The 56,061-nt window shown below is 62.1% G+C and carries 56 protein-coding genes (2 of these 56 cut by a window edge); 28 read left to right on the forward strand and 28 right to left on the reverse strand.

The genetic code is table 11. From position 1 onward, the window contains the following. The 5 genes from mrdA to C4J90_RS23270 all read right to left on the reverse strand — a co-directional run. Positions 1–916, reverse strand: the 5' end (the start) of a protein-coding gene (mrdA, locus tag C4J90_RS23250) for a penicillin-binding protein 2 (protein ID WP_124364556.1). 983 nt of this gene lie to the left of the window's left edge; 916 of the gene's 1,899 nt are visible here — the first part of the coding sequence; its start codon is at positions 914–916; its stop codon lies off the left edge, out of view. A 15-nt stretch (positions 917–931) separates the two neighbouring features. Further along, the gene (rlmH, locus tag C4J90_RS23255; RefSeq protein ID WP_003176297.1) at positions 932–1,399 is read right to left on the reverse strand and encodes a 23S rRNA (pseudouridine(1915)-N(3))-methyltransferase RlmH; all 468 of its coding nucleotides are present in this window, start codon (positions 1,397–1,399) and stop codon (positions 932–934) included. 9 nt (positions 1,400–1,408) lie between these two features. Next, positions 1,409–1,903, reverse strand: a complete 495-nt coding sequence (gene rsfS / locus C4J90_RS23260) for a ribosome silencing factor (RefSeq protein WP_003176298.1) — start codon at positions 1,901–1,903, stop codon at positions 1,409–1,411. 69 nt (positions 1,904–1,972) lie between these two features. Further along, positions 1,973–2,617, reverse strand: a complete 645-nt coding sequence (gene nadD / locus C4J90_RS23265; protein ID WP_124368480.1) for a nicotinate-nucleotide adenylyltransferase — start codon at positions 2,615–2,617, stop codon at positions 1,973–1,975. Continuing rightward, positions 2,617–3,882, reverse strand: a complete 1,266-nt coding sequence (locus tag C4J90_RS23270; protein WP_124364558.1) for a glutamate-5-semialdehyde dehydrogenase — start codon at positions 3,880–3,882, stop codon at positions 2,617–2,619. Before C4J90_RS23270 ends, nadD begins: the two co-directional genes overlap by 1 nt. A gap of 175 nt (positions 3,883–4,057) precedes the next feature. On the opposite strand from C4J90_RS23270, the gene C4J90_RS23275 reads away from it, so the two are divergent. Next, complete coding sequence (locus C4J90_RS23275; RefSeq protein WP_124420916.1) at positions 4,058–4,741, forward strand: DNA-3-methyladenine glycosylase; 684 nt, start codon at positions 4,058–4,060, stop codon at positions 4,739–4,741. 138 nt (positions 4,742–4,879) lie between these two features. Next, on the forward strand, positions 4,880–6,196 hold the full coding sequence (locus C4J90_RS23280) for a bifunctional DedA family/phosphatase PAP2 family protein (protein WP_124420917.1): 1,317 nt from the start codon (positions 4,880–4,882) through the stop codon (positions 6,194–6,196). 15 nt (positions 6,197–6,211) lie between these two features. On the opposite strand, the gene C4J90_RS23285 is transcribed toward C4J90_RS23280, so the two are convergent. Genes C4J90_RS23285 through C4J90_RS23295 form a run of 3 tightly spaced genes read right to left on the reverse strand, consistent with a single transcriptional unit; the run spans position 6,212 to position 7,890 of the window. After that, positions 6,212–6,802 carry an LON peptidase substrate-binding domain-containing protein gene (locus C4J90_RS23285; protein WP_124415682.1) on the reverse strand — a complete coding sequence of 197 codons (591 nt, stop codon included), beginning with the start codon at positions 6,800–6,802 and terminating at the stop codon, positions 6,212–6,214. Positions 6,803–6,823: 21 nt separating this feature from the next. Further along, entirely contained in the window at positions 6,824–7,540 is a 717-nt protein-coding gene (locus tag C4J90_RS23290) for an LrgB family protein (protein ID WP_124364562.1), read from the reverse strand. After that, positions 7,537–7,890, reverse strand: a complete 354-nt coding sequence (locus C4J90_RS23295; protein WP_124415683.1) for a CidA/LrgA family protein — start codon at positions 7,888–7,890, stop codon at positions 7,537–7,539. The genes C4J90_RS23290 and C4J90_RS23295 overlap by 4 nt, the downstream gene beginning before the upstream one ends. A gap of 181 nt (positions 7,891–8,071) precedes the next feature. Here C4J90_RS23295 and C4J90_RS23300 point away from each other — a divergent pair, with 181 nt between their 5' ends. The 3 genes from C4J90_RS23300 to C4J90_RS23310 all read left to right on the forward strand — a co-directional run bounded on the left by C4J90_RS23300 (position 8,072) and on the right by C4J90_RS23310 (position 11,022). After that, the gene (locus C4J90_RS23300; RefSeq protein ID WP_124371982.1) at positions 8,072–8,527 is read left to right on the forward strand and encodes a MaoC family dehydratase; all 456 of its coding nucleotides are present in this window, start codon (positions 8,072–8,074) and stop codon (positions 8,525–8,527) included. 105 nt (positions 8,528–8,632) lie between these two features. Next, the gene (locus C4J90_RS23305) at positions 8,633–10,351 is read left to right on the forward strand and encodes a C13 family peptidase (RefSeq protein WP_124364565.1); all 1,719 of its coding nucleotides are present in this window, start codon (positions 8,633–8,635) and stop codon (positions 10,349–10,351) included. 29 nt (positions 10,352–10,380) lie between these two features. Then, complete coding sequence (locus C4J90_RS23310; RefSeq protein ID WP_124415684.1) at positions 10,381–11,022, forward strand: oxidoreductase; 642 nt, start codon at positions 10,381–10,383, stop codon at positions 11,020–11,022. 239 nt (positions 11,023–11,261) lie between these two features. Here the strand turns inward: C4J90_RS23310 and C4J90_RS23315 are convergent, their stop codons facing one another. The 4 genes from C4J90_RS23315 to C4J90_RS23330 all read right to left on the reverse strand — a co-directional run bounded on the left by C4J90_RS23315 (position 11,262) and on the right by C4J90_RS23330 (position 15,563). Further along, a complete protein-coding gene (locus C4J90_RS23315; protein WP_124415685.1) occupies positions 11,262–11,546 on the reverse strand; it encodes a YceK/YidQ family lipoprotein in 285 nt (94 codons plus the stop codon). Then, positions 11,539–12,168: a flavin prenyltransferase UbiX gene (ubiX, locus tag C4J90_RS23320; protein ID WP_124364568.1), complete on the reverse strand. Its 630-nt coding sequence runs from the start codon at positions 12,166–12,168 to the stop codon at positions 11,539–11,541. The genes C4J90_RS23315 and ubiX overlap by 8 nt, the downstream gene beginning before the upstream one ends. Next, complete coding sequence (gene mpl, locus C4J90_RS23325; RefSeq protein ID WP_124420918.1) at positions 12,165–13,514, reverse strand: UDP-N-acetylmuramate:L-alanyl-gamma-D-glutamyl-meso-diaminopimelate ligase; 1,350 nt, start codon at positions 13,512–13,514, stop codon at positions 12,165–12,167. The genes ubiX and mpl overlap by 4 nt, the downstream gene beginning before the upstream one ends. A 141-nt stretch (positions 13,515–13,655) precedes the next feature. Further along, the gene (locus C4J90_RS23330; protein ID WP_124420919.1) at positions 13,656–15,563 is read right to left on the reverse strand and encodes a sigma-54-dependent Fis family transcriptional regulator; all 1,908 of its coding nucleotides are present in this window, start codon (positions 15,561–15,563) and stop codon (positions 13,656–13,658) included. Positions 15,564–15,834: 271 nt separating this feature from the next. Between C4J90_RS23330 and C4J90_RS23335 the strand changes: the two genes are divergently transcribed. The 9 genes from C4J90_RS23335 to C4J90_RS23375 all read left to right on the forward strand — a co-directional run bounded on the left by C4J90_RS23335 (position 15,835) and on the right by C4J90_RS23375 (position 25,223). Beyond that, on the forward strand, positions 15,835–17,355 hold the full coding sequence (locus C4J90_RS23335) for an aldehyde dehydrogenase family protein (protein WP_124364571.1): 1,521 nt from the start codon (positions 15,835–15,837) through the stop codon (positions 17,353–17,355). Between the two features lie 208 nt (positions 17,356–17,563). Next, positions 17,564–18,997, forward strand: a complete 1,434-nt coding sequence (gene eat, locus C4J90_RS23340) for an ethanolamine permease (protein WP_124420920.1) — start codon at positions 17,564–17,566, stop codon at positions 18,995–18,997. Between the two features lie 53 nt (positions 18,998–19,050). Beyond that, entirely contained in the window at positions 19,051–20,445 is a 1,395-nt protein-coding gene (locus C4J90_RS23345) for an ethanolamine ammonia-lyase subunit EutB (RefSeq protein WP_124408281.1), read from the forward strand. Next, a complete protein-coding gene (gene eutC, locus C4J90_RS23350) occupies positions 20,442–21,275 on the forward strand; it encodes an ethanolamine ammonia-lyase subunit EutC (RefSeq protein WP_124364574.1) in 834 nt (277 codons plus the stop codon). The genes C4J90_RS23345 and eutC overlap by 4 nt, the downstream gene beginning before the upstream one ends. Positions 21,276–21,366: 91 nt before the next feature. Next, a complete protein-coding gene (locus tag C4J90_RS23355; protein WP_124364575.1) occupies positions 21,367–21,825 on the forward strand; it encodes an N-acetyltransferase in 459 nt (152 codons plus the stop codon). Between the two features lie 303 nt (positions 21,826–22,128). Beyond that, positions 22,129–22,785: a DedA family protein gene (locus C4J90_RS23360; RefSeq protein WP_124364576.1), complete on the forward strand. Its 657-nt coding sequence runs from the start codon at positions 22,129–22,131 to the stop codon at positions 22,783–22,785. 6 nt (positions 22,786–22,791) lie between these two features. After that, complete coding sequence (locus C4J90_RS23365) at positions 22,792–23,607, forward strand: zinc-dependent peptidase (protein WP_124420921.1); 816 nt, start codon at positions 22,792–22,794, stop codon at positions 23,605–23,607. 108 nt (positions 23,608–23,715) lie between these two features. After that, positions 23,716–24,243: an inorganic diphosphatase gene (gene ppa, locus C4J90_RS23370; protein WP_003176323.1), complete on the forward strand. Its 528-nt coding sequence runs from the start codon at positions 23,716–23,718 to the stop codon at positions 24,241–24,243. Between the two features lie 209 nt (positions 24,244–24,452). Next, positions 24,453–25,223 (forward strand): S24 family peptidase, encoded by a 771-nt coding sequence (locus C4J90_RS23375; protein WP_124420922.1) that lies wholly within the window; start codon positions 24,453–24,455, stop codon positions 25,221–25,223. A 293-nt stretch (positions 25,224–25,516) separates the two neighbouring features. Here C4J90_RS23375 and C4J90_RS23385 read toward each other — a convergent pair whose 3' ends face one another. Next, on the reverse strand, positions 25,517–25,753 hold the full coding sequence (locus tag C4J90_RS23385; protein WP_124420923.1) for a hypothetical protein: 237 nt from the start codon (positions 25,751–25,753) through the stop codon (positions 25,517–25,519). 514 nt (positions 25,754–26,267) lie between these two features. Between C4J90_RS23385 and ycaC the strand changes: the two genes are divergently transcribed. Beyond that, positions 26,268–26,900, forward strand: coding sequence for an isochorismate family cysteine hydrolase YcaC (gene ycaC, locus C4J90_RS23390; protein ID WP_057724871.1), 633 nt, complete (start codon positions 26,268–26,270; stop codon positions 26,898–26,900). Positions 26,901–26,961: 61 nt separating this feature from the next. On the opposite strand, the gene C4J90_RS23395 is transcribed toward ycaC, so the two are convergent. Next, positions 26,962–27,993, reverse strand: a complete 1,032-nt coding sequence (locus C4J90_RS23395; RefSeq protein ID WP_124420924.1) for a YhcG family protein — start codon at positions 27,991–27,993, stop codon at positions 26,962–26,964. Between the two features lie 353 nt (positions 27,994–28,346). On the opposite strand from C4J90_RS23395, the gene C4J90_RS23400 reads away from it, so the two are divergent. From C4J90_RS23400 to C4J90_RS23415, 4 genes are all read left to right on the forward strand, one after another. After that, the gene (locus C4J90_RS23400; protein WP_003176346.1) at positions 28,347–28,589 is read left to right on the forward strand and encodes an exodeoxyribonuclease VII small subunit; all 243 of its coding nucleotides are present in this window, start codon (positions 28,347–28,349) and stop codon (positions 28,587–28,589) included. Next, on the forward strand, positions 28,586–29,473 hold the full coding sequence (locus C4J90_RS23405; protein WP_124420925.1) for a polyprenyl synthetase family protein: 888 nt from the start codon (positions 28,586–28,588) through the stop codon (positions 29,471–29,473). The genes C4J90_RS23400 and C4J90_RS23405 overlap by 4 nt, the downstream gene beginning before the upstream one ends. 110 nt (positions 29,474–29,583) lie before the next feature. Beyond that, positions 29,584–31,482 (forward strand): 1-deoxy-D-xylulose-5-phosphate synthase, encoded by a 1,899-nt coding sequence (dxs, locus tag C4J90_RS23410; RefSeq protein ID WP_124420926.1) that lies wholly within the window; start codon positions 29,584–29,586, stop codon positions 31,480–31,482. Positions 31,483–31,622: 140 nt separating this feature from the next. After that, the gene (locus tag C4J90_RS23415) at positions 31,623–33,509 is read left to right on the forward strand and encodes a TonB-dependent receptor domain-containing protein (RefSeq protein WP_124420927.1); all 1,887 of its coding nucleotides are present in this window, start codon (positions 31,623–31,625) and stop codon (positions 33,507–33,509) included. Positions 33,510–33,552: 43 nt separating this feature from the next. Here C4J90_RS23415 and C4J90_RS23420 read toward each other — a convergent pair whose 3' ends face one another. The 11 genes from C4J90_RS23420 to nrdR all read right to left on the reverse strand — a co-directional run bounded on the left by C4J90_RS23420 (position 33,553) and on the right by nrdR (position 41,729). Then, on the reverse strand, positions 33,553–34,338 hold the full coding sequence (locus C4J90_RS23420; protein ID WP_124420928.1) for a cobalamin-binding protein: 786 nt from the start codon (positions 34,336–34,338) through the stop codon (positions 33,553–33,555). Further along, on the reverse strand, positions 34,335–34,754 hold the full coding sequence (locus C4J90_RS23425; RefSeq protein WP_124364584.1) for a nuclear FMR1 interacting 1 family protein: 420 nt from the start codon (positions 34,752–34,754) through the stop codon (positions 34,335–34,337). Before C4J90_RS23425 ends, C4J90_RS23420 begins: the two co-directional genes overlap by 4 nt. Beyond that, the gene (gene ribA / locus C4J90_RS23430) at positions 34,751–35,368 is read right to left on the reverse strand and encodes a GTP cyclohydrolase II (RefSeq protein ID WP_124364585.1); all 618 of its coding nucleotides are present in this window, start codon (positions 35,366–35,368) and stop codon (positions 34,751–34,753) included. The genes C4J90_RS23425 and ribA overlap by 4 nt, the downstream gene beginning before the upstream one ends. 129 nt (positions 35,369–35,497) lie before the next feature. Continuing rightward, positions 35,498–36,223 (reverse strand): ABC transporter substrate-binding protein, encoded by a 726-nt coding sequence (locus C4J90_RS23435; RefSeq protein WP_124420929.1) that lies wholly within the window; start codon positions 36,221–36,223, stop codon positions 35,498–35,500. Between the two features lie 54 nt (positions 36,224–36,277). Next, positions 36,278–37,243 carry a thiamine-phosphate kinase gene (thiL, locus tag C4J90_RS23440; protein WP_124416063.1) on the reverse strand — a complete coding sequence of 322 codons (966 nt, stop codon included), beginning with the start codon at positions 37,241–37,243 and terminating at the stop codon, positions 36,278–36,280. 16 nt (positions 37,244–37,259) lie between these two features. Then, positions 37,260–37,760, reverse strand: a complete 501-nt coding sequence (gene nusB, locus C4J90_RS23445; RefSeq protein WP_101273191.1) for a transcription antitermination factor NusB — start codon at positions 37,758–37,760, stop codon at positions 37,260–37,262. Then, positions 37,757–38,233, reverse strand: coding sequence for a 6,7-dimethyl-8-ribityllumazine synthase (gene ribE / locus C4J90_RS23450; protein ID WP_122539990.1), 477 nt, complete (start codon positions 38,231–38,233; stop codon positions 37,757–37,759). The genes nusB and ribE overlap by 4 nt, the downstream gene beginning before the upstream one ends. 89 nt (positions 38,234–38,322) lie before the next feature. Then, on the reverse strand, positions 38,323–39,414 hold the full coding sequence (gene ribBA, locus C4J90_RS23455; protein ID WP_124368508.1) for a bifunctional 3,4-dihydroxy-2-butanone-4-phosphate synthase/GTP cyclohydrolase II: 1,092 nt from the start codon (positions 39,412–39,414) through the stop codon (positions 38,323–38,325). A 15-nt stretch (positions 39,415–39,429) separates the two neighbouring features. Then, positions 39,430–40,092 (reverse strand): riboflavin synthase, encoded by a 663-nt coding sequence (locus tag C4J90_RS23460; protein WP_124420930.1) that lies wholly within the window; start codon positions 40,090–40,092, stop codon positions 39,430–39,432. A gap of 48 nt (positions 40,093–40,140) precedes the next feature. After that, complete coding sequence (gene ribD, locus C4J90_RS23465; protein ID WP_124405409.1) at positions 40,141–41,268, reverse strand: bifunctional diaminohydroxyphosphoribosylaminopyrimidine deaminase/5-amino-6-(5-phosphoribosylamino)uracil reductase RibD; 1,128 nt, start codon at positions 41,266–41,268, stop codon at positions 40,141–40,143. After that, the gene (nrdR, locus tag C4J90_RS23470; RefSeq protein WP_124364590.1) at positions 41,265–41,729 is read right to left on the reverse strand and encodes a transcriptional regulator NrdR; all 465 of its coding nucleotides are present in this window, start codon (positions 41,727–41,729) and stop codon (positions 41,265–41,267) included. The genes ribD and nrdR overlap by 4 nt, the downstream gene beginning before the upstream one ends. Before the next feature lie 139 nt (positions 41,730–41,868). Between nrdR and C4J90_RS23475 the strand changes: the two genes are divergently transcribed. The 3 genes from C4J90_RS23475 (at position 41,869) to trxA (ending at position 43,954) form a co-directional block, all read left to right on the forward strand. Further along, a complete protein-coding gene (locus tag C4J90_RS23475) occupies positions 41,869–42,324 on the forward strand; it encodes a YbaY family lipoprotein (protein ID WP_124364591.1) in 456 nt (151 codons plus the stop codon). Continuing rightward, a complete protein-coding gene (locus tag C4J90_RS23480; protein WP_124420931.1) occupies positions 42,321–42,977 on the forward strand; it encodes a methyltransferase in 657 nt (218 codons plus the stop codon). The genes C4J90_RS23475 and C4J90_RS23480 overlap by 4 nt, the downstream gene beginning before the upstream one ends. A 104-nt stretch (positions 42,978–43,081) precedes the next feature. Then, positions 43,082–43,954 carry a thioredoxin gene (trxA, locus tag C4J90_RS23485; protein ID WP_124420932.1) on the forward strand — a complete coding sequence of 291 codons (873 nt, stop codon included), beginning with the start codon at positions 43,082–43,084 and terminating at the stop codon, positions 43,952–43,954. Here trxA and C4J90_RS23490 read toward each other — a convergent pair. Next, positions 43,951–44,292, reverse strand: coding sequence for a hypothetical protein (locus C4J90_RS23490; protein ID WP_124420933.1), 342 nt, complete (start codon positions 44,290–44,292; stop codon positions 43,951–43,953). The genes trxA and C4J90_RS23490 overlap by 4 nt on opposite strands. Positions 44,293–44,423: 131 nt before the next feature. On the opposite strand from C4J90_RS23490, the gene C4J90_RS23495 reads away from it, so the two are divergent. The 5 genes from C4J90_RS23495 to C4J90_RS23515 all read left to right on the forward strand — a co-directional run bounded on the left by C4J90_RS23495 (position 44,424) and on the right by C4J90_RS23515 (position 48,564). After that, positions 44,424–45,044: a DUF2796 domain-containing protein gene (locus C4J90_RS23495; protein ID WP_124420934.1), complete on the forward strand. Its 621-nt coding sequence runs from the start codon at positions 44,424–44,426 to the stop codon at positions 45,042–45,044. Between the two features lie 6 nt (positions 45,045–45,050). Further along, positions 45,051–45,761: an ABC transporter ATP-binding protein gene (locus tag C4J90_RS23500; RefSeq protein ID WP_124420935.1), complete on the forward strand. Its 711-nt coding sequence runs from the start codon at positions 45,051–45,053 to the stop codon at positions 45,759–45,761. A 1-nt stretch (position 45,762) separates the two neighbouring features. Beyond that, positions 45,763–47,028, forward strand: a complete 1,266-nt coding sequence (locus C4J90_RS23505) for an ABC transporter permease (RefSeq protein WP_124420936.1) — start codon at positions 45,763–45,765, stop codon at positions 47,026–47,028. A 91-nt stretch (positions 47,029–47,119) separates the two neighbouring features. Continuing rightward, complete coding sequence (locus tag C4J90_RS23510) at positions 47,120–47,641, forward strand: DUF3299 domain-containing protein (protein ID WP_124364598.1); 522 nt, start codon at positions 47,120–47,122, stop codon at positions 47,639–47,641. A gap of 224 nt (positions 47,642–47,865) precedes the next feature. Next, positions 47,866–48,564, forward strand: a complete 699-nt coding sequence (locus C4J90_RS23515; protein WP_124368519.1) for an OmpW family protein — start codon at positions 47,866–47,868, stop codon at positions 48,562–48,564. Positions 48,565–48,691: 127 nt separating this feature from the next. Here the strand turns inward: C4J90_RS23515 and C4J90_RS23520 are convergent, their stop codons facing one another. Beyond that, positions 48,692–49,576, reverse strand: coding sequence for a sugar nucleotide-binding protein (locus C4J90_RS23520; protein ID WP_124364600.1), 885 nt, complete (start codon positions 49,574–49,576; stop codon positions 48,692–48,694). Between the two features lie 166 nt (positions 49,577–49,742). Between C4J90_RS23520 and C4J90_RS23525 the strand changes: the two genes are divergently transcribed. Further along, the gene (locus C4J90_RS23525) at positions 49,743–53,990 is read left to right on the forward strand and encodes a DEAD/DEAH box helicase (protein ID WP_124420937.1); all 4,248 of its coding nucleotides are present in this window, start codon (positions 49,743–49,745) and stop codon (positions 53,988–53,990) included. 37 nt (positions 53,991–54,027) lie between these two features. Here C4J90_RS23525 and C4J90_RS23530 read toward each other — a convergent pair whose 3' ends face one another. After that, positions 54,028–56,061, reverse strand: the 3' portion of a protein-coding gene (locus tag C4J90_RS23530) for a mechanosensitive ion channel family protein (RefSeq protein WP_124415704.1). Its footprint extends 57 nt past the window's final position; 2,034 of the gene's 2,091 nt are visible here — the last part of the coding sequence; the start codon falls outside the window, past its right edge; its stop codon occupies positions 54,028–54,030.

Consider the following 56,061-nt stretch of genomic DNA (forward strand, 5'->3'; position numbering starts at 1 on the left):
GCTCGGCGTAGGCCCTGAAGCTGATGCCGGTCACGAACAGGTTGGGGTCGAAACTCGGCTGGCTGACCATGGCCAGCACTTCGCCGGTCTTCGGGTCCAGCGCCACCACCGCACCGCGACGACCGCCCAGTGCCATTTCGGCGGCTTCCTGCAACTTGATGTCCAGGCTCAGCACGATGTCTTTGCCCGGCAACGGATCAGTGCGCTTGAGCACGCGCAACACGCGGCCGCGGGCGTTGGTCTCGACCTCTTCGTAACCCACCTGGCCGTGCAGCTCGGGCTCGTAGAAACGCTCGATGCCGGTTTTGCCAATGTGATGGGTGCCGCTGTAATTGACCGGATCGAGGGTTTTCAGCTCTTTCTCGTTGATGCGCCCCATATAGCCGACCGAGTGCGCAAAGTGCGGCCCCTGGGGGTAATGCCGCACCAACTGCGCCACCACCTCCACGCCCGGCAAGCGGAACTGGTTCACCGCGATCCGTGCGATCTGCTCTTCGTTCAGCTCGAACAGAATCGGCACCGGCTCGAAAGGCCGGCGCCCCTGCTTCATGCGCTTCTCGAAGATGACTCGGTCTTCCGGCGTCAACTGCAGCACTTCGACGATCACATCGAGCACCTGTTGCCAGTCGCCGGAACGCTCGCGGGTCATGCTCAGGCTGAAGCTGGGCCGGTTATCCGCCACCACCACGCCATTGCGGTCGAAAATCAGCCCACGGGTCGGCGGGATCGGCTGCACATGCACCCGATTGTTTTCCGACAAGGTGGAGTGATATTCGTACTGGATGACCTGCAGGTAATACAGGCGCGCGATCAGCACCCCGATCAGCGCCACCACCATGATCGCGCCAAATACCACGCGCGCACGTACCAGACGTGCGTCTTTCTCGTGGTCCTTGATGCGGATCGGCTGGGTCATCGGGAATGGCGCAGATTATTTGTGATAAGGATGCCCGGACAGAACTGTCCAGGCGCGATACAGCTGTTCACCGATCAGAATCCTTACCAACGGGTGCGGCAGCGTGAGCGCCGACAGCGACCAGCGCTGATCGGCCCGCGCACAGACTTCCGGCGCCAGCCCTTCGGGGCCGCCGACCATGAAGTTGACGGTGCGCGAATCCAGGCGCCAGCGGTCCAGTTCCACCGCCAACTGCTCGGTGCTCCAGGGCTTGCCGTGCACTTCGAGCGTAACGATGCGCTCGTTGGGCCCGACCTTGGCCAACATGGCTTCGCCTTCCTGACGGATAAAGCGCGCCACGTCGGCATTCTTGCCCCGGGTATTGAGCGGTATTTCCACCAGCTCCAGCGACAGCTCGGCAGGCAGACGCTTGGCGTACTCGTGCCAGCCCTCTTCCACCCACTTGGGCATGCGTGAACCGACAGCGATCAGACGCAGGCGCACAGCCGTTCCTTATTCCTGGTCTTTGTTGAGCTTGTCGAAGTGCGCGTGGCCCACTTCCGGGCTGTGGTGCTTGCCATCGGCGGCACGGCTCTGCTCGGCGCCTTTCCACAGACGCTCCAGGTCATAGAACTGGCGGGCGTTGGAGGTCATCATGTGAACGATCACGTCGTCCATGTCCAGCAGTACCCAGTCGCTGTCGCCCTTGCCTTCTTCACCCAGTGGCTTCACGCCCTGGGCTTTGACCGCTTCGCGAACCTTGTCCAGCATCGCGCCGATCTGGCGGTTGGAGGTACCGGTGGCGATGATCATGAAGTCGGTGATGCTCTGCTTGTCGCGCACGTCGAGCACCTGGATGTCCTGGGCTTTCACGTCTTCCAGGGCAGCCACGGCAACTTTTACCAGCTCTTCGCCAGCCAGTTCCGGGCCAACGTGGGCTTCTACCGGCAGCGGCGCGCTCTTGAAGGTACCTTTGCGCTTAACTTTGCTTACGTCTTTGTTCGTCATATAAAACTCGTTTTGCTCGTATGTTCGGGCGCTCGCTGCACGACGGTGCGTAGCGACAAGCGCGCCTTTTCAGTTCGACGCACGGTAAAGTCCGTGCGCATCGATGTAGGCCAGGACCGCGTCAGGCACCAGGAAACGTACCGACTTACCGCTGGCCAGCAGTTGACGGATCTGGGTGGCGGACACCGCAAGCGGGGTCTGCCAGACGAATGCAATATTCCCGTTCGGCCCGGTCAGGGCCAAGGGGTCACTTACCGACCGCGCGGCCAGCAGGTTGCGCAAGGCATCCGGCGGTTCGCTGTCGGCATCCGGGCGTTGCAGAACCAGGATGTGGCAATGCTGGAGGAGTTCCTCCCAGCGGTGCCAAGAGGGCAGGCCGCAAAATGCGTCCCAGCCCAAAAGCAGAAACAACTGGTCATCGGCGGCCAGCTCGGCGCGCATCAGTTCCAGGGTGTCGACAGTGTAGGACGGTTTATCGCGCTTGAGCTCGCGATCGTCCACCACCAACGGCGATATACCCTCCACGGCAACGCGCACCATTTCCAGGCGCTGCTGCGCTGACACCTGCGGCGTATCGCGATGGGGCGGCCGGAAATTGGGCATCAGGCGCAATTCATCCAGCGCCAGGGCATCCGCGACTTCCAGGGCACTGCGTAAATGGCCGATGTGCACGGGGTCGAAAGTACCGCCGAGCAGCCCGATGCGTTTAGCCATCAAGTGCGCACGTGACCGTCGCCGAACACCACGTACTTCTCGCTGGTCAGGCCTTCCAGGCCAACCGGGCCACGGGCATGAAGCTTATCGGTGGAGATGCCGATTTCCGCCCCCAGGCCGTACTCGAAGCCATCGGCAAAGCGCGTCGAGGCGTTGACCATCACCGAAGCGGAGTCCACTTCATTGAGGAAACGCCGGGCATCGCTGAAATGCTCGGAGACGATGGCATCGGTGTGCTTGGAACCGTATTTATTGATGTGCTCGATGGCCTGATCCAGGTCGTCAACCATGCGGATCGACAGGATCGGCGCCGTGTACTCGGTGTACCAGTCCTGCTCGGTCGCCTCGATCACGTCCGCGCCCAGCAACGCGCGGGTACGCTCGCAACCGCGCAGTTCCACGCCCTTGTCGCGATAAATGGCGGCCAGCGGCGGCAGCACGCGCTCGGCGATGCCGGCGTGCACCAACAGGGTTTCCATGGTGTTGCACGGCGCGTAGCGGTGGGTCTTGGCGTTGTCGGCGATGCGGATGGCCTTGTCGAGGTCGGCGGCGATGTCGATGTAGACGTGGCACACGCCGTCCAGGTGCTTGATCACCGGCACCTTGGCGTCGCGGCTGACACGCTCGATCAGGCTTTTGCCACCGCGCGGCACGATCACGTCGACGAATTCCGGCATGGTAATCAACGCGCCAACCGCCGCACGGTCAGTGGTTTCCACTACTTGCACCACCTCGGCGGGTAACTCGGCCACGGCCAGGCCCTGCTGAATGCAGGCAGCGATGGCACGGTTGGAGTTGATGGCCTCGGAACCGCCGCGCAGGATGGTGGCATTGCCCGACTTGAGGCACAGGCTCGCGGCGTCGATGGTCACGTTCGGGCGCGACTCATAGATGATGCCGATCACGCCCAGGGGCACGCGCATCTTGCCGACCTGAATGCCGGATGGCAGGTAACGCATATCGCGGATTTCACCGATGGGGTCAGGCAGCTTGGCCACCTGACGCAAGCCTTCGATCATGTCGTCGATACGCGCCGGGGTCAGCGCCAGGCGATCCAGCAGGGCCGGCTCCAGGCCATTGGCGCGGCCGTTGGCCAAGTCCTGTTCGTTGGCGGCGGCGAGCGCTGGGCGCGAAGCATCCAGCGCGTCGGCGGCGGCCAACAACGCGCGATTCTTCTGCGCAGTGCTCGCACGGGCGATCAACCGCGAGGCCTGACGGGCAGCGCGACCCAGGCGGGTCATGTAGTCAAGAACGGACTCAGTCATGGGTCAGGTAGTCTTGGCAAAGAGGAAAGCGGCAGATTATAGCTGTGACGCCGCCCGACTGACAGCGGTGAGGGGCGGATGGTCGAAATGAACTGTAAAAACCTGGGGTTCAGCAGTAATTAAGGTGGGAGTTGTTATGATTCCGTCACATTTAGCCGTAATTACCTTGAACGTTATGCCCACAATGACGCCCGAACTCCCTGCCAGCGCCCTCCCCGACAGCTTCTTCGACCGCGATGCACAGTTGCTCGCGCAAGAACTGCTCGGAAAAGTCATCCGTCATCGTGTCGGCGGAATTTGGCTTTCAGCCCGAATTATTGAAACCGAAGCCTATTACGTGGCCGAAAAAGGCAGCCACGCCTCACTCGGCTACACAGAAAAGCGTAAGGCTTTGTTTCTGGATGGCGGGCATATCTATATGTATTACGCCCGTGGCGGTGATTCGCTGAATTTCAGCGCCCATGGCCCGGGCAATGCCGTGCTGATCAAATCGGCGTATCCCTGGGTCGATGAGGTTTCCGGCCCGGCGAGCCTGGCGCAAATGCTGTTGAACAACCCGAACCCCGACGGCAGCCCGCGCGCCACGCAGAAACTCTGTGCAGGCCAGACGCTGCTGTGCAAGGCGCTGGGCCTGAAGGTGCCGATGTGGGATGCCAAGCGCTTCGATCAGGAACTGTTATATGTGGAAGACGTAGGCCAGGTGCCCACGCAGATCATCCAGACCACGCGACTGGGCATCCCCAGCGGGCGCGACGAGCATTTGATGTACCGATTCGTCGATGCTGGCTATGCGCCTTATTGCACACGGAACCCGCTGCGCCGGGGACAGGTCGAAGGCCGCGATTATTTTTTGATTTGATGCTCCATGTGGGAGGGGGCTTGCCCCCGATAGCGGGGTGTCAGTCGGACCATTTGATACTGACCCACCGCCATCGGGAGCAAGCCCCCTCCCACAGTTTGATCATCAGCGTTTCAGATTACGTATGGAGTGGAGTGTATGGGCCATTGGCTCGATAGCATTACCGACTGGCTGACCCTGAACCCACAATGGCTGGCGGCGGCGGTGTTTATCGTTGCGTGCGTGGAATGCCTGGCCATCGCCGGACTGATCGTGCCGGGTACGGTGCTGCTGTTCGCGATTGCCGCACTGGCCGGCAGCGGCGCGCTGTCGTTGAGCGAAACCCTGCTGCTGGGATTCCTCGGCGGCTTATTGGGCGATGGGGTTTCCTACTACCTGGGCCGGCATTTCCACCAGAACATCCGGCGCCTGCCCGGCCTTCGTCAGCATCCCGAGTGGATGAATGGCGCCGAAACCTACTTCCATAAGTACGGCATCGCCAGCCTGCTGGTCGGGCGCTTCATCGGCCCGCTGCGCCCCATGCTGCCGATGGTGGCCGGCATGTGCGACATGCCGTTCCCGCGCTTTGCGGCCGTGAGCGTTATCGCGGCAGCGGGTTGGTCGGTGGCTTATCTGCTGCCGGGATGGGCCGCTGGCGCTGCGTTCCGCCTGCCACTGCCGGAAGGTTTCTGGCCGGAAGCGGCCATTGTCGCGGCCTGCCTGGCGGTGCTGCTGGGGTTGAGTTTGAACAGCAGCCTGCGCGGTCATCGCCGCGCTACCCTGTGGATTGGTTGCGCCAGCCTGACCTTGCTGGTCGCGCTGTTCATCGGCTACCCGCACCTCAACCATTTCGACCAGGGCCTGAGCGCCCTGGTGCAGGAACATCGCAGCCCGTGGCTTGACGAAGTGATGGTGCGCATCACCCAGCTGGGCGAGTTCAAGAAAATGTTCGTGGCCAGCGCGGTGTTCACCGGCCTGCTGTTACTGGCGCGACAGTGGCGTCATGCCCTATTCGTTGGCGCCACACTGGCGGGAGCCGCCGTGATCAACACCGGCACCAAGCTCTTCTTCGCCCGTGGCCGCCCGGAAATCCTCACCGAACCGCTCACCAGCTTCAGCATGCCCAGCGGCCATGCCTCCGGCGCGTTTGCGTTCTTCCTGGCCCTGGCGGTACTGGCCGGGCGCGGCCAACCCACGCGGTTACGCCTGACCTGGCTGCTACTGGGCTGCATACCCGCCGCGTTCATTGCCTTGTCGCGGGTGTACCTGGGTGCTCACTGGCCCACGGACATCCTGGCCGGCACGCTGCTGGCGATGACCGTCTGCGCGTTCAGCCTCAGCCTCAGTCAGTACCGCAGCCCCTTGCCCGCGATGACGCAAAAAGCCTGGTGGCTGGTGTTGCCTGCCGTGGTGGCCGTGCTCGGTTTTATCGCCCTTACCGGCACCTCGCACGCGTTGCTCAGGTACGCCTATTGAGCGTCGGCCGGGATTTCAGGTGAACAACTCACCTTGCAACTCATCCAGCAGCATTTGGATCGCATCCAGCCGCTGCTGCGGATCGTCGAGTTGCAGCAGGTCGAGCTTGTCGGCCTCGGTGAACGGCAGCAGATACGCCAGCTGATTAGCCAGGGCCTGCTGGCCCTCGGCACGAGCGTCCATATCCAGCGAAGCGACCATCGGGTGCTCCGCCAATGCCTGCAGCAGCGCCAGCAGGTCGGCATCCTCTTCTTCCAGCGGCTGGTCCGGCAGCTCTTCGAGCCACTGCACCTCGGCCACCAGCAACTGGTCCTTGTGCACCTGGGCGTCACGTACGCGGAAACGCCGCCCGCCTTCGACACGAATGCCCAGCAGGCCGTTGTCCTGTTGCTTGAAGTCGCGAATCAGCGCCTCACAGCCAATCAGCGCATAGCCGTCCGGGGCCAGGCCGACTTCCTTGCCGTCAAGGATGCACACCACGCCGAAGCTTTCGCCCTTTTTCATGCAGCGGCTGATCATGTCCAGGTAGCGCGCCTCGAACAGTTGCAAATCGAGGGTGCAGCCAGGGAACAGCACAGTGTTGAGCGGGAACAGCGCCAGACTCATAAAGGTTTCCTTAAACCCGGTTCAAACGATCACCGACACGGCCAGCGGCAGGAACACCGCCGTGGCCACGCCCATCAGACTCATCGCCAGCGCCGCGAAGGCGCCGCATTCTTCACTTTCCTGCAGGGCCACCGAGGTGCCAACGGCATGCGCCGTCATACCCAGGGCCATGCCGCGTGCTTCGGGGCTGTGCACGCCCAGGCGCGACAGGAGCGACGGGCCGATCATGGCGCCGACCACCCCGGTGATCAACACGAACACCGCAGCCAATGCCGCCACGCCACCGATCTGCTCGGCCACCAGCATGGCAATCGGCGACGTCACCGACTTGGGCGCCATGGTCATCAGCACCCTGTGTTCAGCGCCGAACCACCAGCCCAACACCACGCACAGGCCGGTGGCCAACACCCCACCTATCACCAGCGTAGTAAAAATCGGCCAGAACAATTGGCGAATCCGGCGCAGGTTCAGATACAGCGGCACCGCCAGGGCTACCGTCGCCGGCCCCAGCAGAATGCCCATGATCTCGGTGCTTTCGCGGTATTCGACGTAGCTCAGGCCGCAAGTGAGCAACACACCAATCACCAGCAACATGGAGACCAGCACCGGCTGCAGGAAAATCCAGCGGGTTTTCTCGAAAGCCGCCAGTACCAGTTGATAAGCACCCAGGGTGATGCCGATCCCGAACAGCGGGTGATGAATGACGGCCGTCCAGGCGCCCTGCCAGTCGAACATCATTGGCCCTTCTCCTTGCGCTTGAGCATCTGTTGCATCAGCACGCCGACGACCGCCATGGCGATGATCAGCGACAGCACCAGCGCGCCGACAATGGCCCAGAAGTCTGCAACGATGTCCTTGGCATACACCATCACGCCCACGGCCGGCGGCACCAGCAGCAACGGCAGATACCGCAGCAGGCTGCCGGCCGCCAGGCTCAGCGGCTCGCTGACTTCGCCGCGCCAGATCAGAAAGCCGAGCATCAGCAGCAGGCCGATGATCGGCCCCGGCAATACCGGCAACAGCAGATGATTGATCGCTGTGCCGATCAGTTGAAACAACACCAGCCAGGTCAGGCCACGTAACAGCATCCGCTTTCTCCCCCTTAAAGCTCGCGCGCATTATAAGCACGCCCGCCCTATGCTCCGGCATTCGCCAAAAGCATGTCGTTGACCGGGCTGATTGCCCATGATGATCTACATTGGTTCTCTGTATCCCATAAAAAAACCCTCATCAGCGGGGGATAAAAACGATGAAACCAGGAGAGATGCAATGCCCCAGGTACCCGTAGCGCAGCTCAAAGAGTATGTCGGCAAGGAACTCGGACGTTCCGAGTGGCTCACCATCGACCAGGCGCGCATCAACCTGTTCGCGGAGGCCACCGGCGATCATCAATTCATCCACGTCGACCCGGTCAAGGCGGCGCACACCCCGTTCGGCAGCACCATCGCCCATGGGTTCCTGTCGCTGTCGCTGATGCCCAAGCTGATGGAAGACATCCTGATCATGCCCGAAGGCCTGAAAATGGCGGTCAATTACGGCCTCGACAGCGTGCGCTTTATCCAGCCGGTAAAGGTCGACTCCAAGGTGCGCCTGAACGTCACGCTCACCGATGTCCACGAGAAAAAACCCGGCCAATGGCTATTCAAAGCCACCGCCACCCTGGAAATCGAAGGCCAGGAGAAACCTGCCTACATCGCCGAGTCGCTGTCACTCTGCTTCGTGTAGGACGCCGCCTGTGGTGAGGCAACAAACCTTGCCACAGTGTATGTAAATTTATGTATGAACCTCGCGGCTGCGGCATACTCGGCGCTCAATTATCCGGATCCCGCTATGCGCCCACTCGCCCCCCTTGCCCTTGCCCTGTTGCTCACCGCGTGCGGAGACGGCGAATCGCTGTTGCCGCCCGACGCGCGCCTGCCCGATGGCGGCCGCTACCGTGGCGATGTGGTCAACGGCTTGCTGCAAGGCCAGGGCCGTGTCGACTACCCCAATGGCAGTTGGTACGCCGGCGAGTTCGATAAGGGCCAGTGGCATGGCCAGGGCGAATGGCATGGCAGCAACGGCGAAGTCTACCAGGGCCAATTCAAGCAGGGCCTGTTTGACGGCCAGGGCCGCCTGACCACAGCGGGCAGCAGCTACGTCGGCGGCTTCAAGAACGGTCGACGCAACGGCGAAGGCACCCTCAAAGAGGGGCAGATGACCTACCGCGGCGAATTCAAGGACGACCAGTACTCCGGCCTCGGACGCCTGGAGCTGGCCGACGGCAGCCAATACCAGGGCCAATTCGCCCACGGCAAGCCCAATGGCGAAGGCCAGCGCAACGACGACAGCGGCAATCAGTTCAGCGGCCACTTCGTCGATGGTCAGCTGGAAGGCAACGGCACGTTCAACAGCGCGGATGGCGATATCTACGTCGGCCAGTTCAAACAGAACCAACTCAACGGCAAGGGCCGCTATGAAAATGCCGACGGCGACGTGTGGATCGGCCAGTTCAAGGAAGGCGCGCTCAGCGGCAAGGGCGAATTGATCGGCGTCGACGGCAGCCACTACGTCGGCCAGTTCATCGATTGGCGCTTCAGCGGCGAAGGTCGCCTGAACCTTACCGATGGCAGCTTCTATATCGGCGGCTTCGACAGCGACAGCTACCAGGGCCGCGGCACGCTGGTGCTCACCGATGGCACGGTTCAGGCCGGCACCTGGGTCAACGGCATGCGCGTGCGCGATGCCGAGGGCAAGCTGCTGCCCGACCCGCTGGAAATCGGCGTATTGGCCCAGGGTCGCTTGCTGGCTGACGCCCTCGCCGCCGTGCCCGCGTCTACGCCTGCCGTCGAGCTGTATACCCTGGCACTGGCCGGTGACGGCAAGCAAAGCGTATTCCTGCGCGAAGCCGATTACGTCAGCAATATGCTCGCCACCCGCTTCGGTGCACATGGGCAGATTCGCCTGGTCAACCACCGCGACCATATCGCCGACCGCCCCATGGCCACCCGCGAAAATCTGCGCCGTGCCGTGCAAACCCTGGCCGAACGCAGCGGTCCGGAAGACCTGGTGTTCATCTATATGACCAGCCACGGCACTCATGAACACGAATTGGTGCTGGACCAGCCGCGCATGGAACTGGCCGACCTGCCGGCCGACGAGCTGGCCGCTGTGCTCGCGCCGCTGAAAAACCGTGACAAGATCATCGTGATTTCCGCCTGTTACTCCGGCGGATTCATCCCGGCATTGAAGGATGAACGCACGCTGATCATGACCGCCTCGCGCGCGGATCGCGTGTCGTTCGGTTGTTCAGAAGAAGCAGACTTCACCTACTTTGGTGATGCCCTTTTCGCACAAGCTTTCAGCCAAACGGACGATTTGCAACAGGCGTTCAAACTGGCACAACTGCACGTGGCCGAACGCGAACAGGCGGACAATTTCGAAGCCTCCGAACCGCAGATCTGGGCCCCCAAGGGCGTGATCGCCCATTGGCAATTATTACGCAAACAGCAGGCACGAAAGGCGCTCGAAAGCGTCTCAATGAATAGCAAGGAAGCCAAAGGCAACTAAGCTGTAACGTGTAACAAGGGGGAAACACCATGTACCTGACACCGCAGCATATCCTGCTGGCCGGCGCCTCTGGCCTTACCGGCGAACACTTGCTGGACCGCCTGCTCAACGAACCTACCGTGACCCGCGTACTGGCACCCAGCCGCAAACCACTGGCTGAACACCCGCGCCTGGAAAACCCGGTGGGCGACCCGGCAGTGGTCCTGCCACACCTGAGCGGCCAAGTGGATATCGCTTTTTGCTGCCTGGGCACTACGATCAAGAAAGCAGGTTCGGAAGCGGCGTTCCGTGCGGTCGACCTGGATCTGGTGGTGACCTTCGCCAAGCGCGCACGGGAAATGGGCGCGCGGCACCTGATCGTGATCAGTGCGATTGGCGCCGACCCGAAATCCTCGGTGTTCTACAACCGGGTCAAAGGGGAAATGGAGCAGGCGTTGAGAGCACAGGATTGGCCGCAATTGACGATCGTGCGGCCATCGTTGCTGTTGGGCGATAGACTGGAGCCGCGCCTGGCCGAACAGCTGGCAGGGCCGCTGTCACGCCTGATTCCGGGCAAGTACCATGGGATTGAAGTCTGCGAACTGGCCCGCGCCATGTGGCGCCTGGCGCTGGAAGAGCAGGACGGAGTGCGCGTGGTGGAGTCGGATGAGCTGCGCAAGCTTGGTAAATGAATGTGAAACCACATGATCGTTCCTACGCTCTGCGTGGGAATGCCTCACCGCGACGCTCCGCGTCCGGCCAACCGCTGTACGTTTCAGCTACTGCGCATGTGTGACGCGGAGCGTCACGGGCGGCATTCCCACGCGGGAGCGTGGGGACGATCAATCAGTCACTGATGAGTTGGCTGGCTACCGCCATCGGGAGCAAGCCCCCTCCCACATTTGGTTTTGTGGTGTTGTTGAGGTTTGCGTTATAGGCCACCGGTGGCGTTGAAGCCGACACCCAGCACGGTCAATAACGACAATGGCAACAGCAGCGTGTCGAGCAACGCGCTGGCTGGCAGGTCGACCTGCGGATAGGTTGGCGCCTCGGCGCCGAACCGGTCCTTGGCACAACAGCCTCCATTGATCGCATACAGGTCCAACCGCGTGCCGGCATACACCACCGGCGCGCCAGGTTGCGCGGCATCCAGCGTGCGAGCGGTGGCGCAGCCCGCCAATAGCAGCGCCAGCACGACCAGCAGCGCCTTATTCATCGCCGCTCAAGTGATGCTCGCCCCAGCGTGGCAGCATGTCTTGCGGGATATTAAGCAAGTTGAGAATGCGCGCCACCACAAAATCCACCAGGTCGTCGATGGTCTGCGGCTGATGATAGAAGCCTGGCGATGCGGGCAATATGGTCACGCCCATGTTCGACAACTTGAGCATATGCTCCAGATGGATGCTCGAATAAGGCGCTTCACGCGGCACCAGGATCAACTGCCGGCGTTCCTTCAAGGTCACGTCCGCCGCGCGCTCGATCAAATTATTACAGGCGCCCGTGGCAATCGCCGACAGCGTGCCGGTGGAACAGGGCACCACCACCATCGCCGCCGGCGCACCGGAGCCGGAAGCGACCGGCGACATCCAGTCCTCTTTGCCATAGACCTTGATCTGCCCCGCCGCCGCGCCGGTGTATTCGGTGAGAAAGGCCTGCATCATCTGCACCTTGGCCGGTAATGCGACATCGGTTTCAGTCGCCATCACCAACTGCGCCGCCTTGGAGATCAGAAAATGCACCTCACGGTCTTCACGCACCAGGCAATCAAGCAAACGCAGGCCGTAAGGCGCACCGGAGGCGCCGGTCATCGCCAGGGTGACGCGTTCCGGGCCGCTCACGTGAGCGCCTCGGCCAGCTTGCCGTGCAGGCCGCCGAAGCCGCCGTTGCTCATGATCACCACATGGGTGCCTGGCTTGGCCAGATGCTTGACGTGCTCGATGATGCCTTCCAACGAGTCACAGACGGTCGAAGGCACACTGCACCGCGCGGCGATCGCCGGCAGGTCCCAGCCCAGGTTGGCCGGTGCATACCAGACCGCCTGGTCGGCGTCATTGACGCTTTCCGGCAGGCCATCACGGTGTGCCCCCAGCTTCATGGAGTTGGAACGCGGCTCGACGACAGCAATGATCTGCGCATCACCGACGCGCTTGCGCAGGCCGTCCAATGTGGTGGCAATCGCCGTGGGGTGGTGGGCAAAGTCATCGTAGATGGTAATCCCATTCACATCGGCGACCTTTTCCATGCGCCGCTTCACGCTCTTGAATGCGCTCAATGCCGCGATACCCATGGAAGGCACCACCCCCACATGCCGCGCAGCCGCCAGGGTGACCAAGGCGTTGGCGACGTTATGCTGGCCGGTCATGTCCCACTCGACCGTGCCTTGGGCCTCGCCTTCGAACAGCACTTCAAACCTGGAACCATCATCACTGAGCAATCTGACCTGCCACTGCCCGCCCGCGCCGGTGGTTTGCACCGGAGTCCAGCAGCCCATCTCGATCACGCGCTGCAACGCCGGTTCGGTGGTCGGGTGAATCACCAGCCCTTCACTTGGAATGGTACGCACCAAGTGGTGGAACTGCCGCTCGATGGCCGGTAGATCCGGGAAGATGTCGGCATGATCGAATTCAAGGTTGTTCAGGATCGCCGTGCGCGGACGGTAGTGGACGAACTTGGAACGCTTGTCGAAGAACGCGCTGTCGTACTCGTCGGCCTCGATCACGAAGAACGGCGTCTCCCCCAGGCGCGCCGACACCGAGAAGTTCTGCGGCACACCGCCAATCAGGAAACCCGGGCTCATGCCCGCATGCTCCAGCACCCAGGCCAACATACTGCTGGTGGTGGTTTTGCCGTGGGTGCCGGCAACCGCAAGCACCCAGCGCCCTTGCAGCACATGGTCGGCCAGCCACTGGGGGCCGGAGACATACGGCAAGCCTTTATTAAGGACATACTCGACCGCAGGGTTACCCCGGGACATGGCGTTGCCGATCACCACCAGATCGGGGACCGGGTCGAACTGCGCCGGGTCGTAGCCTTGAGTCAGCTCAATGCCCTGAGCTTGTAGCTGAGTGCTCATGGGCGGATAAACATTGGCATCGGAGCCGGTAACGTGATGGCCCAGCTCTTTGGCAAGTACCGCCATCGAGCCCATGAACGTGCCGCAGATACCCAGAATATGAATGTGCATAGTTGACCTCGTAAATCATCGAGGCAGGTTAGCGCAGGGAGTAGGAAATGGCACTCTTTAGGTCACTCAGCCAAGTGCGCCGGCAGTAGGCAGGCCAGTGGAGCAACCCATGGACTTCATGGTGAACTGCACTTTTCACGGCTAAACGACCAAACTGCGTGAAATTTCATACTTTCGCAACTTTCGGTAAAGCGTATTACGGCTCACCCCTAACTGCTGCGCCGTATGGCTCATGTGCCAGCGTTGCTGCTCCAGCGTTACCAGCAAAGCCGCCCGCTCGGCGTCGTCCAGGGGCGAACGTGCAGGGCTCTGTTCACTCGATTGCGCGCGAGCCTGGCGGATGTTTGCAGGTAAATCCTCAAGCCCGATCAGGCTTGTGTCGCACAGCGCGACCAGCGTGCGCAACACCGTACGCAGCTGTCGGATATTGCCCGGCCACGCGTACGCCAACAGCACTTCACGCGCTGCAGGCGTCAGGCCAACAGCCTGCTTACCCGCCTCCTGCGCCAGCAGGAAGTCCAGCAGTTGCGACTTGTCACTGCGCTCACGCAACGCCGGAAGGGCGACTTCCAGGCCGTTCAAGCGGTAATACAAATCCTCGCGAAAGCTGCCGTCCTGCACACGTTCAAGCAGATTTCGGTGCGTGGCGCTGATAATTCGCACGTTCACCGCCTGGGGCTCACCGCCGATAGGCACCACCAGGCGGTCCTCCAGCACTCTTAACAATCGGGTTTGCAGCGCCACCGGCATATCGCCGATTTCATCCAGAAACAGCGTACCGCCATCGGCTTGTTGCAGCTTGCCGCGCATGCCTTCCTTCAGCGCTCCGGTGAAACTGCCACCGCGATAGCCAAACAACTCGCTTTCGATCAGGTTTTCCGGGATGGCCGCACAGTTGAGCGCGACAAAGGCCTTATCGGAACGCTGGCTGGCCTGGTGCACGGCCTTGGCGAACGCTTCTTTCCCGCACCCGGTTTCACCGTTGATCAGCAGTGGCACATCGCGCTCGAACACCCGCAGCGCCTTGCGCATTTCGTGTTGCAGCGCCGGGTCGCCCAGGCAAATCCCTGATGGCCGTGGCGATGCTGGCCGGGTAACCGGCGTGGGCACACGGCGCGGCTGGCCTCTCAATGCCGCAAACAGGCTGCGCCCCTCACGGGTACGCAATGGCCAACTGGCGGTCGCACTGGCGCTGGCGCGGCTCAGCAGTTGGTCCAGCGAACAATCGAAAAAGGCCTCCACCGGCTGCCCCAGCAAACCGCTACGCGTGCATGCGAGCAGATTGAGCGCGCTCTGGTTGGCCGCGCAAATGCGCCCCTCACCGTCGAACGCCAGCAGCCCTTCACTGAACAGGCCCACGGACTCGGCTTGCAGGTGAAAACGCAGTAGCCAATGGTGCTCGAAGTGGCGCAGGAAATAGCAACTCTCGATCATCTTCGCCGAGAGATTGACCAGCGCCATAGTGTGGAATTGGCTCTGGCGCGACACCGCTTCCCGAGCCGACGACACGTCCAGCACCGCCAGCAGTTCACCGTGGGGATCGAATACCGGGCTCGCCGAGCAGGTCAGCCCCGTGTGACGGCCGCGAAAATGTTCGTCGCGATGGATCGTCACGGACTGGCGCTCAACCAGGCACGTCCCGATGCCATTGGTGCCCTCGCGGGCCTCACTCCAATCGGCGCCCAGCCACAACCCGGCGCGCTCGAAAATCTTGCGCTCGGACGGCGCGGTGACGCAGTTGAGGATCACGCCGCGCGCGTCAGTGAGCAGCACCGCGTGGCCAGCGCCGGAGAGCTGTTGATGCAGGCTGTTCATCTCGTTGCCGGCGATGTGCAGCACCTGCTGCAGGCGTTCGCGACTTTCCAGCAGGCGACCCTGTTCGAGCACGGTAGGGGCGATAGTTTGCGCGGGATCGAGGTGGTAATCCTCCAGGCAGCGCAACCAGGAGCGGGCAATGGACGGATCGCTGCCGGGGCCTTGGGAGCATTCATGCCCTCGTGTGACGGTCAAGACTTGCCGGGCATGGCGACTGAACTGATCGTTGTGCATGTTCTTATTATTCTCCCTGCGTGAGAACGCCCAGCATCCTCCAGGCACCCAGCCATTGCAATCCCGTCCCGACCCGCCGGTCACAGGCTGTATCGTTTATGGCACACACTGTCACCCCGCCTGTACCGACGGGGTGACAGCAACGCCCGGTAAAAATAATAACCCTTTGATTTCCCTGGCCTGCAACGCAGTGGCCCAACCCTTGCTCTACGCTTTACTACGCGCTTGCCGCGCTGTACTCCAATAAACATAAAAGCAGGAGATGCCCACCATGCGTTATGCACACCCCGGTACTGAAGGCGCCATCGTTTCGTTCAAGGCCAAGTACGGCAACTACATCGGTGGAGAATTCGTTGCCCCGGTCGATGGCAATTACTTCACCAATACCTCGCCGGTCAACGGCAAGCCCATCGCCGAATTCCCGCGCTCCACTGCCAAGGATATCGACAAAGCCCTGGACGCCGCCCACGCCGCAGCTGACGCCTGGGGCAAGACTTCGGCCCAGGACCGCTCGCTGGTCTTGCTGAAAATCGCCGACCGCATCGAACAGAACCTCGAACTGCTGGCCGTCACCGAAACCTGGGACAACGGCAAGGCCGTGCGCGAAACCCTCAACGCCGACATCCCGCTGGCCGCCGACCATTTCCGCTACTTCGCCGGCTGCATCCGCGCCCAGGAAGGCAGCAGCGCCGAAATCAACGAACTCACCGCCGCCTATCATTTCCATGAGCCGCTGGGCGTGGTCGGCCAGATCATCCCGTGGAACTTCCCCCTGCTGATGGCCGCCTGGAAGCTCGCCCCAGCCCTGGCCGCCGGTAACTGTGTGGTGCTCAAGCCCGCCGAGCAAACGCCGCTGGGTATCAACGTGCTGATGGAGCTGATCGGCGACCTGCTGCCGCCCGGCGTACTCAACGTCGTGCACGGTTTCGGCAAAGAAGCCGGCGAAGCCCTGGCCACCAGCAAGCGCATCGCCAAGATCGCCTTCACCGGCTCCACCCCGGTGGGTTCGCACATCATGCATGCGGCGGCCGAGAACATCATTCCGTCCACCGTCGAACTGGGTGGCAAGTCGCCGAACATCTTCTTCGCCGACATCATGAAAGCCGAACCGCAATTCATCGAAAAGGCCGCCGAAGGCCTGGTGCTGGCGTTCTTCAACCAAGGCGAAGTGTGCACCTGCCCATCGCGCGCGCTGGTGGAAGAGTCGATCTATGAAGACTTCATGAAAGTTGTGATGAAAAAGGTCGAGTCGATCAAGCGCGGCGATCCGCTGGACACCGACACTATGGTCGGCGCCCAAGCGTCGGAGCAGCAGTTCGACAAGATCCTGTCCTACCTGGAAATCGCCAAGGGTGAAGGTGCGCAACTGCTCACCGGCGGCAAGGTGGAGAAGCTCAGCGGCGACCTGGCCACCGGCTATTACATCCAGCCGACCCTGCTCAAGGGCACCAACGAAATGCGCGTGTTCCAGGAGGAAATCTTCGGCCCAGTGGTAAGCATCACCACCTTCAAGGACGAAGCCGAAGCCCTGGCCATTGCCAACGACACCGAGTTCGGCCTGGGCGCCGGCCTGTGGACCCGCGACATCAACCGCGCCTACCGCATGGGCCGTGCGATCAAGGCCGGCCGCGTGTGGACCAACTGCTACCACCTGTACCCGGCGCACGCCGCATTTGGCGGTTACAAGAAGTCCGGTGTGGGGCGTGAGACGCACAAGATGATGTTGGACCATTACCAGCAGACCAAGAACTTGCTGGTGAGCTACGACATTAATCCGTTGGGCTTCTTCTAACCCACAACACCCTCCCACCCTTGCAATGCAATCAAAGGTGGGAGGGGGCTTGCTCCCGATAGCGGTGGATGAGCCAACAATTCAGTAGCTGACACACCGCCATCGGGAGCAAGCCCCCTCCCACACTTAGAACTTCACAAGTACTTGCGAACTGCATTCGGCTCAAAGAGGCCGAGTTAAAAACAATAACAACGAAAGGTACTTCCCCATGCCTAGCGAACCCACTGGATCGTCTGTCGACTTCGAAAAAGTCGGCACCGATTACTTCCAACAACGCGAACTCAAAAAAGGCGCCGCCGGCTGGGTGCTGCTGGTTGGCCTCGGCGTCGCCTACGTCATCTCCGGCGATTACGCCGGCTGGAACTTCGGCCTGGCCCAAGGCGGTTGGGGCGGCATGTTTCTCGCCACACTGCTGATGGCCACCATGTACCTGTGCATGTGCTTTTCACTGGCCGAACTGTCTTCCATGATTCCCACCGCAGGCGGCGGCTACGGCTTTGCCCGCAGCGCGTTTGGCCCTTGGGGCGGGTTTCTCACGGGCACGGCGATCCTGATCGAATACGCCATCGCGCCCGCCGCCATCGCGGTGTTTATCGGCGCGTATTGCGAGTCGCTGTTCGGCATTGGCGGCTGGATGATCTACCTGGCGTTCTACATCATCTTTATCGGCATCCACATTTTTGGGGTGGGTGAAGCGCTGAAGCTGATGTTCGTGATCACCGCCATCGCGGCCATCGCCCTGGGCGTGTTTCTGGTAGCGATGGTGCCGCACTTCAATGTCGCCAACCTGCTGGATATCCCGGTGACCGAAGCCAAGGGTGCCAGCCCTTTCCTGCCGTTCGGCTACGTCGGCGTGTGGGCGGCAATCCCCTATGCGATCTGGTTTTTCCTCGCGGTAGAAGGCGTGCCCCTGGCCGCTGAAGAAACCAAGAACCCCAAACGCGACCTGCCACGCGGGCTGATCGGCGCGATTGTGGTGCTGACCAGTTTTGCCCTGTTGATTCTGGTGATCGCGCCGGGCGGTGCGGGCACTTACGCCTTGATCAAATCCGGCAACCCACTGGTGGAAGCGTTGGCATTGTCCTACGGCGGCTCGACCTGGATGGGCAGCTTCGTCAACCTGGTGGGCCTGGCCGGCTTGATCGCCAGTTTTTTCTCGATCATCTACGCCTATTCGCGACAGATCTTTGCCTTGTCCCGCGCCGGCTACCTGCCGCGCAAACTGTCCGAGACCAACAAGAGCAAGGCACCGGTATTGGCGCTGGTGATCCCCGGCATTATCGGTTTTGGCCTGTCGTTGACCGGCCAGGGCGACCTGCTGATTCTGGTGGCCGTGTTCGGCGCCACCATCTCCTATGTGCTGATGATGGCCGCCCACATCACCCTGCGCATCCGTCGCCCCAAAATGGATCGCCCCTACCGCACGCCGGGCGGCATCTTCACCTCGGGCGTGGCGCTGGTATTGGCCTGCGTGGCCGTGGTGGCGGGCTTTCTGGTGGATCCGCGCGTGGTCATTGGCGCCGCGATCATCTATGGAGTATTAATTGCTTACTTTGCTTTCTACAGCCGGCATCACTTGGTAGCGGGCACGCCGGAAGAAGAATTCGCGGCGATCCAGGCCGCAGAGGCCGCCTTGCACTAACTGCCGTAAACCTCGACGCGGGCGCCTTGCCCGCGTCGTCAAGGAGACACTGTATGGCAAGCTTTTCCCACGCGGTGGGTGCACAGACCTACCGCTTCGACAGCCTCAAGGACCTGATGGCCAAGGCCAGCCCGGCGCGTTCCGGCGACTTCCTGGCGGGCGTGGCGGCGCACAATGATGGCGAACGGGTCGCGGCCCAAATGGCGCTGGCGAACACCCCGCTCAAGCACTTCCTGGAAGAAGTGTTGATCCCCTACGAAAACGACGAAGTCACCCGGCTGATCATCGACACCCACGACAAACAGGCCTTCGCCACGGTCAGCCACCTGACCGTCGGCGGCCTGCGCGACTGGCTGCTCAGCGACGCCGCCGATGAACAATCCCTACGCGCACTGGCGCCAGGGCTGACACCGGAAATGGCCGCCGCCGTGTCCAAGATCATGCGCGTGCAGGACCTGGTACTGGTGGCACAGAAGATCCGCGTGGTCACCCAATTTCGCGGCACCATGGGCCTGCGCGGGCGCCTGTCCACACGCCTGCAACCCAACCATCCCACCGACGAGCCGGCCGGCATCGCCGCCAGCATTCTCGACGGCCTGCTCTACGGCAACGGCGACGCGATGATCGGCATCAACCCGGCCACCGACAGCATCGCCTCGATCTGCGCCATGCTGGAGATGCTCGACGCAATCATCCAGCGCTACGACATCCCCACCCAGGCATGCGTGCTGACCCACGTCACCACCTCCATCGAAGCGATCAACCGTGGCGTGCCGCTGGACCTGGTGTTCCAGTCGATCGCCGGCACCGAAGCGGCCAACGCCAGCTTCGGCATCAGCTTGAGCCTGCTGCAGGAAGGCTATGACGCGGGCTTGAGCCTCAACCGCGGCACCCTGGGGCAGAACCTGATGTATTTCGAAACCGGCCAGGGCAGCGCCTTGTCGGCCAACGCGCACTTCGGCGTCGACCAGCAAACCTGTGAAACCCGCGCCTATGCCGTGGCCCGACACTTCAAACCGTTTCTGGTGAACACCGTGGTCGGCTTTATCGGCCCCGAATACCTGTACAACGGCAAACAGATCATCCGCGCCGGGCTCGAAGACCACTTCTGCGGCAAGCTGCTCGGCGTGCCGATGGGTTGCGACATCTGCTACACCAACCACGCCGAAGCCGACCAGGACGACATGGACACCCTGCTGACCCTGCTCGGCGTGGCCGGGATCAATTTCATCATGGGCATCCCCGGCTCCGACGACATCATGCTCAATTACCAGACCACCTCGTTCCACGATGCGCTGTACGCCCGCCAGACCCTGGGGTTGAAACCGGCGCCGGAGTTCGAGCAATGGCTGGCGAAAATGGGCATCTTTACGCAAGCCGACGGCAAGGTACGCTTCGGCAACAGCCTGCCACCGGCGTTCCGCCACGCGTTGGCGCAACTGGGATGAAGGAGCCGCCTGTGCAACTCGACCTGCCTGACAATCCATGGCTGCAATTGCGCCGCCTGACCCCGGCGCGTATTGCCCTGGGCCGCACCGGCACCAGCATTCCCACCAACGCGCAGCTGGATTTCCAGTTGGCCCACGCCCAGGCGCGGGATGCGGTGCATCTGCCCTTCGACCATGAAGCGCTGAGCCGCCAATTCGCCGAACGCGGCCGCGACAGCCTGTTGCTGCACAGCGCCGCCACCGACCGGCATATGTACCTGCAACGGCCGGATCTGGGACGCCGCCTGAGTGATGAATCGGCGCAAACCTTGCGCGATTACGCGTCGGCGCATCCCGATGGCGTGGACCTGGCGATCGTGGTGGCCGATGGGCTGTCGGCGCTGGCCGTGCATAAACACACCGCGCCTTTTCTTACACGCCTGGAAGAACAGACCCACGCCGAAGGTTGGTCCCTGTCACCGGTGATCCTGGTGGAACAGGGCCGCGTCGCCGTGGCCGATGAGATCGGGCAGCTACTCGGCGCCAAAATGGCGGTGATCCTGATCGGCGAACGGCCGGGGCTGAGTTCGCCGGACAGCCTGGGCTTGTATTTCACCTACAACCCCAAGGTCGGCCTCACCGACGCCTATCGCAACTGCATCTCCAATGTGCGCCTGGAAGGCCTGAGTTACGGCATGGCGGCCCATCGCCTGCTGTACCTGATGCGCGAGGCCTGTCGCCGGCAACTCTCCGGGGTCCATCTCAAGGATGAAGCGCAACTGCAGACGATCGAATCAGATGACCCGGACCTGATGAAAGGCAATTTCCTGCTCAGCCCACCTGTGGATTGATCGCGACACGATTGCGCTTTTTCGCGGCATTAGGCAGCATCGAGCCACCACCGCGCGCGTGGTCATACCCATTTGGATGTTGAGGCCTGGCATGCGGATTACTCAAGCGACCCTGGAACACCTGGACCTGCTGACCCCGTTGTTCGTCAAATACCGCGAATTCTATGGTGCCCTGCCGTTTCCGGACTCCTCGCGGGCCTTTCTGGAAAAGCGCCTGCGCCGTAAAGAATCGGTGATCTACCTGGCGCTGGCCGATGATGATGACAAACGACTGCTGGGGTTCTGCCAGCTATATCCGAGCTTTTCCTCGCTGTCGCTCAAACGCGTGTGGATCCTCAATGACATTTATGTGGCCGAGGACGCGCGTCGACAATTGGTCGCCGACAACCTGATGCGCACGGCGAAGAAGATGGCCAAGGAAACCCACGCGGTGCGGTTGCGGGTGTCGACCAGCAGCGACAATGACGTGGCGCAGAAGACCTATGAGTCGATAGGGTTTCGCGAAGACACCGAGTTCAAAAACTACGTGCTGTCGATCAACGAAGAATAGCCCGCAAATACCACAGATCCCTTGTGGGAGGGGGCTTGCTCCGGATAGCGGTGGGTCAGCCAATATCCATATCACTGACCCACCGCAATCGGGAGCAAGCCCCCTCCCACATTTTTAAACCGGGTCCCACTGCTTCACACTTTCACGACACTCCCCGCTACAAAAGCCACACGCTTTTCACCATTCAATCCGTATAATGCCGACCTTTCAGGGTTGTAAGAATCTCGACATACACGTGTAGCCTTATTTCCCGTCGTCCCCGCACTGGCCTGCTGAGCCGGGCCATTCACACAGGTGCCATCCATGGATTTCAACCCGCTTGACCTTATCCTGCATCTCGACGTTTACCTCGACATGCTGGTAACCAACTACGGTCCGTGGATCTACGCCATTCTGTTCCTGGTGATTTTTTGCGAGACCGGCCTGGTGGTCATGCCGTTCCTGCCGGGTGATTCGTTGCTGTTCATTGCCGGCGCCGTCGCCGCAGGTGGCGGCATGGACCCGGTGCTGCTGGCCGGCCTGCTGATGCTGGCAGCCATCCTCGGCGACAGCACCAACTATGTAATAGGACGAACCGTGGGCGAGCGCTTGTTCAGCAACCCGAACTCGAAAATCTTCCGCCGTGACTACCTGCAGAAAACCCACGACTTTTACGACAAGCACGGCGGCAAGACCGTGACCCTGGCGCGCTTCCTGCCGATCCTGCGCACCTTCGCGCCGTTCGTCGCCGGCATTGCCAGGATGCCCTACCCGCGCTTCTTCGGTTTCAGCGTGCTGGGCACCATTCTCTGGGTCGGTGGCCTGGTGACCCTGGGTTACTTCTTCGGCAACGTGCCGTTTATCAAGAAGAACCTGTCGTTGCTGGTAGTGTTCATCATCCTGCTGTCCCTGGTGCCGATGATCATCGGCGTGGTGCGCAGCCGCTTTGGTCGCACCTCCTCCGAAGCCAATCCGCACTGATCGCCCATGTGGTCCCTCAGCGCCTGGCGTCGCCGGCGCCTGCTGGCCAAGCACCCGATTGCCGATGACACCTGGCAACGGGTGCGTCACCACCTGACCTTCCTCGACGGCATCACCGCCGAGCAAGACCAGTGGCTGCGCGAAGCCTGTGTGCTGTTCCTCGCCGAAAAACACCTCACCGCCCTGCCCGGCGTCGAACTGCATCAGGAACAGCGCTTGCTGCTCGCGGCCCAGGCGCAACTGCCGCTGATGAACCTGGGTGACCTCTACTGGTATCAGGGCTTCCATGAAATCGTGCTGTACCCTGACGACTTTCTCAGCCCGCAACGCCATCGCGATGCCAGCGGCGTGGAACATGAGTGGGACGGCGAGCACAGCGGCGAAGCCTGGCAACAAGGCCCGGTGATCCTCGCCTGGCCCGGCGTACTGGCCAGCGGCCATTGGGCAGGCTACAACCTGGTCATCCATGAGCTGGCGCACAAACTGGACATGCTCAACGGCGACGCCAACGGCCTGCCCCCACTGCACAACGACATGCGCGTGCAGGAATGGGCCAGCGTGATGCAAAGCGCCTTCGACGACCTCAATCGCCAACTCGACGCCAACCCGGACGCCGACACCGAGATCGATCCGTACGCAGCGGAAAACCCGGCGGAATTCTTTGCCGTCACCAGCGAGTATTTTTTCAGCGCCCCGGATTTACTGGCCAGCCATTACCCACAGGTGTACGCCCAACTCAGCCGCTTTTACCGCCAGGACCCGTTGGCCCGCCTGACCCAACTGCAAGCCCACGACCCGCGCTACCAGCCACAGGGCGAATGACCGTACGACGCTTGGCGCATGGCATCGGCGTCAGAATATGCCTATAATCGCCGCCACTTTTAGGCCAATCCGGCCATGTCATATGGCCAACTACGGGGGCAACGCCCAATGAGCTACAGCAAGATTCCGGCTGGCAAAGACCTGCCGAACGACATCTACGTCGCCATCGAAATTCCGGCCAACCACGCGCCGATCAAATACGAAATCGACAAAGACAGCGACTGCCTGTTCGTTGACCGTTTCATGGCCACCCCGATGTTCTACCCGGCCAACTACGGTTTCATTCCCAACACCCTGGCTGACGACGGTGACCCCCTCGACGTGCTGGTCGTGACCCCTTACCCGGTCACCCCAGGCTCGGTCATCCGCGCACGCCCGGTCGGCATCCTGAACATGACCGACGACGGCGGCGGCGATGCCAAAGTTATCGCAGTGCCACACGACAAGCTGTCCCAGCTGTACGTCGACGTGAAGGAATACACCGACCTGCCGCCACTGCTGCTGGAACAGATCAAGCACTTCTTCGAGAACTACAAAGACCTCGAAAAAGGCAAATGGGTGAAGATCGACGGTTGGGGCAATGCAGACGCTGCCCGCGCCGAAATCATGAAGTCGGTAGCCGCCTACAAAGGCTGATACTTGCGCCTCATTGCCACGGCAATTAAAAAGCCCCGATTATTCGGGGCTTTTTTATGAATACTAAACGCCGAGTTCAATGTTTAATTTTTTATGTTTAACTAACACTAATAGATGAAGAATCAGACTACAACTAAGGAAAAACCTACATGCGCAATTCAACGCATAGTTTATTTGAATAGTTTTCCTGGCCGGTAAACTCTGCGTTTATGAATACATCAGGTGATCGTTTAAAAGCGCTATTACGGGAAGTTCATCTTTCCGCCTCCGACTTCGCCAAGAATCGCGGCGTCACGCCTCAGCACGTGAACAACTGGTTCAAACGCGGCGTCCCCATGGGCCGACTCAACGAGTTCGCAGAACTGCTGTGCGTTTCCAGTCGCTGGTTAAGCGACGGCCGCGGCCCCAAACACCCACCGGTCAACTACCTGTTGGACGGCCCCACCGCAAGGATTGCACCGACCCGCGAAGACATCGGCAAATACCTCACAGGCCCTGCCTGCCGCCCGGATAATACCGACGTGGAGATCCCCCTCCACCCCACATTCACCTCAACCGAACGCATCCGCGTCACCCAGCACACCCTCGAAACCCTCAACGTAAATTCCGACCGCGCGGTAGGCGCCTACATGGTCGACAACAGCATGATCGACATCATCCAACAAGGCGCCACCCTCGCCATCGATAAAGGCCGCACTCAAATCATCGACGGCGAAATCTACGCCGTCGAACACGACGGCATGCTGCGCATCAAATACCTCTACAACCGACCTGGCGGTGGCCTGCGCATGCGCAGCCACAACGCCAGCGAACACCCGGACGAATACCTCACCTACGACGAACGCTTCGAGCAGAACTTCCAGATAGTCGGCTGGGTATTCTGGTGGTCCACCCTCAACAACCGCCGCCCACCGGTGCCGCTGGACGAACACCTACTGGGCTGGGAAGGCTCCGAATCGGAACCGGAGGTGGGCAACTGAGGTGAATGTGGGTATCATGCGCCGCACATTTGGCAGGGGATGGTTTCAGGCTGTTGCCCTGCCAGGCGATGCGGAGGAGTTCCCGCGGATGCCCCTACTATTCAGCCCGACGCAACGTGGGCTGAGCGATTTGAAGGCTGGTGAGGTTTGTCAAAAACAAGCTGAAACAGTCCCCGAGAAGCCGGCCACAAGCCGGCTTTTTAATGCCCGTCTATCTCAGATCAATTGTCCAACAGCTGCTAGACAATTGAATGGTCAAAAGAGGCCGCTTAGCGACTTGCTGGCCTTGCACGTCATGAGGCCTGCAAACATTCCACAGCCCGATCGGCCACCATCTTGGCCATCTCCACCAAATGCATCACCGCCCTCTGCGGCGCAGCCACTGGTTCGCCGAGCACCTGCGACGTAGCCACCGCACAATGCAACAGCTCAGCCACCTGAGCCCAGGCATCCTCGAAACTCAGTTCTTCGCTGACCGTAAACGGACTGGTCACATCTGATGACGGCGAATCCGAACAAACGTTATCCATAGCAAAACTCCAATCGATAAGTTGGAGCTGCCATTTCCCGCGACTAAACGAAAGGCGGCAGCTGTACGCAGGTTAGTCGACCGGTCGATTGGGAACCCGGCGCACCCGGAGGTGCCCTGCGCACAGCCACCATAAGATGCAGGCGAAGAGGTGCCTGACTCATGAGTTGCTTATGCGCCAATCGAATCCGAGCGACTAAACCCGATCACTGAATGTGCAGTGACAATCCGCAGCCTAGTCACCCATTTCCGCTGGCGCAATGCGGTTGGGATTCTCTCGGAAACGTCCTGCGAATGAAAGGGATAGGACCTGCTGGCCCTTCAAAGTCAAATCCCCCATCGCTCTTCGCATTGATTTATGCAACAGGTGCTGCACAAGCCAGAAAAAACCATCGTCCTTTTTAAGTTGACAGTAAGACTCCTCCCACCCGATTTATCCGTCACGATCCACCCATTAATCTGTGCCCATGTTGAACACAACGCCCAACCAACCTAAACAAAAAAAGGATTCAACCATGAGCACTCCAACCTACAACCGCCTGAACAAAGACGACGCCATCGTGCTGCTGGTCGACCACCAGACCGGCCTGATCTCCCTGGTGCAGGACTTCTCCCCCAACGAGTTCAAGAACAACGTGCTGGCCCTGGCCGACCTGGCCAAGTTCTTCAACCTGCCGACCATTCTCACCACCAGTTTCGAGCAAGGCCCCAACGGCCCGCTGGTGCCGGAGTTGAAGGAAATGTTCCCGGACGCGCCGTATATCGCTCGCCCAGGCCAGATCAACGCCTGGGACAACGAAGACTTCGTCAAGGCGATCAAGGCCACCGGGCGCAAGCAGATCATCATCGCTGGCGTGGTAACCGATGTGTGCGTGGCGTTCCCGACCTTGTCGGCGCTGGCGGAAGGGTTTGAGGTGTTCGTGGTAACGGATGCGTCGGGCACGTTCAATACCACGGTGCAGCAGGCGGCATGGAGCCGGATGACCCAGGCCGGTGCGCAGTTGATGAACTGGTTCTCCGTGGCGTGTGAGTTGCACCGCGACTGGCGCAACGATATCGAAGGGCTGGGGAATCTGTTGTCCCAGCGCATTCCTAACTATCGCAATTTGATGAATGGGTATGCGGCGCTGACAGCTCAGCAGAAATAAGTCAGCCCAGTGTGACGATAAGCCTGCCCTGAAAAGGCAGGCTTTCGGTGCTTGAACCGGCTTACCCCGCCAGTTCTCTCTCTATCTGCTCAATGCTGGGCAAACTGGTCTGCAGTTCTGCCGACAAAGACTCTACCCACTGATATTCCGCCACACCGATAGGCCGGTTGTTATCGCGCAGAGCATATTCAGCCACCACCTCATTTTTACCCTTGCACAGCAACAGGCCAATGGTCGGGCCATCCTGTGGGTGCTTCAGTTCGGCATCTACAGCCGCGAGATAGAAGCTCAACTTGCCCAGATGCTCGGGCTTGAATTTACCCGCCTTGAGTTCGATCACTACGTAGCAGCGCAGTTTCAAGTGGTAAAACAACAGGTCAACGAAGAACTCATCACCGCCAACATTCAGCAGTACTTGCCGGCCAACGTAGGCAAAGCCTGCGCCCAACTCTAATAAGAACTCAGTAACATGTTTGATCAAGGCATTTTCGATATCACGCTCTTTCGCATCCAGGCCCAGGCTTAGGAAGTCAAAGCGATAAGGGTCCTTGAGAGATTCTCGTGCCAGATCGGATTGTGCCTTTGGCAAATGGCTTTCGAAGTTGCTGACTGCCTTGCCACTGCGCTCCAGCAAGCAATTTTCGATGTGCAGTACCAGCGTGTTCCGCGACCAGCTGTGTTTAACTGCCTGGGTGATGTACCAGCGACGTGTTTCCGGGCCGGGAAGCTTTTCGAGCAACACCACGTTGTGACCCCAGGGCAATTGTGCAGCAGCCTGTTGCACAAATTCCGAATCCGGCCACGCCTCGGCAAAAGCGCGCATATACTTGAGATTGCGCGGCGAAAAACCCTTAATGTCGGGAAACGCTGCACGCAGATCCTGCGCAAGGCGGTCGATCACTTTGCTCCCCCAGCCTTGATCGCTCTGACGGGCCAAAATTTCGCGTCCAATCTGCCAGTAGAGCATCACCAATTCACGATTGACCGCGATTGACGCGCGCTGCTGTGCGTTATGGATGCGGCCCTTGAGGTCTGTCAGCCAATCGGTATAGCCCTCGGGTGGCGCGGACAACCCAATAGAGGTTTCGCTCATGCCTGGTTCACTCTTGTGTTTTCGGCAGGCTAGTCAGGCAGCTGTGCCGTCACAAGAGCTCATGAATGCTCCAGGAAGGCTCCTGCGGCCTTTGCGGAACGGTCCTGCTGGCACTCTTCGCTACTGATTCAAAAACAACGATGGCGCCGGTCCCTGCTTTCCCCGATAGGCCCCCCTACCCTGAAACCACTTGCGGACAATGAGATATATGTTTCGCGCTTCGGGCAAGCTGAAACGTGGTGAGCCGAATAACGCCGCTAATCGGCTCACCGCCTGCACGCTCCCACTCATTTGCCCCAAATCCCCATGTCTGCTAGTGTCGCGCCGGTTTACCGTCTACCGGAATTGCCGCCATGGCCCGCAAAAAAGTTGCACTCGATTTCGAACAATCCCTCGCCGACCTGCAAACCCTGGTCGAGCGTCTGGAGAACGGCGAGTTGTCGCTGGAAGACTCGTTGACGGCGTTTGAGCAAGGCATCGGCCTGACCCGTGACTGCCAGAGCGCGCTAGCGCAGGCTGAGCAGAAAGTGCAGGTATTGCTTGAGCGTGATGGGGAGTTGGCCGAAGAACCTTTCGATGCGGAACAACCCGAATGATCGATGCGTATCAGGCCAGTAGCCAAGCCCGGGTGAATGCGGCGCTGGAGCCCTTGTTTGTTGCGCCAAGCCCGGAAATGAAGCGCCTTTACGACGCCATGCGCTACAGCGTGATGAATGGCGGCAAGCGCGTGCGCCCGTTGCTGGCGTATGCGGCGTGTGAAGCGCTGGGTGCGCCGGCCGAGGACGCGAATGGCGCGGCCTGCGCGGTAGAACTGATTCACGCCTACTCCCTGGTACACGACGATCTGCCGGCGATGGATGATGACGATCTGCGTCGCGGCCAGCCGACCACCCATAAAGCCTTCGATGAAGCCTATGCGATCCTGGCCGGTGATGGCCTGCAGAGCCTGGCGTTCAGCGCGTTGCTCGACCCGCGTTTGAGCCGCGTGAATGCCGAGATCCGCCTGCGCATGGTCACCGCCCTGGCCCTGGCGGCAGGCCCGGCCGGTATGGTCGGCGGGCAGGCGATCGACATGGGTTCGGTCAGCCTCAAGCTGGATCAAACAGCCCTGGAACACATGCATCGCCACAAGACCGGCGCGTTGATCGAGGCTGCGGTGCAGCTCGGTGCCCTGGCCAGTGGCCGGGCCGAAGCCGCGCAATTGGCGGCGCTGCACACCTATTCACGAGCTGTTGGCCTGGCGTTCCAGGTGCAGGACGACATTCTCGACGTGGAAAGTGACACCGCAACCCTCGGCAAACGCCAAGGCGCGGACATCGCCCGGGACAAGCCCACCTATCCTGCGCTGCTCGGGCTTGCAGCTGCCAAGGCGTATGCCCTGGAACTGCGCGACCAGGCCCTGGACGCCCTGCGACCTTTCGACGCGGCGGCTGAGCCGTTGCGTGACCTGGCGCGGTATATCGTCGAACGCCGCCACTGATAACCGTGGCGATCAGCGCCGCATATCGGCCAAGTTGGCGCCCCTGCGTGGGCAGTTTGCAACGCTTGAGGTAAACTGCCGCCTCTTCTATACCTATAACGATTCGCCTGATGCCCACGACGTTCCAAGAGATTCCCCGCAAGCGCCCGTCCACGCCCCTGCTCGACCGCGCTGCCACGCCGGACGGCCTGCGTCGACTGGGTGAAGCCGAGCTGGAAACCCTGGCCGATGAACTGCGCCTGGAATTGCTCTACACGGTCGGCCAGACCGGTGGGCACTTCGGTGCCGGGCTGGGCGTGATCGAGCTGACCATCGCCTTGCACTACGTATTCGACACCCCGGACGACCGGCTGGTGTGGGACGTGGGCCATCAGGCGTATCCGCATAAAATCCTCACCGGGCGGCGCGAGCGTATGGCCAGCCTGCGCCAGAAGGACGGTATCGCCGCCTTCCCGCGTCGTTCCGAGAGCGAGTACGACACCTTTGGCGTCGGCCACTCCAGCACCTCGATCAGTGCAGCGCTGGGCATGGCGATTGCCGCTCGCCTGCAGAACAGCGATCGCAAGGCGATTGCGGTGATCGGTGATGGCGCGCTGACAGCGGGCATGGCCTTCGAAGCGTTGAACCATGCGCCGGAAGTGGACGCCAACATGCTGGTGATCCTCAACGACAACGACATGTCGATTTCGCGAAACGTCGGCGGCCTGTCCAATTACCTGGCGAAAATCCTCTCCAGCCGTACCTACGCCAGCATGCGCGAAGGCAGCAAGAAAGTGCTGTCGCGCCTGCCCGGCGCGTGGGAAATTGCCCGTCGCACGGAAGAATATGCCAAGGGCATGCTGGTGCCCGGCACGCTGTTCGAAGAATTGGGCTGGAACTACATCGGCCCTATCGACGGCCATGACCTGCCGACCCTGATCGCCACGCTGCGCAATATGCGTGACCTCAAGGGCCCGCAGTTCCTGCATATCGTCACCAAAAAAGGTAAAGGCTTCGCGCCGGCGGAAGTCGACCCGATTGGTTACCACGCGATTACCAAGCTGGAACCACTGGACGCTCCCGCCGCTGCGCCGAAAAAGGCCAGCGGGCCGAAGTATTCCGGTGTGTTTGGCGAATGGCTGTGCGACATGGCCGCCGCCGACCCGCGCCTGGTGGGGATCACCCCGGCGATGAAGGAAGGCTCCGACCTGGTGGCGTTCAGCGAGCGTTTCCCGTTGCGTTACTTCGATGTGGCGATTGCCGAGCAGCACGCAGTGACCTTCGCCGCCGGCATGGCCTGCGAAGGCGCCAAGCCGGTGGTAGCGATTTACTCCACCTTTCTGCAACGCGGTTATGACCAGTTGGTGCATGACGTGGCGGTGCAGAACCTCGACGTCTTGTTCGCCATCGACCGCGCCGGCCTGGTGGGCGAAGACGGCCCGACCCACGCCGGCAGCTTCGATCTGTCTTACCTGCGCTGCATCCCTGGCATGCTGGTGATGACGCCGAGCGACGAGAACGAACTGCGCAAGATGCTCAGCACTGGTCACCTGTACAACGGCCCGGCGGCCGTGCGCTATCCGCGCGGGAATGGCCCGAATGCGCTCATCGAGAAAGACCTGGAGCCTATCGAGATCGGCAAGGGCATCGTGCGCCGCCAGGGCAGCAAGACGGCCTTCCTGGTGTTCGGCGTGCAATTGGCCGAAGCCCTTAAGGTAGCGGAGAAGATCGACGCCACCGTGGTCGACATGCGGTTCGTCAAACCGCTGGATGAAGCGTTGGTGCGCGAGATTGCCGGTAGCCATGAGTTGCTGGTGACGGTCGAAGAAAACGCCATCATGGGCGGTGCCGGCGCGGCGGTCAGCGAGTTCCTGGCGCGGGTGAATATCCTCAAGTCGGTGCTGCACCTGGGCCTGCCGGATATGTACGTCGAACACGCCAAACCGGCGCAGATGCTGGCTGAATGCGGGTTGGATGAAGCCGGTATCGAAGCCTCGGTGCGCGAGCGCTTGGCGCTCTTGAATCCGTAACCGGATCCAAATGTGGGAGGGGGCTTGCTCCCGATAGCGGTGTATCAGTTGTAGCTATTTTGACTGAAGCACTGCAATCGGGGGCAGGCCCCCTCCCACATTTTTTGATGTGTGCAACCTTCAAACGCTACGGACGGCCCATGAAACGCCTGTACCTTGCATTGCTGCTTCTGCCAGCCTCGCACCTGCTCGCCGATACCCGGGACCAGGCCCTGAAGCTCTCCGACGTGGTCATCAGCGCCAACCGCCAGGTGCAGGCGCGCAATGACAGCAGCGCCGCCAACACCGTCTTCACCCGCGCCGATATCGACCGCCTGCAACCTTCCAGCCTGACCGATCTGCTCAGCCGCGTGCCCGGCGTGCAAGTTGCGCCCACCGGCGGCCGTGGCAGCTTGCCGGGCATTTACATTCGCGGCACGAAGTCTGCGCAAAGCCTGGTGCTGGTGGATGGCCAGCGCATTGCCAACACCACGTCCGGTGACAGCGGCCTGCAATACCTGAACGTCGACCAGATTGAGCGCGTGGAAGTGCTGCGCGGTTCACGTTCGGTGATCTACGGCAGCGATGCGATTGGCGGGGTGATCCAGGTGTTTACCCGGCGCAACGCCGCGCAAGGCCTGCAACCGCGCCTGAAGCTCGGCGTTGGCAGCAACCAGACGTGGCAGCGCAGCCTTGGCCTGTCGGGCGGCGATGAGCAGACGCGCTTCAACCTGGGCGCAAGCCTGGATGAAACCGCCGGCATCAATTCAACCCATCAGTCGTTTCCCAGCGATGGCGACCATGATGCCTACCGCAACCAGTCCCTGAGCCTGAACCTCAGCCATTCGTTCAGCGACGAGCTGGAGGTGGGCTTCAACCTATTGGATAACCGCGGCAAGTCAGAGTACGACAACAGCTTCGGGCGCTATGACTTCGCCACCGGGCAAAGCCTCGGCCAGAAACCCTACACCGACTACACCGTCAGCAGTGCCAGCGGCTACGTCGACGCCACCCTCAGCGAAGGCTGGCAGTCGCGCCTGGAACTGGGCCACAGCGAAAACCGCGACACCAAGCGCGATACCCTCAGCGACGATTTCAGCGTGTTCGATACCTACCGCGACTCGGTCAACTGGCAGAACGACCTGACGTTGAACGACCGCAACAGCTTGATCGTCGGTGGCGACTGGTACGAAGACCGCTTCCACGGCTCCACCACCTTTACCGAAGACAGCCGCTGGAACCGCGCCGCCTTTGTGCAGCACCGTTTCCAGGGTGAATGGTTTTCCACCGAGCTGGGCCTGCGCCGCGACCAGAACCAGCAGTTCGGCGGCCAGAACAGCTGGAGTGGCACGCTGACGGTGCCGATCAATCCGGACAACGATGTGTTGCTCAGCTACAGCGAAGGCTTCCGTGCGCCCACCTTCAACGACCTGTATTACCCCGACACGCAATACAGCAATCCCAACCTGCAACCTGAGCGCTCAAAGAGTTACGAGCTGCAATGGCGCAGTCAGTTAACAGACAGCACCCGCCTCGAGGCCTCGCTGTACCGCACCGACCTGAGCGATGCGATCATCCTCGACGGCGGCAAGCCGCAGAACGTGGCGTCGGCGCGGATCAATGGTTTTGAGGCGGCGCTCAAGCAGGAGCTGTTTGGCTGGCAGGGCAACCTGGGTGTGTCGCTGATCGACCCGCGTGATCGCGACAGTGGCCATACTTTGGCTCGTCGTGCACGGCGCACGGTGAACCTGGATCTGGACCGGCAGTTCGATAAGTTCGGCGTAGGTGCAAGCTGGCAGGCGATCAGCAGCAGCTACGATGACGAAGCCAACCGTAATCGCTTGGGCGGGTACGCCTTGCTGGGCCTGCGCAGCAGTTGGGCGTTGAGCCACGCGGTGTCGCTGTCGTTGAAGGTCGATAACCTGTTGGACAAGGCCTATTCCCGTGCGCGCTACAGCTATAACGATCCGGCGTTCCTGAACAATCAGGATTACCGGGAAGAAGGCCGGGTCTGGATGTTCGGCGTAACGTGGACGCCGCAGATGTGAGGCGCCACAAAATGTGGGAGGGGGCTTGCCCCCGATAGCGGCCTCACACGTTCGGCGCAATCACCTGACACAACCGCGCCAGCGCTTCCAGCATCTGCCCGCTGGGCCGTTCCAGGCCCTTGTCCGGCACCAAGCGCACGCGTGCCATCATCGTTGGCCACACCTTCCAAGCCTCCAGTTGCGCCTGGTCGCCCACCAGAATCAGCTCGGGATCACGCTGCAACACTGATTCGATACTGACCTGCGGCGCCGGCAGCGTGAGGTCGTCGAACACGTTACGCGCCCCGCACACCGTCAATGCATCACTGATGATCTGCCCACCGCCCACGGTGTACAGCGGCTGGTTCCATACCTGGTAAAACACCCGCACCGGCTCGGCGCGCTGATAGCGCTGGCGCAGGTCGGCGAGGCGTTGGCGCAGTTTGTCGGCAAGTACTCGGCCGGCCTCCCCGCGCCCCAATTGCTCGGCAATGGCTTGGACCTGAGCGGTCAGTTGTTCAAGGCTATGGGGCTCGGCGATGTACACCGGCAGGTTCAGGCGCTGCAACTGCTCGCGCTGGGCCGCGCCGATGCTGCCGGGCCAGAGCAGGATCAGATCGGGCTTGAGGCTGAGCAGGCGTTCCATGTCCAACTGGCCGTAGCGGCCGACCGATGGCACGCTTGCCAATTGCGCCGGACGATCGCCGCCATCGAGCACGCCGACCAATAAGTCACCAGCACCCAACTCGACCACGATTTCGGAAAGCGACGGCGCCAGGCTCACCACCCGCTCGACCGCCACCACCTGGGCGCTCAATACCAGCAGCAACGCCAGCCCGTAGCGCTTCATCCCAACTGACGCGGTATGCGATAGAGGTAAAACAGCACCATCGTCGACAGCGCCAGCAAGAACAGCGGCACCGCTTCCAGGCCGACGAATACCGCCAGCGCACCGATCCAGGCTGGCAATGCCGCCACCAGCAAGGCCGTGCGTCGACGCGCCGCGAGGGCGATCCAAGCGGCGGGTTCTTCCGGGGTGTCGAGGGCCTTGGAGGTGGCGATCAGCGCGTGTTTATAGGCGTGAAAATAACGCAGGCTGAGAAACATCGAGGCCACGCCGGCGATAAACAACGGCATGGCCAGTACGGGAAGCAGCGACTCGGCGCGGCCGAACACCAGGTTGATCACAAACAATGGCAGCAATGCCAGGGCCAGGTACTGCCACCAGTTGAAGGACAATCGCCGTTTCACCTGGCCGCGGGTCACGCGCGGTCGACCTCGCCTTGATGCTCATTGCCCATCATGTGGTCGAGCTTGCTGGCTTTGGTGGCCAAGTAGAGTTTGTTGTGCGGGTTGTGCCCGGTGTGCAGCGGGACGCGCTCGGCCACGGTGATGCCCATTTCGGTCAAGGCTTTGACCTTGCGCGGGTTGTTGGTCATCAGGCGCAGGGATTTCACGCCCAGGTGCTCGAGCATCGGCAGGCAGATGGCGTAGTCACGCTGGTCGGCGGCAAAGCCCAGGCGCTCGTTGGCTTCCACGGTGTCGGCGCCGCCATCTTGCAATTCATAGGCGCGGATCTTGTTCAGCAGGCCGATGCCACGGCCCTCCTGTCGCAAGTACAGCAGAACGCCACGGCCTTCACGGGCGATGGCCTGCATCGCGGCTTCCAATTGCGAACCGCAGTCACAGCGCTGGCTGAACAGCGCGTCGCCGGTCAGGCATTCGGAATGCACGCGGCCCAGCACCGGCGCACCATCAGCGATATCGCCCAGGCTGAGCACAACGTGCTCGCGCCCGGTGGCTTCTTCGAGAAAGCCATGCATGGTGAACGTGGCAAAGGGGGTAGGCAGCTTGGAAGCGGCGACGAAAACGACGGGCACCGTGTGCTCCTGATTTCAGATTTCACAGAGGCGGGCATTGTAACAGCCTGTTCCTACAGACGCTTAAGCTGAATGATCGCTGATAAAGATCAATAGGTTCGATTGGCCTTCGGCTTGGTTCTATGCAGGTCAGAACGGATACGGCTGTTTCCAGCGTTCGAAAATCGGCTTCAACTCGCCGTTTTTCACTAGGGCGGTCATGCGCCGGTCGTAGACTTTCATCAATGCCCGCCCGCGTTCGTTATCGGCAAAGGCTATATAGAGCGGCAGTTCCATGATGTGGGTGAGGGTGAACCGGGACGGGTCGTCGGCCTGACTGAGCACGTACTTGGCCTCGGTGAGGGCCTCAATGTAGAAGTCTGCATGGCCGTATTGCAGCATCGCTAAAATGCCGCTGCGGCGCTGAATCTGGTTGAAGCGGCGCACATTCGGCAAATATTTCTCGTATTTATAGCCACGCACCCAGGCCAGGCGGTGATCACCGAGCGTCGCCAGGTTGGGCGTGGGCAACGTGGCCAGCCCGAGGGCATAGATAGGGTCGGAATCGAAAGGCCAGTGCGGGTACAGCACCTGGTCAGCTTCGTCGCGATAGACACCGACGCAGCCATCCACCTCGCCACGCTGGGCCAGGCCAATCGAACGGGTATAGGGCGCGCTGTAGATTTGCAGGGTGACGCCTGCCGGTTCAAACACCCGGCGCAACACGTCCCAGGCCAGGCCGCTGCCATCCTTGCCGGTATAGTCGTTCCACTCCTCGCTGGCCAGCATGATCTTGCCAGGCACCGGGACTTCATCCGCCTGGAGCACAGCGGTAAAGGCGCACAGCATGACCAGCAACCAGCGGCGCACACTCATAGTGACGGCTTCCTACGTGGAGATATTCATATGAAGGGTAGCCCAGAGCGTCGGCTACGGCAGCTCGCGGAAATGCTGATAGCCGTGCACTGCCGGGGTAATGTCCTGGCCGTGGCTGTCGAGCAGCGTCACGCCCTGCCCCGCTTCGGCCCGTCCGATCACATGGATCGGCCAGCCATTGGCCCGCAACGGTGCCAGTTCGGCCTGGGGTAGCGTGAACACCAGCACATAGTCGTCGCCCCCACTCAACGCGGCCACACGGGCCTCGTCGTTGCCGACAAACGCCAGCAATGCCGCCGACAACGGCACCGCATCGCGCTCGATCAACAGGCTGACAGCTGATGCCCTGGCGATATGCCCGCAATCGGCCAATAACCCGTCGGAGATATCCATGGCCGAGGTTGCTTTACCGCGCAGGGCCAGGCCCAACGCCAGTTGCGGCTGCGGCGACCAATAGTGGGCGAGCAGCGGTTCGGCGATGGCGGCTGCCGCGCTGCGCTGACCCAATACCAGCGGCAAGGCCCCGGCCGCATTGCCCAACTCCCCACCGACGCACAGCAGATCCCCCGGCCGCGCACCACTGCGCGTCAAGGCAAGCCCGGCCGGCACGCGGCCAAACACGGTCAAGGTCAGGCTCAGCGGCCCGCGCGTGGTATCGCCGCCCACCAGGCCCACGTCGCAGCGTTGCGCCATGGCGTTCAAACCCTGGGCATAGCGTTGCAACCAGTCGGCATCGACAGTCGGCGTGGTCAGGGCAAGGGTAAACGCGAGGGGGTGGGCGCCCATGGCGGCCAAATCGCTCACCGCCACGGCCAGCGAGCGCTGGCCGAGCAGGAACGGGTCACACGGGTCGGCAAAATGCACGCCGGCCACTAAGGTGTCTGTAGAAACTGCCAGCTGCTCCCCGGCAGGGAGCGCGAGCAAGGCGCAGTCGTCGCCGATCCCCAGGGCAATGCCTTCGCCGCCTTGCGCACAGGGCGCGGCGGCGAAGTAGTTGCGGATCAGCTCGAACTCGCCCACGGGACTCAAGCGCAACTCAGCGCTTGTGTTCCTTCACTTCGGCTTCACGCAGGCGCGGAGCCAGCTTGTCGAGCACGCCGTTGACAAACTTGTGGCCGTCGGTCGAACCGTAGACTTTCGCCAGTTCGATGCCTTCGTTGATCACCACGCGGTACGGTACGTCGACGCGCTTGAGCAGTTCCCAGGTGGAAAGGCGCAATACGGCCAGTTCAACCGGGTCCAGCTCTTCGAGGGTCAGGTCCAGGCATGGCGACAGCGCGGCATCGATCTCGGTCAGGTTGGCCGGAACACCGTGCAGGATGTCGTGGAAGTAGCTCTGGTCGGCGAAGGTGAAATCGTTGTCGACGCGAAATTGCGCTTCGATTTCGTTCAGCGACGTACCGGCCATGTGGCGCTGGTACAGGGCCTGGGTCGCGAGCTGACGGGCCGCGCGACGCTTTTCGCTTTTCGACGGTTTGCCGGCGTCGGCTGGACGCTCGTCGCGAGGGTTGAAACGATCGCTCTCGTCGGAAATCACTTGGCCTCCAACTGCGACAGCAGGCTGACCATTTCCAGGGCGGACAGGGCAGCTTCAGCGCCTTTGTTACCGGCCTTGGTGCCGGAACGCTCGATGGCTTGCTCGATGGAATCCACGGTCAGCACGCCGAATGCGACCGGCACGCCGAACTCCATGGACACCTGGGCCAGGCCCTTGGTGCATTCGCCCGCCACGTATTCGAAGTGCGGGGTACCGCCACGAATGACCGCGCCCAGGGCGATGATCGCCGCGTATTCACCCTGCTGGGCAACCTTTTGCGCAACCAGTGGAATTTCGAAGGCGCCAGGGGCACGGATAATGGTGATGTCGCTCTCGCTCACACCGTGGCGAACCAGGGCGTCAACGGCACCGCTTACCAGGCTTTCAACCACGAAGCTGTTGAAGCGGCCAACCACCAGGGCATAGCGGCCTTGGGGGGCGATGAAGGTACCTTCGATGGTCTTCAGGGTCATTCGACAAATCTCTTAAAGAGCCGGGACGCGAAAAGTGCGTCCCTCAGTGATGATTTAACCGCGAACAAGGGGCAAAAAATCGCCAGCCTTTATTCGGAGGGCACGTATTCTACAACTTCCAGATCGAAACCGGATATCGCATTAAATTTCATCGGTGCGCTCATCAGGCGCATTTTGCGCACACCGAGGTCGCGCAGAATCTGCGAACCGGCACCGACAATGCTGTAGGTGGTCGGTTTTTTCACCGGCGCGTGCTCCGCCGTTTCGCGGATATGCGCCAGCAACACGTCGCCATCCAGCGGGTGACCAAGCAACAGCACCACGCCACTGCCCGCCTCGGAAACCGCGGCCATGGCGGCGCGCAGGCTCCAGCGGCCGGGCTGCTTGACCATCAGCAAGTCGCGCAGCGGGTCCATGTTGTGCACGCGCACCAGGGTGGGCTCGTCGGCGCAGATATTGCCCAGGGTCAGGGCCATGTGCACGTCGCCTTCCACTGAATCACGGTAGGTCACCAAATTGAATTGGCCCAGTTCGCTGTCCAGCGGCTGCTCGGCAATCCGCTGAACGGTACGTTCGTGAATCATGCGGTAGTGGATCAGGTCGGCAATGGTGCCGATCTTGAGGTTGTGTTCGGCGGCAAACGCTTCGAGTTCGCTGCGACGGGCCATGGTGCCGTCGTCGTTCATCACTTCACAGATGACGCCGCTCGGCTCGAACCCCGCCATGCGCGCCAGGTCGCAGGCCGCTTCGGTATGGCCGGCGCGGGCCAGGGTACCGCCCGGTTGGGCCATCAGCGGGAAGATGTGGCCCGGGCTGACGATGTCTTCGGCCTTGGCATCCTTGGCGGCGGCGGCCTGCACGGTGCGGGCGCGGTCAGCGGCGGAGATGCCGGTGGTGACGCCGGTGGTGGCTTCAATCGATACGGTGAACTTGGTGCCGAAACCCGAGCCATTGCGCGGCGCCATCAATGGCAGCTTGAGCAGTTCACAGCGTTCGCGGCTCATGGGCATGCAGATCAACCCACGGGCGTGCTTGGCCATGAAGTTGATGTGCTCAGGCAGGCAGGCCTCGGCGGCCATGATGATGTCGCCTTCATTCTCGCGATCTTCGTCATCCATCAGGATGACCATCTTGCCTTGGCGGATGTCTTCAACCAGTTCTTCGATACTATTGAGCGCCACGCGGCACCCCCTTGGTCAGGATTTCAGGTAGCCGTTAGCGGCCAGAAAACTTTCGGTGATGTTACCCGGTGCAGGCTCTGCGGCCTTTTCGCCGAGCAACAGGCGCTCCAGGTAACGGGCAAGCAAGTCCACTTCCAGGTTCACCCGGCGACCTGGCTGGTAGGCGGCCATGATGGTTTCGCTGAGGGTGTGGGGAATGATGGTCAGTTCGAATTCGGCGCCATTGACGGCGTTCACGGTCAGGCTGGTGCCGTCGACGGTGATCGAGCCTTTGTGGGCGATGTACTTGGCCAGCTCCTTCGGCGCGCGGATACGAAATTCCACGGCGCGCGCGTTTTCGCTGCGCGCCACGACTTCGCCGACGCCATCGACATGGCCGCTGACCAGGTGGCCGCCCAGGCGTGTGGTCGGCGTCAGGGCTTTTTCCAGGTTGACCGGGCTGCCGGCCGCAAGATCGCTCATCGCGGTGCAGTCCAGGGTCTCGCGGCTGACATCGGCGGCAAAGCCATTGCCCGGCAGATCGACGACGGTCAGGCACACACCGCTGACGGCGATGCTGTCGCCCAGCTTGACGTCGCCCAGATCGAGCTTGCCGGTTTCAACCAGCAGGCGGATGTCGCCGCCCTTGGGGGTCATGGCGCGGATGCTGCCGATGGCTTCGATAATGCCGGTGAACATGTCGTGCTCCTGAAAACGGGGGGCTGACGCTTGCGCGCAGGCCGGGAATTATACGCTCGCTGCCGGCAGCGGGACGGCGGTGATTCGCCAGTCGTCGCCAACCGCGCGCATGTCAGTGATCTTGAGGTGTGGGGCGTCGACGAGTTTCTCAAGCGGCCAGTCCAGCAAGGGCCGGGCAGCGGAGCCGAGGAACTTGCCGGCGACGAAAATCACGTATTCGTCGACCAGGCCCTGCTGGGCAAACGCGCCAGCCAGGCTTGGGCCCGCTTCCACCAGCACGTCGTTGACGCCACGGGCGGCCAGTGCCACCAACGCTGAACGCAGGTCGACCTGGCCCTCCACGCCTGGCACCACCAGGCACTCGGGGCCACGGGGAAACTGGTTTTCCGCGGTCACGCATGTGATGACCAACGCCGGGCCCGCCTTGAAGAAAGGTGCATTGAGCGGCACGCGCAGGCGACCGTCGATCAATACGCGCAGCGGCGGACGCGACATGGCCAGGGCGGTGGTGTGTGCATCCAGGCCCAGCTCGGCGGCGCGCACGGTCAGGCGCGCGCCGTCGGCCAGCACCGTATCGGCGCCGGTCAGCACCACACTCGCTTCGGCACGCAGGCGCTGGACGGCGGCGCGGGCGGCAGGGCCGGTGATCCATTGGCTTTCGCCGCTGGCCATCGCGGTGCGCCCATCCAGGCTCATCGCCAGTTTGACCCGCACAAACGGCAGGCCCTGTTCCATGCGCTTGAGAAAGCCAGGGTTCAGCGCGCGCGCTTCAGATTCCAGCACGCCGCTACGAATCTCGATCCCGGCCTGGGCCAGGCGCTGCATGCCGCGCCCCGCCACTTCCGGGTTGGGGTCCTGCATGCCGGCCACTACCCGAGCCACACCGGCGCTCACCAGCGCATCGGCGCAGGGCGGCGTGCGGCCGTGGTGGCTGCACGGCTCGAGGGTCACGTACACCGTAGCGCCACGCGCCTTGTCACCGGCGGCGCGCAAGGCGTTAGGTTCGGCGTGGGGCTCGCCGGTACGCTCATGCCAGCCTTCGCCGACAATCTGCCCATCGCGCACGATCACGCAGCCCACCCGTGGGTTGGGATGGGTGGTGTACAGGCCCTTGCGCGCCAATTCGAGGGCGCGGGCCATGTAATGGGCGTCGAGCACAGCCTGTTCAGCGGTCATTGTTTGGAAGGCTCACGGGCCAGGCGGTCGATTTCTTCGCGGAACTCATTGAGGTCCTGAAAGCGTCGATACACCGAGGCGAAACGGATATAGGCGACTTCATCGAGCTTTTGCAGCTCACCCATCACCAGCTCGCCCACCACCAGGCTCTTGACCTCGCGCTCGCCGGTCGCGCGCAACTTGTGCTTGATATGCGCCAGCGCCGCTTCCAGCCGCTCGACACTCACCGGGCGTTTTTCCAGGGCGCGCTGCATACCGGCGCGCAGTTTTTCTTCGTCAAAAGGCTGGCGGCTGCCGTCGGACTTGATCAGACGTGGCAATACCAGTTCGGCGGTTTCGAAGGTGGTGAAACGCTCACCGCAGGCCAGGCATTCGCGCCGGCGACGCACTTGGTCGCCCTCGGCGACCAGACGCGAGTCGATGACCTTGGTGTCGTTGGCACCGCAGAAGGGACAGTGCATGGTTGGCAGGCAACAAAAAATGGGAGGGCCATGGTAGCGCATCCCCGTAGCAAGACAAGCCATAGCCTTTACGGTATATAGGCAGGCTTATATGTTTCATATTTTTAAGCCACGGATTTTGTCCTTTCTGGAGCCGTACATGCAGTTACGACCACTTGTTTTGATCACCCTGTTCAGTTTTCTGGTCGCCTGCAGCAGCGAAGCCCCCAAGCCTGCCGCGCCGCAGCCAACCCCTGCACAAGAGAAAAAAGTCCCCGGCATTGAAGACCTCGGCCCCCTGCCCGCCTACCAGCGTGAAATCAGCGGCAACCTGACCAACGTGCCGGCCGGCGCCGAAGTCGAAATGGCGCTGCTGGTGATCGACGACCGCTCGCGTCCGCAACAACTGCTTGCCAGCAGCGTGTTGACCGGCAACGGCAAGCCCCTGGCCTTTCGCCTGCGCTTCAACCCCGAAGCGTTCCCGGCCGGTGCGCGGGTGGAATTGCGCGCTCGCGCCAGCCAGTCCGGCCAGTTGATCCTGCACCTGCCCGCCGTGCGCATCACCCAGGCGATTACCCAGACCACCGGCCCCCTGCAGCTCGTCAAGGCACCATGACGCCACCGCTGCACCTGCAACGCGCCCTGAGCGAGTTGATCGGCGACGCACAGCTGGTGCCCTGCACGCTGCCGGGCACCGAACTGTCGTTGTGGCTGCTCGACGCCGGCAACATGGACCGCGCCTTCAGCCAGGAAGAAACCCGGCGCATCCTGCATGAGCCGCCCTACTGGAGCTTCTGCTGGGCCAGCGGGCTGGCGCTGGCGCGCTATCTGGCCGCGCATCCCGAGTGGGTCGCGGGCAAGCGCGTGCTGGATTTCGGCGCCGGTTCCGGCGTAGCCGCGATTGCAGCGGTCAAAGCCGGGGCATTGGAGGTGGTGGCCTGCGACCTCGATCCGCTGGCGCTGGCCGCTTGCCGGGCGAATGCCGAACTCAACGGGGTGAAACTGAGTTATTCGGCGGACTTCTTCACCGAAGCCGATCGCTTCGACCTGATCCTGGTGGCCGACGTGCTTTACGACCGCGCCAACCTGCCGCTGCTGGACCAGTTCCTGACCCGTGGCCGCGAAGCCTTGGTGGCCGATTCGCGGGTGCGCGACTTCCAGCACGCAAGTTATCAGCGCCTGGACGTGCTGGACGCACTGACCCTGCCGGACCTGGCCGAGCCTTGGGAGTTTCGCAAGGTGAGCTTGTACCATTCGCGGCGCACTTGAGGCCTTCGCGGGCAAGCCCCCTCCCACATTTGACCGCGCTCGCTTTCAGCCAACCGCGCCAGCCCTTATAGTTGCCCCCATTCCCGCTTTATTCGAGACGCCTCATGAGTGAGCCCACGCCGTACATCTTCGACGTCACCACCGCCAACTTCGACCAAGCGGTGATTCAGAACTCTTTTGAAAAACCTGTGTTGGTGGATTTCTGGGCCGAGTGGTGCGCGCCTTGCAAGGCGTTGATGCCGATGCTGGCGCAGATCGCCGAGAGTTATCGCGGTGAATTGCTGCTGGCCAAGGTCGATTGTGAGGCCGAGCAGGACATCGTGGCGCGTTTTGGTATTCAGAGCCTGCCGACCGTGGTGCTGTTCAAGGACGGCCAGCCGGTGGATGGGTTTGCCGGGGCGCAGCCGGAGTCGGCGGTGCGGGCGATGCTCGAACCCCATGTGCAGATGCCGCCACCGGCTGCGGCGGATCCGCTGGAGCAGGCACAAGCATTGTTCGCCGAAGGCCGCATCAGCGATGCCGAAGCCGTGCTGGTGGCGCTGCTGGGCGAAGACAACACCAACGCCGCCGCGCTGATCCTGTACGCGCGCTGCCTGGCCGAGCGCGGCGAACTGGATGAAGCACAAACCGTGCTGGACGCCGTAAAAGGCGATGACCACAAAGCTGCCCTCGCCGGGGCCAAGGCGCAAATCACCTTCCTGCGCCAGGCGGCCGACCTGCCGGACGCCGCCGACCTGAAAAGCCGCCTGGCGCAGAACTCGCAGGATGACGAAGCGGCCTATCAGTTGAGCATTCACCAACTGGCGCGCCAGCAATACGACGCCGCGCTGGAAGGCCTGCTCAAGCTGTTTATCCGCAATCGCAGCTACAGCGAAGGCCTGCCGCACAAGACCTTGCTGCAGGTGTTCGAACTGCTGGGCAACGATCACCCGCTAGTCACGGCGTACCGCCGCAAATTGTTTGCTGCGTTGTATTAATCGCCAATCCAGCTGTACAGCGGCGTGTCTGCGCCGCTGGTCACCTTCACCTTGGCGCTATGGCGCAGGCGCACCAGCAGGCGTTTGCCCGCGGCGGCATCGCCGGCCAACCCTTCCAGTTGATCGAGCAGCTCCAGGCCGCTGAGCTGCCCGGCGTTGCGCAACAGATCCTGGGCGTTCTGCCATAGATCCTCACTTTGCCTGAGCGGTACCGCAGTCGACTCGGTAGGCACCGGGGCGGCCTGCAGTTGTGCGCCCAACCGCGCCCAATCGCCGTCGTCCAGCTCCAGGGTCAAGTCCACCGGCAGGTCGCCAACGGTTCCACGAATTCGCAACATCGTCCTTACTCCTGCATTTTTTCTGACGGGCATGCTCCCATGCAGCTTGCGCAACGCCAAGCAGGCGGTCAAACTCTCGACGCTAGTGTTATAAGATCACATAACAAAATTTTCATCTCTGGAGTCCTGTCATGCGCCGTCTGCTGCTCGCTTTGCCGTTTGCCCTGCTGCCACTGGCGGTCGCTCATGCTCACGAAGATCACGACCATGAGCACGCCAGCCTCGGTGCCCATGAACATGGCGTGGGCCGTCTCAATGCGGTGCTCGACGGCCAGTCCCTGGAGCTGGAACTGGACAGCCCGGCCATGAACCTGGTGGGTTTCGAACACGTCGCGACCAGTGCCGCCGACAAGGCCAAAGTCGCCGCTGCGCGCAAACAGCTGGAAAGCCCGCTGGTGCTGTTCAACCTGCCCAAGGCCGCCGGTTGCGTCGTCAGCTCCCAGGAACTCAACAGCCCGCTGTTCGGCGACAAACCAGAAGCCGATCACGATGACGACGATGGCGATGGCGATGACAATGACCACGCCACCGACGGCAAAGGCGTCGCCGCCCACGAACACCATCACGACCACAGTGAAATCCATGCCCACTACCAGTTCACCTGCGCCACGCCAGAGGCACTGAGCAACCTGGACCTGAGCCAAGTGTTCAAGACCTTTCCCGCCACCCAGAAGATTCAGGTACAACTGATCGGCCCGAGCGGCCAGCAAGGCGTTGACGCGACCGCCACTGCAGCCACCCTGAAGTTCTGAGTTCACATGACCCATGCATTGATCCAATTGTCCGACCTGGGTTTCAACTGGCCCGGTCACCCGCAGTTGCTGGACATCCCCGCGTTCCGCCTGGAGCCGGGAGAGACCCTGTTCCTCAAGGGCCCCAGCGGCAGTGGCAAAACCACCTTGCTCGGACTGCTCGGCGGTGTGCAGACGCCCAGCCGGGGCAGTATCCGCCTGCTTGGCCAGGAGCTGACCAAACTCTCGGCCGGCGCCCGCGACCGGTTCCGGGTGGACCACACCGGCTACATCTTCCAGCAGTTCAACCTGCTGCCGTTTTTGTCGGTGCGCGAGAACGTTGAGCTGCCGTGCCACTTCTCCAAACTGCGTGCGCAGCGAGCGATCCAGCGCCACGGCAGTGTCGACCAGGCCGCGGCGACCTTGCTGGCACACCTGGGCTTGAAAGACCCGGACCTGCTCGAGCGCCGCGCCGACTCGCTGTCCATCGGCCAGCAACAACGGGTGGCCGCCGCCCGTGCGCTGATCGGCCAACCGGAACTGGTGATCGCCGACGAACCCACCTCGGCCCTCGACTACGACGCGCGCGAGGCATTCATTCAGTTGCTGTTCGCCGAATGCCGCGACGCCGGGGCCAGCCTGTTGTTTGTCAGCCACGATCAAAGCCTGGCGCCGCTGTTCGACCGCAACCTGTCGCTGGCCGAACTCAATCGCGCCGCCGCGCCCGCAGAGGTTTGAGATGTATCTGTTTCGTCTAGCCATGGCCAGCCTGGCTAACCGCCGCTTTACCGCGATCCTCACCGCCTTCGCCATCGCGCTTTCCGTGTGCTTGTTGCTCGCGGTGGAACGCGTGCGCGTGGAAGCGCGCAACAGCTTCGCCAGCACCCTCAGTGGCACCGACCTGATCGTCGGTGCCCGCTCGGGCTCGGTGAACCTGCTGCTGTACTCGGTGTTCCGCATCGGCAACGCCACCAATAACATCCGCTGGGACAGCTACGAGCACTTCGCCGCCAGCCCCCAGGTGAAATGGGCGATCCCGATTTCCCTCGGCGACTCTCATCGCGGTTACCGGGTGATGGGCACCAACGAATCGTACTTCGAGCATTACCAGTACGGTCGCAAACAAAACCTTGAGCTGGCCAGCGGCCGCGCCTTTGCCACCGACCCATTCGAGGTGGTGCTCGGTGCCGAAGTCGCCGATGCCCTGCACTACAAGCTCGGCGACAAGCTGGTGCTGGCCCATGGCGTGGCGGTGGTCAGCCTGGTCAAGCACGATGACAAGCCGTTCACCGTGGTCGGCATCCTCAAGCGCACCGGCACGCCGGTGGACCGCACGCTGCATATCAGCCTCGGCGGCATGGAGGCGATCCACATCGACTGGCACAACGGCGTGCCGGCCCAGGGCAAAGGCCGTATCAGCGCCGATCAGGCGCGCAATATGGACCTCACCCCGCAAGCCATCACCGCCTTCATGCTCGGCTTGAACAACAAGATCTCCACTTTCGCTCTGCAACGGGAAATCAATGAATTCCGTGGCGAGCCGATGCTGGCGATTCTGCCGGGCGTGGCGCTGCAAGAGCTGTGGAGCATGATGGGCACGGCCGAAAAAGCCCTGTTCGTGATTTCGCTGTTCGTGGTGCTGACCGGCTTGATCGGCATGCTCACAGCGATCCTCACCAGCCTCAACGAACGCCGCCGCGAAATGGCGATCCTGCGCTCGGTGGGCGCGCGGCCGTGGCATATCGCAACGCTGCTGATCTTCGAGGCTTTCGCTCTGGCCCTGGCCGGCGTGGTGGCAGGTTTGGGTTTGTTGTACCTGTGCATTGCCGCATCGCGGGGTTATTTGCAGGCCAATTACGGCCTGGACCTGCCGATGGCGTGGCCGAGCGAATATGAATGGACGTTGCTCGCCGGTATCCTGGCGGCGGCGTTACTGATGGGCAGCGTGCCCGCATGGCGTGCCTATCGCCAGTCGTTGGCCGATGGTCTGTCGATTAGGCTGTAGAACAGCCGCTGCAAGCTTTTAGCCTCAAGCTGCAAGCGAATCGGCTTTTACTTGAAGCTTGCAGCTAGTAGCTACCCACTGAGGAGTCTTCATGCGTCGTGCCCTGTTTGCCCTGTTATTGCTGGTGGCCGTGCCTGCCTGGGCCGAGGAGCAGCCCAGGGATTTGTCGTGGCAGGAAATGATCCCACCGGATGCGCCACCGGAAGTGCCCAATATGAAACCGCTGCATGACCTCTCGAACATGGCCGATGCCTTGTCCGTCGAAGCCGCGCCGGCTGCCAGGCAGGACCTGCCCAACGCGCCGGTGGTGCAGAGCCTGGACGGCCAGCATATTCGCCTGCCGGGCTACATTGTGCCGCTGGAGGTGAGCGAAGAAGGCCGCACCACCGAGTTCCTGCTGGTGCCGTATTTCGGCGCGTGCATCCATGTTCCGCCGCCGCCGTCGAACCAGATCGTGCATGTGAAAAGCGAAGTCGGCGTGAAACTCGATGAGCTGTACCAGCCGTACTGGATCGAAGGTGCGATGCAGGTCAAGCCGTCGTCCAGTGAGTTGGCCGACGCCGGTTACCAGATGGATGCCGAGAAGATTTATATGTACGAACTGGAGGAATAACCCCTCCCTGCAAACACACCGCAGATCAAAATGTGGGAGGGGGCTTGCTCCCGATAGCAGAGTGCCAGTCAACAGAGTTATTGGCTGACCCACCGCCATCGGGAGCAAGCCCCCTCTCACAGTTTTTACCGCGTGGTTGCCCTTTCATTGAGCTGAGTCAACAGATCGAGCGGAACGATCTTTACCATTGGACGTACAACTTTTAACGTCCTTTTGGAGCTCCCATGAACAAGTCCCTGCTCGGCGCGTCCCTGTTCGCGCTCGCCCTCGTCGCCCCTGTCGCTCACGCTCACCAAGCGGGCGACATCCTGATTCGCGCCGGTGCAATCACCGTGAATCCGAAGGCCGACAGCAGCAGCGTCAAGGTTGACCAGGGCCCTTTGGCGGGTACCAACCTGGGCGGCAAGGCGACCATGAGCAGCGACACCCAACTGGGCTTGAACTTCGCCTACATGCTCACCGATCACGTCGGTATCGAACTGCTGGCCGCCACGCCGTTCGAGCATGACGTAAAAATCAAGAACACCGCCCTCGGCGCCGCCAACGGCAAGCTCGGCACGCTGAAACACCTGCCGCCGACCTTGAGCGTCGTGTACTACCCGCTGGACCACCAGTCGGCGTTCCAACCGTATGTGGGCGCCGGTATCAACTACACCTGGATCTACGACGAGCACGTCGGCAGCCGTGCCGAACAGGCCGGGTTCAGCAACTTCAAGGCCGAGAATTCCTGGGGCTGGGCCGCGCAGATCGGCGCCGACTACATGATCAACGACAAATGGATGATCAACGCGCAGGCGCGCTATATCGATATCAGCACCAAGGCGACGGTGGATAACAATGCGTTGGGCCAGGGCACCCGGGCCAAGGTCAACGTGGACGTCGACCCGATGGTTTACATGGTAGGTATCGGCTACAAGTTCTAAGCAACACGCATAACCAAAATGTGGGAGGGGGCTTGCCCCCGATGGCGGTGGATCAGTCAATGAATCTGTTGACTGACACTCTGCTATCGGGGGCAAGCCCCCTCCCACATTTGGTTTTGGGTTGTTTTCAGGTGTGGCGGTAGAAGCGGTCGAGCAGCGCCGGCAAGCCCGCCCGCCACGCCCGTGGCTTGATGCCAAAGGTGTGCAGGATTTTCTTGCAGGCCAGCACCGCGTGTTGCGGTTCTTCTGCCGCATCCGGCCGCGCCGCGTGGGCTTGGGCGGTCGGCGACTCGATGGCCAGCGGGTGGAAGTTGCGCGCTTCGGTGAGGATCGCCTGGCCCAGCGCCAGCGGTGTGGTCGCCTCGTGGCCGGCGTAGTGGTAGGTGCCCCACAGCGGCGCCGCGCAATCGAGTTGCTTGAGCACGGAAATGATCACCCGCGCCGCATCGTCCACCGGCGTCGGGTTGCCGCGACGGTCGTCCGCCATCAGTAATTCATCCGGCTGTTCGGCCCGGGCCAGGAAGCGCCCGAGGGTGCCGTCGACGCTGTCATCGAGCAGCCAGCCAAAGCGCAGCAGCACGTGTTGCGGGCAGGTGGCGCGTACGCTCTGCTCGATACGCCACAACGCCTGACCACGCAGGCCCAGGGGCACCGGCTCGTCTTTTTCGCTGTAGGCGGTGGCGCGGGAACCGTCGAACACGCGGTAGCTGGATGGTTGCAGCAGGGTAATGCTGTGGTGCTGGCACAACTCGGCGAGGCGTTCGATGGCGAATTCCTGGGAGGCCAGGCGGGTTTCGCTGACCGCTTCGGCCTGGAACCAGTCGAAATAGTAGGCGAGGTTGATCAACGCATCGGGACGGGTGTCGTCGAGCAACTGGGTGAGGCTTGCGGCATCCCAGCCGTCTTGGGGCGGTTTGGGGGCGAGGAAACCGATGTCTTCCTCTGCACCGAGGCGAATCAGCGCCTGCCCGAGGGCATTCCCGCCGCCCAGTAACATAAGGCGCATTCGCATAGATTGAGCAGGCCCGGTCTGTTTGGAACGATGGTTGTATCGGCAGGCGCGTGAGCCTTGCCGTAGGTTTATTCCAGAATCGTTGCATTTTGCGGGTTTGTAGCGCAACCGTCACGGACAAAGTAGGTGTTTGCAACTTGTTGGAGCAGGTGGCATCAATCACTACATGAACTTTCCCGAATCAACGGACAGGGCTTTGGACGGCTTCCACCCCGCCGTCAGTACCTGGTTCCGCAGTACCTTCCCCTCGGTGACGGGCGCGCAGGCCCAGGCGTGGCCGCTGATCCGGCAGCGCCGCTCGACGCTGATCGCCGCGCCGACCGGTTCGGGCAAGACCCTGACCGCCTTTCTCGCGGTGCTGGACGACCTGGTCCACCAGGGTCTGGCCAATGGCGGCCAATTGCCCGATGAAACCCTGGTGGTCTACGTTTCGCCCCTCAAGGCACTCTCCAACGATATCCAGATCAATCTGCAAAACCCACTGGCAGGCATCACCGAACACCTCGAGAAACAAGGCCTGCCGCCGTTGGTGATCCGCACCGCAGTGCGCACCGGCGACACCCCGCAAAAAGACCGCGCCCAGATGCGCAAGCGCGCGCCGCATATCCTGGTCACCACCCCGGAATCGCTCTACGTGCTGCTCGGTTCGGACTCGGGCAGGCAGATGCTCGCCAGCACGCGCACGGTGATCGTTGATGAAATCCATGCGATTGCCGCCGGCAAGCGTGGCAGTCACCTGGCGCTGAGCCTGGAGCGCCTGCAAGCGTTGTGCGCCGAGCCGCTGACGCGCATCGGCCTGTCGGCCACGCAAAAGCCCATCGAAGCGGTCTCGCGGTTTTTGGTCGGCACCGGGCGCGAATGCGCCATCGTCGACATCGGCCACGCCCGCCCGCGCGACCTGGATATCGAAGTGCCACCGGTGCCGCTCTCGGCAGTGATGGCTAATGATGTGTGGGAACTGGTCTATAACCGCCTCGCCGAACTGGCCCGTGAACACCGCACCACGCTGATATTCGTCAACACGCGACGCCTGGCCGAACGCCTGGCGCGGCACCTGAGCGAGCGCCTGGGCAAAACGGCCGTGGCCGCCCACCATGGCAGCCTGGCCAAGGAAATGCGCCTGGACGCCGAGCAACGTCTCAAGGCCGGTGAGCTGCAGGTGCTGATCGCCACCGCGTCCCTGGAACTGGGGATTGATATCGGCGATGTGGACCTGGTCTGCCAGATCGGCTCGCCCGGCTCCATCAACGGTTTTCTGCAACGGGTCGGTCGCTCCGGGCATCAGGTCGGCGGCACGCCCAAGGGCCGCCTGTTTGCCACTACCCGCGACGACCTGATCGAATGCGCCGCCCTGCTCGATTGCGTACGCCGTGGCGAACTCGACACCTTGCACATTCCCGTGGCGCCGTTGGACGTGCTGGCCCAGCAGATCATCGCCGAGGTCAGTGCCCGCGAATGGTCGCAAGCGCTCCTGCTGACGCTTATTCGCCGCGCCGCGCCCTATGCCGAGTTGGATGAGCGCCACTACCAGGCGCTGTTGCACATGCTTGCCGATGGCTACAACGGGCGCCAGGGTATCCGCAGCGCTTATCTGCACCGTGACGCCGTGACCCATACCCTGCGCGGCCGCCGTGGCGCCCGGCTCACGGCGGTGACCAGCGGCGGCACCATCCCCGACAACGCCGACTACAGCGTGCTGCTGGAGCCCCAGAGCCTGAACATCGGCAGCGTCAACGAAGACTTCGCGGTGGAAAGCATCGCGGGCGATATTTTCCAGTTGGGCAATACGTCGTACCGCATCCTGCGGGTAGAAGCCGGCAAGGTGCGGGTCGAGGACGCCCATGGCCAGCCACCGACCATTCCGTTCTGGCTGGGTGAAGCGCCAGGGCGCAGCAATGAGTTGTCGGCGGCGGTGGCCCGTTTGCAGGGGCAGCTGGATCAGCTGCTCGGCGCCAGCCCCGGCGACCTGCTCCCGGCGCAGGCCTGGCTCACTGGGACGCTGGGTTTGAACCGCGCCAGCGCCGAACAAATACTGGATTACCTGGCCCGCGCACGCCTGGCCCTCAGCGCGTTGCCATCCCAGGACACGTTGATCATGGAACGGTTTTTCGACGAGTCCGGCGGCACCCAGTTGATCATCCACACGCCCTTTGGCAGCCGCATCAACCGCGCCTGGGGCCTGGCCCTGCGCAAGCGTTTCTGCCGCACCTTCAACTTCGAGCTGCAAGCGGCGGCCAGCGAAAATGCGATTGTGCTGTCGCTGTCCACCAGCCACAGCTTCGCCCTTGATGAAGTGTGGCGTTACCTCAACAGCAATAGCGCTGAACACCTGCTGATCCAGGCGGTGCTGGATGCGCCGCTGTTCGGCGTGCGCTGGCGCTGGAACGCCGGCGTGGCGCTGGCGTTGCCGCGCTATACCGGCGGGCGCAAGGTGGCGCCGCAGATCCAGCGCATGAAAAGCGAAGACCTGATCGCCAGCGTGTTTCCCGACCAGATTGCCTGCCTGGAAAACCTCGCCGGCGAACGCGAAGTGCCCGACCATCCGCTGGTGGAACAAACCCTCGACGACTGCCTTCACGAAGCCATGGACAGCGAGGGCTGGCTGGCTTTGCTGCGGCGCATGGAAGCGGGCGACATTCGCATGGTCAGCCGCGACCTGCCCGCGCCCTCGCCGATGGCCGCCGAGATTCTCAGCGCGCGCCCCTACACCTTTCTCGATGACGCGCCCTTGGAAGAGCGTCGAACCCAGGCCGTGCTCAACCGCCGCTGGAGCGACCCGCAAAGTACCGACGACCTCGGCGCACTGGATGCCGAGGCCATCGCCGGCGTACGCGAAGAGGCTTGGCCGACGCCCCAGGGGCCGGATGAAATGCACGAAGCGCTGATGAGCCTGGCCTGCATTGCAAGCCAGGAAGTCACGCCGCAGTGGGCCGAGTGGCTGCAAGCATTGACCGAGGCCGGACGCGCTTACCCGCTGCCCAACGGCCTGTGGGTGGCCGTGGAACGCTTGAGCTGTTTGCAGGCGATTTACCCGCACACCCTGGCGCTGCTGCCCGGTTTCGATGAACCGTGGACATTCGATGAGGCGTTGGTGGAAGTGCTGCGCGCACGCCTGGGCGGTTTCGGCCCGTTGACGCTGCCCGAGATTGCCGCGCCGCTGGCGTTGCCTGCCGCCACCGTGGCCCAGGCATTGGCGCGGCTGGAGCAGGAAGGCTATGTGCTGCGCGGGTACTTCAGCCCCGGCGCCGTTGAGGAGCAATGGTGCGAACGGCACCTGCTGGCGCGTATTCATCGCTACACGGTCAAGCGCCTGCGCCGGGAAATCGAACCGGTGGCGCTGCAGGATTTCATGCGCTTTCTGTTCGACTGGCAGCACCTGTCCGACAGCACGCGCGGCCAAGGCAGCGCGGTGTTGCCGCAAATCGTCGGCCAGTTCGAAGGCTATGCCGCCGCCACCTCGGCGTGGGACAGCGACCTGCTCAGCGCGCGGATCAAGGACTACTCGTCAACCTGGCTCGACGACTTGTGCCGCAGCGGCAAGCTGGTGTGGACGCGCCTGAGCCACAAGGCCAGCGCCATGGCCTTGCGCAGCACGCCAATCGTGCTGTTGCCGCGCAGCCAGGTGCCGCTGTGGAGCGGGCTGACCGAACAGACGGACAGCACGACGCTGTCGCCCAAGGCGCAAAAAGTCCATTTGGCCCTGCGCGAACAGGGCGCGTTGTTTTTCGATGAGCTGGTGCATGAAGCCCATCTGCTGCGCAGCGAGCTGGAAACCGCGTTGCAGGAGTTGGTCGGCGCGGGCTTGGTCAATGCCGACAGCTTCGCCGGGCTGCGCGCCCTGACCACGCCCGCCAGTAAACGCCAGGCGCGCAGCAGCCGGCGGGGGCGCGGCGCCTTTATCGGCGGCATGGACGACGCCGGGCGCTGGGCCTTGATCCGCCGCGCGCCAGGCGAGCCCGGTGCGCATTCGGCCGAGACGCTGGAGCATGTGGCGATGACCCTGCTGCGCCGCTATGGCGTGGTGTTCTGGCGCGTGCTGGAGCGCGAGGCGGACTGGCTGCCGAGCTGGCGCGAATTGCTGCGCACTTTCCATCGGCTGGAGGCCCGAGGCGAAATTCGCGGCGGGCGGTTTGTCAGCGGGTTGGCGGGTGAGCAGTTTGCTTTGCCGGAGGCTATCCCGTTGCTGCGCGAAGTAAGGCGGCGCCCTCATGACGGCAGCTTGATTGCCGTGTGTGGGGCGGATCCGTTGAATCTGGTGGGTACGCTGTTGCCAGGCAGCAAGGTGCCGGCGGTAAGTGGCAATCGGATTGTGTATCGGGATGGGGTGCCGGCGGCGGTGATGGTGGGCGGTAAGCAGCAGATTTTGTCGGAGGTGGATCAGCAGGCGGTGCAGGAGAAGTTGGTCAGGCATTGAGTTTGAGGGCCTCATCGGGGGCAGCTCAGCCACACCATCATTGTGAGCGAGGCTGCTCGGTCAACATCACCGCCTCCGGCTCATCCACCTGTGCAGTGCGCTTGGGCAACAACACCTGCTGTGGATAAGTCTGCGCGAAATGCACCTCATCGCAGTTATCCACAAGCTTTTTCAGACGCTGGTTAAACGCCCGGCTCACCGCATATTGCCCACCCGACACGGTACGGAACTGCGCCGTCAGCACCACGCCGTTGAGGTCCATCTTGTCGACGCCAAACACCTCCAGCGGCCCTTGCAGGTTGTACTTGAGGAACACATCGTCGCGGATCGACTGCCCGGCCTCGCGGATCAGCTCCACGGCTTTGTCCACGTCGGTGTCGTAGGTGAACTGCACCGAGAAGAACGCATAAGCGAACTGCCGCGACTGGTTGGTGACGGCCTTGATCTGCCCGAACGGCACCGAATGCACGAAGCCCTTGCCGTCGCGCAGGCGCAGGGTGCGGATGGTCAGACCCTCGACGGTGCCGGCATGGCCGGAGTCGAGCACCACCCAGTCGCCGATCGACAGGGTGTCTTCGATGATGATGAACAGGCCGGTGATCACGTCCTGCACCAATTGCTGCGAACCGAAACCGATGGCCAGGCCGACCACACCAGCACCCGCCAGCAGCGGCGCGACGTTGATGCCCAGGTTGGCCATGGTGGTGATCGCACAAATCACCACGAGAATAATCTTCACCGCGTTACGCAGCAGCGGCAGGATGGTTTTCACGCGGGTGCTGGGCTGGCGGCTGGAGCGCTTGTTCACCGGGGGTTTGAGCGCTTCCTGAATCGCGGTATCGAGCACCACCCAGAACAGCCAGGTCATGAGCAGGATCAGGCCGATGCTGCTGAGGGAATCGCTGATCGCTCGGCCCACCGAGTTGCGCTGGGCAAACTCGAACAACGACACGCCCCAGATCCGCCCGAGGATTTCGATAAAGGCGATGGCCATGACGATGCGCAATATCGCGTGCAACAGGCTGAGAAAGCGCTCCTTGTAGGCGCTGCTGCGCTGGATCGCCACTTGGCTGCGCGACTTGAACAAGTGTTGCAGCACGGTGCTGAGGAACACGGTGCCGATCAGCAGGATCGTGGTGAACAAGGCACAGCGCAGGGCCTTTTGGTTGTCGTCGCCGGCACCGATCAGGTTGATCGCCGATACCAGCACCATCAGCAGAATCGGCCAATACCAAAGCCCGGAAAATACTCGCAATGACTGTTGCAACGCCGGGTGCTTGAGGCGCTGGGCCAGCGGCCGATTACGAATCAGATGCGCCACCGGACGCCGCAGGCGCACCACCAGCACGCCGAAGATCAGCGTGGCGAACAGGCCGGTAAACACTGCGATGCTGCTGGTGATATTGCCGCCGAACTGGCGGGCGATCTGCGGGCTGGTCAGTGCATCGCTGAGGGCAGCGAGGAAGCCGATCAGAAACAGTGGTTTGGGGCAGTAGTCGCGAATGATCTGCACCGCCGGGCGCTTGTGGCCGAGGTTGAACATGACAATGACGCACAGCAGCATCGAGGTGGAAAAGATGCCGCTACTGGTGGCATAGGCAAAACACAGCGCCAGCGCCCGGCCCACGGAGTTGACTAGAAAGTGGCTGACAGACAGCGTCAACGGCAGGCAGATAACCGCCGGGATGGTGTAAGGCACCACGTACCCCAGCACCGCCAGCAGGCGCGCCCGGCGCTGGAAAAACACCCGCTGGCTCAAGCGCCGGACGATCAGGCGCCCCAGCAGAGTCAACAGCGCAAAGGCGCCGATCCACACCGCCGAAAGCAACAGGAAATCCCCGGCCACGCTCCACGGCGAGCGCGCGGCCGTCTGGTTGACCAGCCGCCCTACTTCGTTGGCGGCGCGGTCGGCGCGCAGGCGCCATTCGTCGATGAAATTCTGGTTGAGGTCCAGCTTCTGCTGCACATCATCGATGCTGGAGCTGATGGCCCCCAGCAGGCCGCCTTCCACCAGCAATTCCGGCTTGGCCGGGGCTTCGGGCTCAGGCGCGGTGGCCGCGGCATACAGTGC

This window comes from Pseudomonas sp. R2-60-08W (assembly GCF_003852335.1).
Lineage (GTDB): Bacteria > Pseudomonadota > Gammaproteobacteria > Pseudomonadales > Pseudomonadaceae > Aquipseudomonas.

Excerpts from the sequence above, each read along its gene's own strand:
- C4J90_RS23510 (WP_124364598.1), top strand. The coding sequence starts at position 47,120 with ATGCGTCGTGCCCTGTTTGCCCTGTTATTGCTGGTGGCCGTGCCTGCC.
- C4J90_RS23395 (WP_124420924.1), bottom strand. The coding sequence starts at position 27,993 with ATGAGCGAAACCTCTATTGGGTTGTCCGCGCCACCCGAGGGCTATACC.
- C4J90_RS23520 (WP_124364600.1), bottom strand. The coding sequence starts at position 49,576 with ATGCGAATGCGCCTTATGTTACTGGGCGGCGGGAATGCCCTCGGGCAG.
- C4J90_RS23475 (WP_124364591.1), top strand. The coding sequence starts at position 41,869 with ATGCAGTTACGACCACTTGTTTTGATCACCCTGTTCAGTTTTCTGGTC.
- nrdR (WP_124364590.1), bottom strand. The coding sequence starts at position 41,729 with ATGCACTGTCCCTTCTGCGGTGCCAACGACACCAAGGTCATCGACTCG.
- C4J90_RS23405 (WP_124420925.1), top strand. The coding sequence starts at position 28,586 with ATGATCGATGCGTATCAGGCCAGTAGCCAAGCCCGGGTGAATGCGGCG.
- nadD (WP_124368480.1), bottom strand. The coding sequence starts at position 2,617 with ATGGCTAAACGCATCGGGCTGCTCGGCGGTACTTTCGACCCCGTGCAC.
- ppa (WP_003176323.1), top strand. The coding sequence starts at position 23,716 with ATGAGCTACAGCAAGATTCCGGCTGGCAAAGACCTGCCGAACGACATC.
- ycaC (WP_057724871.1), top strand. The coding sequence starts at position 26,268 with ATGAGCACTCCAACCTACAACCGCCTGAACAAAGACGACGCCATCGTG.
- C4J90_RS23315 (WP_124415685.1), bottom strand. The coding sequence starts at position 11,546 with ATGAATAAGGCGCTGCTGGTCGTGCTGGCGCTGCTATTGGCGGGCTGC.
- ribD (WP_124405409.1), bottom strand. The coding sequence starts at position 41,268 with ATGACCGCTGAACAGGCTGTGCTCGACGCCCATTACATGGCCCGCGCC.
- C4J90_RS23490 (WP_124420933.1), bottom strand. The coding sequence starts at position 44,292 with ATGTTGCGAATTCGTGGAACCGTTGGCGACCTGCCGGTGGACTTGACC.
- C4J90_RS23435 (WP_124420929.1), bottom strand. The coding sequence starts at position 36,223 with ATGAGTGTGCGCCGCTGGTTGCTGGTCATGCTGTGCGCCTTTACCGCT.
- C4J90_RS23515 (WP_124368519.1), top strand. The coding sequence starts at position 47,866 with ATGAACAAGTCCCTGCTCGGCGCGTCCCTGTTCGCGCTCGCCCTCGTC.
- C4J90_RS23385 (WP_124420923.1), bottom strand. The coding sequence starts at position 25,753 with ATGGATAACGTTTGTTCGGATTCGCCGTCATCAGATGTGACCAGTCCG.
- C4J90_RS23415 (WP_124420927.1), top strand. The coding sequence starts at position 31,623 with ATGAAACGCCTGTACCTTGCATTGCTGCTTCTGCCAGCCTCGCACCTG.
- C4J90_RS23280 (WP_124420917.1), top strand. The coding sequence starts at position 4,880 with ATGGGCCATTGGCTCGATAGCATTACCGACTGGCTGACCCTGAACCCA.
- C4J90_RS23335 (WP_124364571.1), top strand. The coding sequence starts at position 15,835 with ATGCGTTATGCACACCCCGGTACTGAAGGCGCCATCGTTTCGTTCAAG.
- C4J90_RS23285 (WP_124415682.1), bottom strand. The coding sequence starts at position 6,802 with ATGAGTCTGGCGCTGTTCCCGCTCAACACTGTGCTGTTCCCTGGCTGC.
- dxs (WP_124420926.1), top strand. The coding sequence starts at position 29,584 with ATGCCCACGACGTTCCAAGAGATTCCCCGCAAGCGCCCGTCCACGCCC.
- eat (WP_124420920.1), top strand. The coding sequence starts at position 17,564 with ATGCCTAGCGAACCCACTGGATCGTCTGTCGACTTCGAAAAAGTCGGC.
- mpl (WP_124420918.1), bottom strand. The coding sequence starts at position 13,514 with ATGCACATTCATATTCTGGGTATCTGCGGCACGTTCATGGGCTCGATG.
- C4J90_RS23375 (WP_124420922.1), top strand. The coding sequence starts at position 24,453 with ATGAATACATCAGGTGATCGTTTAAAAGCGCTATTACGGGAAGTTCAT.
- C4J90_RS23295 (WP_124415683.1), bottom strand. The coding sequence starts at position 7,890 with ATGCTGTTACGTGGCCTGACCTGGCTGGTGTTGTTTCAACTGATCGGC.
- C4J90_RS23355 (WP_124364575.1), top strand. The coding sequence starts at position 21,367 with ATGCGGATTACTCAAGCGACCCTGGAACACCTGGACCTGCTGACCCCG.
- C4J90_RS23505 (WP_124420936.1), top strand. The coding sequence starts at position 45,763 with ATGTATCTGTTTCGTCTAGCCATGGCCAGCCTGGCTAACCGCCGCTTT.
- C4J90_RS23460 (WP_124420930.1), bottom strand. The coding sequence starts at position 40,092 with ATGTTCACCGGCATTATCGAAGCCATCGGCAGCATCCGCGCCATGACC.
- C4J90_RS23270 (WP_124364558.1), bottom strand. The coding sequence starts at position 3,882 with ATGACTGAGTCCGTTCTTGACTACATGACCCGCCTGGGTCGCGCTGCC.
- C4J90_RS23345 (WP_124408281.1), top strand. The coding sequence starts at position 19,051 with ATGGCAAGCTTTTCCCACGCGGTGGGTGCACAGACCTACCGCTTCGAC.
- C4J90_RS23495 (WP_124420934.1), top strand. The coding sequence starts at position 44,424 with ATGCGCCGTCTGCTGCTCGCTTTGCCGTTTGCCCTGCTGCCACTGGCG.
- C4J90_RS23290 (WP_124364562.1), bottom strand. The coding sequence starts at position 7,540 with ATGATGTTCGACTGGCAGGGCGCCTGGACGGCCGTCATTCATCACCCG.
- C4J90_RS23400 (WP_003176346.1), top strand. The coding sequence starts at position 28,347 with ATGGCCCGCAAAAAAGTTGCACTCGATTTCGAACAATCCCTCGCCGAC.
- C4J90_RS23305 (WP_124364565.1), top strand. The coding sequence starts at position 8,633 with ATGCGCCCACTCGCCCCCCTTGCCCTTGCCCTGTTGCTCACCGCGTGC.
- C4J90_RS23300 (WP_124371982.1), top strand. The coding sequence starts at position 8,072 with ATGCCCCAGGTACCCGTAGCGCAGCTCAAAGAGTATGTCGGCAAGGAA.
- C4J90_RS23420 (WP_124420928.1), bottom strand. The coding sequence starts at position 34,338 with ATGAAGCGCTACGGGCTGGCGTTGCTGCTGGTATTGAGCGCCCAGGTG.
- ribE (WP_122539990.1), bottom strand. The coding sequence starts at position 38,233 with ATGACCCTGAAGACCATCGAAGGTACCTTCATCGCCCCCCAAGGCCGC.
- C4J90_RS23525 (WP_124420937.1), top strand. The coding sequence starts at position 49,743 with ATGAACTTTCCCGAATCAACGGACAGGGCTTTGGACGGCTTCCACCCC.
- C4J90_RS23360 (WP_124364576.1), top strand. The coding sequence starts at position 22,129 with ATGGATTTCAACCCGCTTGACCTTATCCTGCATCTCGACGTTTACCTC.
- C4J90_RS23480 (WP_124420931.1), top strand. The coding sequence starts at position 42,321 with ATGACGCCACCGCTGCACCTGCAACGCGCCCTGAGCGAGTTGATCGGC.
- C4J90_RS23310 (WP_124415684.1), top strand. The coding sequence starts at position 10,381 with ATGTACCTGACACCGCAGCATATCCTGCTGGCCGGCGCCTCTGGCCTT.
- eutC (WP_124364574.1), top strand. The coding sequence starts at position 20,442 with ATGAAGGAGCCGCCTGTGCAACTCGACCTGCCTGACAATCCATGGCTG.
- rsfS (WP_003176298.1), bottom strand. The coding sequence starts at position 1,903 with ATGACGAACAAAGACGTAAGCAAAGTTAAGCGCAAAGGTACCTTCAAG.
- trxA (WP_124420932.1), top strand. The coding sequence starts at position 43,082 with ATGAGTGAGCCCACGCCGTACATCTTCGACGTCACCACCGCCAACTTC.
- C4J90_RS23365 (WP_124420921.1), top strand. The coding sequence starts at position 22,792 with ATGTGGTCCCTCAGCGCCTGGCGTCGCCGGCGCCTGCTGGCCAAGCAC.
- C4J90_RS23330 (WP_124420919.1), bottom strand. The coding sequence starts at position 15,563 with ATGCACAACGATCAGTTCAGTCGCCATGCCCGGCAAGTCTTGACCGTC.
- C4J90_RS23275 (WP_124420916.1), top strand. The coding sequence starts at position 4,058 with ATGCCCACAATGACGCCCGAACTCCCTGCCAGCGCCCTCCCCGACAGC.
- C4J90_RS23500 (WP_124420935.1), top strand. The coding sequence starts at position 45,051 with ATGACCCATGCATTGATCCAATTGTCCGACCTGGGTTTCAACTGGCCC.